Origin of the sequence: Devosia insulae DS-56, from assembly GCF_000970465.2 — a bacterium.
Taxonomy (GTDB): domain Bacteria; phylum Pseudomonadota; class Alphaproteobacteria; order Rhizobiales; family Devosiaceae; genus Devosia_A; species Devosia_A insulae.
This window is the reverse complement of record NZ_LAJE02000268.1, coordinates 1-51,756: the sequence shown is the minus strand read 5'-3', so window position 1 is coordinate 51,756 and position 51,756 is coordinate 1. Positions and strand designations below refer to the sequence as shown.

At 64.8% G+C, this 51,756-nt stretch carries 47 protein-coding genes and 1 tRNA gene; 22 read left to right on the top strand and 26 right to left on the bottom strand.

Going from position 1 to position 51,756, the window contains the following annotated elements; all coding sequences use genetic code 11:
- Positions 1-198: 198 nt before the first annotated feature.
- The 5 genes from VW23_RS18970 to VW23_RS18950 all read right to left on the bottom strand — a co-directional run bounded on the left by VW23_RS18970 (position 199) and on the right by VW23_RS18950 (position 5,572).
- Positions 199-1,512: an ABC transporter substrate-binding protein gene (locus VW23_RS18970; protein ID WP_069911108.1), complete on the bottom strand. Its 1,314-nt coding sequence runs from the start codon at positions 1,510-1,512 to the stop codon at positions 199-201.
- Between the two features lie 104 nt (positions 1,513-1,616).
- Entirely contained in the window at positions 1,617-2,891 is a 1,275-nt protein-coding gene (locus VW23_RS18965; protein ID WP_069911107.1) for a neutral/alkaline non-lysosomal ceramidase N-terminal domain-containing protein, read from the bottom strand.
- On the bottom strand, positions 2,879-4,024 hold the full coding sequence (locus VW23_RS18960) for an N-acetylglucosamine-6-phosphate deacetylase (protein WP_069911106.1): 1,146 nt from the start codon (positions 4,022-4,024) through the stop codon (positions 2,879-2,881). The genes VW23_RS18965 and VW23_RS18960 overlap by 13 nt, the downstream gene beginning before the upstream one ends.
- Complete coding sequence (locus VW23_RS18955) at positions 4,021-4,794, bottom strand: sugar isomerase domain-containing protein (protein ID WP_141728392.1); 774 nt, start codon at positions 4,792-4,794, stop codon at positions 4,021-4,023. Before VW23_RS18955 ends, VW23_RS18960 begins: the two co-directional genes overlap by 4 nt.
- Complete coding sequence (locus tag VW23_RS18950) at positions 4,787-5,572, bottom strand: 6-phosphogluconolactonase (RefSeq protein ID WP_084646311.1); 786 nt, start codon at positions 5,570-5,572, stop codon at positions 4,787-4,789. Before VW23_RS18950 ends, VW23_RS18955 begins: the two co-directional genes overlap by 8 nt.
- A gap of 175 nt (positions 5,573-5,747) precedes the next feature.
- Between VW23_RS18950 and VW23_RS18945 the strand changes: the two genes are divergently transcribed.
- Positions 5,748-6,761 (top strand): LacI family DNA-binding transcriptional regulator, encoded by a 1,014-nt coding sequence (locus tag VW23_RS18945; protein WP_069911104.1) that lies wholly within the window; start codon positions 5,748-5,750, stop codon positions 6,759-6,761.
- Here the strand turns inward: VW23_RS18945 and VW23_RS18940 are convergent.
- Entirely contained in the window at positions 6,758-7,552 is a 795-nt protein-coding gene (locus tag VW23_RS18940) for a hypothetical protein (protein WP_141728391.1), read from the bottom strand. The two genes, VW23_RS18945 and VW23_RS18940, sit on opposite strands and share 4 nt — an antisense overlap.
- Before the next feature lie 98 nt (positions 7,553-7,650).
- Here VW23_RS18940 and VW23_RS18935 point away from each other — a divergent pair, with 98 nt between their 5' ends.
- On the top strand, positions 7,651-8,460 hold the full coding sequence (locus VW23_RS18935; RefSeq protein ID WP_069911102.1) for a helix-turn-helix domain-containing protein: 810 nt from the start codon (positions 7,651-7,653) through the stop codon (positions 8,458-8,460).
- Positions 8,461-8,482: 22 nt separating this feature from the next.
- Here the strand turns inward: VW23_RS18935 and VW23_RS18930 are convergent, their stop codons facing one another.
- The 3 genes from VW23_RS18930 to VW23_RS18920 form a co-directional block, all read right to left on the bottom strand.
- The gene (locus tag VW23_RS18930; protein WP_069911101.1) at positions 8,483-9,250 is read right to left on the bottom strand and encodes a pentapeptide repeat-containing protein; all 768 of its coding nucleotides are present in this window, start codon (positions 9,248-9,250) and stop codon (positions 8,483-8,485) included.
- A complete protein-coding gene (locus VW23_RS18925) occupies positions 9,247-9,981 on the bottom strand; it encodes a hypothetical protein (protein ID WP_069911100.1) in 735 nt (244 codons plus the stop codon). Before VW23_RS18925 ends, VW23_RS18930 begins: the two co-directional genes overlap by 4 nt.
- Before the next feature lie 105 nt (positions 9,982-10,086).
- Entirely contained in the window at positions 10,087-11,862 is a 1,776-nt protein-coding gene (locus VW23_RS18920) for a pyrroloquinoline quinone-dependent dehydrogenase (protein WP_176730438.1), read from the bottom strand.
- Positions 11,863-12,096: 234 nt separating this feature from the next.
- On the opposite strand from VW23_RS18920, the gene VW23_RS18915 reads away from it, so the two are divergent.
- The 4 genes from VW23_RS18915 to VW23_RS18900 all read left to right on the top strand — a co-directional run bounded on the left by VW23_RS18915 (position 12,097) and on the right by VW23_RS18900 (position 15,051).
- Positions 12,097-12,711 (top strand): QcrA and Rieske domain-containing protein, encoded by a 615-nt coding sequence (locus tag VW23_RS18915; protein WP_084646310.1) that lies wholly within the window; start codon positions 12,097-12,099, stop codon positions 12,709-12,711.
- A gap of 14 nt (positions 12,712-12,725) precedes the next feature.
- On the top strand, positions 12,726-13,118 hold the full coding sequence (locus VW23_RS18910) for a hypothetical protein (protein ID WP_069911097.1): 393 nt from the start codon (positions 12,726-12,728) through the stop codon (positions 13,116-13,118).
- 69 nt (positions 13,119-13,187) lie between these two features.
- The gene (locus VW23_RS18905; protein ID WP_069911096.1) at positions 13,188-13,952 is read left to right on the top strand and encodes a GntR family transcriptional regulator; all 765 of its coding nucleotides are present in this window, start codon (positions 13,188-13,190) and stop codon (positions 13,950-13,952) included.
- Between the two features lie 52 nt (positions 13,953-14,004).
- Positions 14,005-15,051 carry an SMP-30/gluconolactonase/LRE family protein gene (locus VW23_RS18900; protein WP_069911095.1) on the top strand — a complete coding sequence of 349 codons (1,047 nt, stop codon included), beginning with the start codon at positions 14,005-14,007 and terminating at the stop codon, positions 15,049-15,051.
- Positions 15,052-15,152: 101 nt separating this feature from the next.
- On the opposite strand, the gene VW23_RS18895 is transcribed toward VW23_RS18900, so the two are convergent.
- The 7 genes from VW23_RS18895 to lra1 all read right to left on the bottom strand — a co-directional run bounded on the left by VW23_RS18895 (position 15,153) and on the right by lra1 (position 22,112).
- A complete protein-coding gene (locus VW23_RS18895; protein WP_084646308.1) occupies positions 15,153-15,899 on the bottom strand; it encodes a hypothetical protein in 747 nt (248 codons plus the stop codon).
- An 84-nt stretch (positions 15,900-15,983) separates the two neighbouring features.
- On the bottom strand, positions 15,984-17,006 hold the full coding sequence (locus VW23_RS18890; protein WP_069911093.1) for an ABC transporter ATP-binding protein: 1,023 nt from the start codon (positions 17,004-17,006) through the stop codon (positions 15,984-15,986).
- Between the two features lie 8 nt (positions 17,007-17,014).
- Positions 17,015-17,866: a carbohydrate ABC transporter permease gene (locus VW23_RS18885; RefSeq protein ID WP_069911092.1), complete on the bottom strand. Its 852-nt coding sequence runs from the start codon at positions 17,864-17,866 to the stop codon at positions 17,015-17,017.
- A gap of 7 nt (positions 17,867-17,873) precedes the next feature.
- Positions 17,874-18,743, bottom strand: a complete 870-nt coding sequence (locus tag VW23_RS18880) for a carbohydrate ABC transporter permease (protein WP_069911091.1) — start codon at positions 18,741-18,743, stop codon at positions 17,874-17,876.
- Positions 18,744-18,811: 68 nt separating this feature from the next.
- Positions 18,812-20,083 (bottom strand): ABC transporter substrate-binding protein, encoded by a 1,272-nt coding sequence (locus tag VW23_RS18875; protein WP_069911090.1) that lies wholly within the window; start codon positions 20,081-20,083, stop codon positions 18,812-18,814.
- Between the two features lie 44 nt (positions 20,084-20,127).
- Positions 20,128-21,303, bottom strand: a complete 1,176-nt coding sequence (gene rhmD / locus VW23_RS18870) for an L-rhamnonate dehydratase (protein WP_069911111.1) — start codon at positions 21,301-21,303, stop codon at positions 20,128-20,130.
- Positions 21,304-21,341: 38 nt separating this feature from the next.
- Positions 21,342-22,112 (bottom strand): L-rhamnose 1-dehydrogenase Lra1, encoded by a 771-nt coding sequence (gene lra1, locus VW23_RS18865; protein ID WP_069911089.1) that lies wholly within the window; start codon positions 22,110-22,112, stop codon positions 21,342-21,344.
- A 133-nt stretch (positions 22,113-22,245) separates the two neighbouring features.
- Here lra1 and VW23_RS18860 point away from each other — a divergent pair, with 133 nt between their 5' ends.
- Positions 22,246-23,667 carry a hypothetical protein gene (locus VW23_RS18860; RefSeq protein WP_069911088.1) on the top strand — a complete coding sequence of 474 codons (1,422 nt, stop codon included), beginning with the start codon at positions 22,246-22,248 and terminating at the stop codon, positions 23,665-23,667.
- The gene (locus VW23_RS18855) at positions 23,664-24,410 is read left to right on the top strand and encodes a FadR/GntR family transcriptional regulator (RefSeq protein WP_069911087.1); all 747 of its coding nucleotides are present in this window, start codon (positions 23,664-23,666) and stop codon (positions 24,408-24,410) included. The genes VW23_RS18860 and VW23_RS18855 overlap by 4 nt, the downstream gene beginning before the upstream one ends.
- Positions 24,411-24,443: 33 nt before the next feature.
- On the opposite strand, the gene VW23_RS18850 is transcribed toward VW23_RS18855, so the two are convergent.
- Positions 24,444-25,394: a glycoside hydrolase family protein gene (locus tag VW23_RS18850; RefSeq protein WP_069911086.1), complete on the bottom strand. Its 951-nt coding sequence runs from the start codon at positions 25,392-25,394 to the stop codon at positions 24,444-24,446.
- 130 nt (positions 25,395-25,524) lie between these two features.
- A complete protein-coding gene (locus VW23_RS18845; RefSeq protein ID WP_176730437.1) occupies positions 25,525-26,454 on the bottom strand; it encodes a DUF1186 domain-containing protein in 930 nt (309 codons plus the stop codon).
- Positions 26,455-27,095: 641 nt separating this feature from the next.
- On the opposite strand from VW23_RS18845, the gene VW23_RS18840 reads away from it, so the two are divergent.
- The 5 genes from VW23_RS18840 (at position 27,096) to VW23_RS18820 (ending at position 34,577) form a co-directional block, all read left to right on the top strand.
- Positions 27,096-28,301, top strand: a complete 1,206-nt coding sequence (locus VW23_RS18840) for a class I SAM-dependent methyltransferase (RefSeq protein ID WP_069911110.1) — start codon at positions 27,096-27,098, stop codon at positions 28,299-28,301.
- The gene (locus VW23_RS18835; protein WP_069911084.1) at positions 28,298-29,212 is read left to right on the top strand and encodes an NAD-dependent epimerase/dehydratase family protein; all 915 of its coding nucleotides are present in this window, start codon (positions 28,298-28,300) and stop codon (positions 29,210-29,212) included. The genes VW23_RS18840 and VW23_RS18835 overlap by 4 nt, the downstream gene beginning before the upstream one ends.
- A complete protein-coding gene (locus VW23_RS18830; RefSeq protein ID WP_069911083.1) occupies positions 29,209-32,187 on the top strand; it encodes a glycosyltransferase in 2,979 nt (992 codons plus the stop codon). Before VW23_RS18835 ends, VW23_RS18830 begins: the two co-directional genes overlap by 4 nt.
- A 75-nt stretch (positions 32,188-32,262) precedes the next feature.
- Entirely contained in the window at positions 32,263-33,240 is a 978-nt protein-coding gene (locus VW23_RS18825) for a class I SAM-dependent methyltransferase (protein WP_069911082.1), read from the top strand.
- 56 nt (positions 33,241-33,296) lie between these two features.
- Positions 33,297-34,577, top strand: coding sequence for a polysaccharide pyruvyl transferase family protein (locus VW23_RS18820; RefSeq protein ID WP_069911081.1), 1,281 nt, complete (start codon positions 33,297-33,299; stop codon positions 34,575-34,577).
- A gap of 101 nt (positions 34,578-34,678) precedes the next feature.
- On the opposite strand, the gene VW23_RS18815 is transcribed toward VW23_RS18820, so the two are convergent.
- Both VW23_RS18815 and VW23_RS18810 read right to left on the bottom strand, forming a co-directional pair.
- Complete coding sequence (locus VW23_RS18815; RefSeq protein ID WP_069911080.1) at positions 34,679-35,896, bottom strand: acyltransferase family protein; 1,218 nt, start codon at positions 35,894-35,896, stop codon at positions 34,679-34,681.
- 152 nt (positions 35,897-36,048) lie between these two features.
- Positions 36,049-37,167 (bottom strand): glycosyltransferase family 4 protein, encoded by a 1,119-nt coding sequence (locus tag VW23_RS18810; protein ID WP_084646304.1) that lies wholly within the window; start codon positions 37,165-37,167, stop codon positions 36,049-36,051.
- Between the two features lie 104 nt (positions 37,168-37,271).
- Here VW23_RS18810 and lhgO point away from each other — a divergent pair, with 104 nt between their 5' ends.
- Both lhgO and VW23_RS18800 read left to right on the top strand, forming a co-directional pair.
- The gene (lhgO, locus tag VW23_RS18805) at positions 37,272-38,468 is read left to right on the top strand and encodes an L-2-hydroxyglutarate oxidase (RefSeq protein ID WP_069911078.1); all 1,197 of its coding nucleotides are present in this window, start codon (positions 37,272-37,274) and stop codon (positions 38,466-38,468) included.
- Positions 38,468-39,115, top strand: coding sequence for a D-glycero-alpha-D-manno-heptose-1,7-bisphosphate 7-phosphatase (locus VW23_RS18800; protein ID WP_084646303.1), 648 nt, complete (start codon positions 38,468-38,470; stop codon positions 39,113-39,115). The genes lhgO and VW23_RS18800 overlap by 1 nt, the downstream gene beginning before the upstream one ends.
- A gap of 323 nt (positions 39,116-39,438) precedes the next feature.
- On the opposite strand, the gene VW23_RS18795 is transcribed toward VW23_RS18800, so the two are convergent.
- Both VW23_RS18795 and VW23_RS18790 read right to left on the bottom strand, forming a co-directional pair.
- Positions 39,439-40,161: a sugar phosphate nucleotidyltransferase gene (locus tag VW23_RS18795; protein WP_069911077.1), complete on the bottom strand. Its 723-nt coding sequence runs from the start codon at positions 40,159-40,161 to the stop codon at positions 39,439-39,441.
- Positions 40,158-40,730 (bottom strand): D-sedoheptulose-7-phosphate isomerase, encoded by a 573-nt coding sequence (locus tag VW23_RS18790; protein ID WP_069911076.1) that lies wholly within the window; start codon positions 40,728-40,730, stop codon positions 40,158-40,160. Before VW23_RS18790 ends, VW23_RS18795 begins: the two co-directional genes overlap by 4 nt.
- Before the next feature lie 173 nt (positions 40,731-40,903).
- Here VW23_RS18790 and VW23_RS18785 point away from each other — a divergent pair, with 173 nt between their 5' ends.
- The 3 genes from VW23_RS18785 (at position 40,904) to VW23_RS18775 (ending at position 43,997) form a co-directional block, all read left to right on the top strand.
- The gene (locus VW23_RS18785; RefSeq protein ID WP_069911075.1) at positions 40,904-41,842 is read left to right on the top strand and encodes an NAD-dependent epimerase/dehydratase family protein; all 939 of its coding nucleotides are present in this window, start codon (positions 40,904-40,906) and stop codon (positions 41,840-41,842) included.
- Between the two features lie 6 nt (positions 41,843-41,848).
- Complete coding sequence (locus VW23_RS18780) at positions 41,849-42,841, top strand: GHMP family kinase ATP-binding protein (protein WP_069911074.1); 993 nt, start codon at positions 41,849-41,851, stop codon at positions 42,839-42,841.
- Between the two features lie 64 nt (positions 42,842-42,905).
- Positions 42,906-43,997: a glycosyltransferase family 4 protein gene (locus VW23_RS18775; RefSeq protein ID WP_069911073.1), complete on the top strand. Its 1,092-nt coding sequence runs from the start codon at positions 42,906-42,908 to the stop codon at positions 43,995-43,997.
- On the opposite strand, the gene VW23_RS18770 is transcribed toward VW23_RS18775, so the two are convergent.
- On the bottom strand, positions 43,994-45,289 hold the full coding sequence (locus VW23_RS18770) for a glycosyltransferase (protein ID WP_069911072.1): 1,296 nt from the start codon (positions 45,287-45,289) through the stop codon (positions 43,994-43,996). The genes VW23_RS18775 and VW23_RS18770 overlap by 4 nt on opposite strands.
- A gap of 176 nt (positions 45,290-45,465) precedes the next feature.
- Here VW23_RS18770 and VW23_RS18765 point away from each other — a divergent pair, with 176 nt between their 5' ends.
- The 3 genes from VW23_RS18765 (at position 45,466) to VW23_RS18755 (ending at position 48,611) form a co-directional block, all read left to right on the top strand.
- A complete protein-coding gene (locus VW23_RS18765) occupies positions 45,466-46,476 on the top strand; it encodes a class I SAM-dependent methyltransferase (RefSeq protein ID WP_069911071.1) in 1,011 nt (336 codons plus the stop codon).
- 115 nt (positions 46,477-46,591) lie between these two features.
- Positions 46,592-48,121: a metallophosphoesterase family protein gene (locus VW23_RS18760; RefSeq protein WP_069911070.1), complete on the top strand. Its 1,530-nt coding sequence runs from the start codon at positions 46,592-46,594 to the stop codon at positions 48,119-48,121.
- 31 nt (positions 48,122-48,152) lie between these two features.
- Positions 48,153-48,611, top strand: coding sequence for a hypothetical protein (locus VW23_RS18755; RefSeq protein ID WP_141728390.1), 459 nt, complete (start codon positions 48,153-48,155; stop codon positions 48,609-48,611).
- Between the two features lie 125 nt (positions 48,612-48,736).
- Here VW23_RS18755 and VW23_RS18750 read toward each other — a convergent pair.
- From VW23_RS18750 to VW23_RS18740, 3 genes are all read right to left on the bottom strand, one after another.
- Positions 48,737-48,813: transfer RNA gene (locus tag VW23_RS18750), tRNA-Arg, on the bottom strand.
- An 80-nt stretch (positions 48,814-48,893) separates the two neighbouring features.
- Entirely contained in the window at positions 48,894-49,541 is a 648-nt protein-coding gene (locus tag VW23_RS18745) for a hypothetical protein (protein WP_069911068.1), read from the bottom strand.
- A 119-nt stretch (positions 49,542-49,660) separates the two neighbouring features.
- Entirely contained in the window at positions 49,661-50,341 is a 681-nt protein-coding gene (locus tag VW23_RS18740; RefSeq protein ID WP_069911067.1) for a pseudouridine synthase, read from the bottom strand.
- A gap of 154 nt (positions 50,342-50,495) precedes the next feature.
- Between VW23_RS18740 and VW23_RS18735 the strand changes: the two genes are divergently transcribed.
- Positions 50,496-51,593 carry a Gfo/Idh/MocA family protein gene (locus VW23_RS18735; RefSeq protein WP_069911066.1) on the top strand — a complete coding sequence of 366 codons (1,098 nt, stop codon included), beginning with the start codon at positions 50,496-50,498 and terminating at the stop codon, positions 51,591-51,593.
- Positions 51,594-51,756: the final 163 nt, after the last annotated feature.

Genomic DNA, 51,756 nt, shown 5'->3' with positions numbered 1-51,756 from the left:
CGGTGGAGGGGGCGGCAGGAAGCGCCAATGTGTGTGGCCGCCCCCTCCACCAGCTTCGCTGGTCCCCCTCCCCCGTTTCACGGTGGAGGACCATTGAGAGGCCAGCGGCCAACCCCCACATGCGATTGCGCTGGCGGTGCCTCCGGGGAATGATCCCCGAAGGCAGCGGTTGAGCAAGGGCAGGTTTGCAAAACCGACTTACTGGCCAAGCAGGCCTTCACGGTCGAGGATGGCGTTGATCTCCTTGTCGGCATTCTCGAGGAAGGCCTTGAGCGCCGCATCGTCGGTGGCCAGTTCCGGCTTGGCGTAGGCTTCAACGAGGAAGGCTGCGGCGCGGGTCTGGATCTCATCGATCGGGCCGATGGCCGGAACGGTGAAGAACTCATAGCTCGCGGGGTAGTTGACGTAGGCTTCGAAGCCGGGCTTGGCAGCAAGGATGGCCGAGAAGTCGAGCCCCGAGCGGTTCGGCAGCCAGCCGACATTGTCGAGCAGCCAGAGCAGGTTTTCGGGCTTCTGGGTTGCCATCACGAAGGCCCAGGCGGCGGCTTCCTTGTCGGCACCGGCTTTGACGTAGAGCTGGCCGGGGCTGACGATCGAACCACGCGGCAGCGTCGCAGTGGCATATTTCAGGTCCGGAGCCTTGGCGGCGATATCGCCGATCACCCAGGACTCGCGGATGAACATGGCAGTCTGGCCACGCTCGAAGGCATCGGCATCAGCCGGCGATTCCACCGTCACGGTCTTGGTGTCGAACAGGTTGTGCAGGTACTGCTTCATGGTGGCAGTGCCGGCTTCGGAGGCGAAGTTCGACTTCCACAGGCCCTCACCGGCAGGCGCGATCAGCTCACCGCCATGCTGCCACATGTTGATGGCGAACTTTTCGGCAATGCCCGAGCCGCCGCCCGAGAGCCGCATGCTCCAGCCGGTGACAGTGGGCGCACCGCTGGCGTCACGCTGCGTCAGCTTTTCGGCATAGGTATCGAAGTCGGCCATGGTCTTGGGCGGCTCGGTGAGGCCGGCCGCGGCGAACATGTCGGTATTGTAGTAGAGCGCGCTCTGGCCGCGGAACAGCGGCATGCCGTAGACGGTGCCGTCATAGCTGGCAGAGTTGACGAAGAACTCGCCGAAATTGGCGGGATCCTTGACGAAGGCCGTCACGTCGGCCGGCGGCGTATTGAGCAGTCCGCCCTCGAGATAGCGGGCGGCAATGGTGGTCGCCAGCTCGATCACTTCGGCGGCTTCGCCGGAGGTGACGCCGAGCGCCACGCGCTTTTCGTGCTCGCGCAAGGCGATGGCTTCAACCGTGACCTTGAGGTCCGGGTATTCCGCCGCCATCCCCTCGGCGACATGCTGATAGAACGGCGCCAGTTCCGGGTAGCCGCTCCACACCCGGATCTCCTGAGCCGAGACCGCCGTGGCGGCCAGCCCGAGGCCCATGGCGGACGCCAGCAGCAGCTGTCGTCCTGATATCGAGAAGGCAGAAAGCTGAGGCCGAGAAAGCAATTTCATCATCGTTGTCATCCCTGTTTAACGAACGATCCAGCACATAGTGAAGTCTTGACTGCAACCGGTTGCGTGTCAAGCGGCGCAAACCGCGCGACCCGCGTCGAAACCCCTCATTTTCTAGGCGTTGCAGCCTGTTTTGATAGTCCGAGCAAGGTCTTGGCCGCGAGGGCCAGGCGCTCGGCAGAACCGGCGGCGAATGCCCCCGGCATACCGATGAAGCGATGCGCTTCATCGACCTCGTAGCCGCCGAAGCCAAACTCGCTGGCAGGCGGAATGTAACCCGGGGTGCCGTCGGCATAGGACAGCACCAGAGCCGGCCGGCCGGCACAGGCAGCGCGGACGGCGAGGCCGGTTTCGGCAAAAATCTCTCCCGGCAGCGCCGCGATCGGCAGGCCGCCCCAATCGAGGACACTGACGCGACCGGCCCAGCTTCCCGCGGGTTGGCCGGCATAACGGCGGGCCCAGTTAGCCCAGTGCTGCAGCACGGTGGCACGCACCGGCTCGGCGGTGCGGGCGTCATGGTCCCAGGCAGCAGCCAGCGCCGGCAGGTCGTGTTCGCGTCGCTCGAGGCTCAGTTCGACCCATTGTTCCCCGGCGGTCGCCGTATCGCCGAGCCCTGCCTCCGGCGCCGCGAGCGCCGCTTCGGCGATCCGGGCGCCGAGCCGCTCGGCATTCTCGAAGGTGCGGGTGGCGCTGGCGTTGAGCGTCACCGAGGCCTGCGCGGTGTGCCCGATATTGACGTCGCCACAACAGCCATTGAGGAAGATCGCCACCGCGCCCGGATGCGCCGCCTCGATCGTCGTGCGCACGAAATGCGGGAAATCCGCCGTCATCAGCCGGTTGTCGGCGCCCAGCACGGTCGGGTGGCAGGCATAGGAGACGATCACCGCCAGCAGGCGGCCCGCTTCGTCGCGGATGCGCAGCACCGGCAGCGTTCGATCGAGCGGACCGTCGGCGTGACGGCGGTTGCGCGCCACATCGGGATCGGCGCCGAGACCGGCGCTCAGCGTGACCGGCACGGCGTTGGCGGCAGCTTCGGCCAGCGCGGCGACGCAGCCATCCTCGATTGCCCCAAGGAATGCCGGATCGGCCTCGGCGCTCAGCCGGTCCGCCATCGAGACCGGCGCGCCGTGCGTATGGGTGGCCGCAACGATGACATTGGCTGACGGCAGCGGGCAGCGCTCGCGGATGCGGGCGCTCATCGCCTCATGGATGCCGATGACGTCGGCGACGACGATGGCAGTATCGCCGACCACCACGGCCCGTACCGTCAGCGGGTCGTGCGCCCCGGTTGCCGGTTCGGTGCGGGCGGCAAAGCCGGCGAGCAGCAGCCCTGATGGAGGTGTGATGTCGACGACGGCGATACCGGCCTTCAACGCGCCCATACCCGCTCCCCACCCAGATAGGTTGCAGCAATGGTCAGGCGCTCGGCGCCCGGTGTCCACTCGAACTGAATGAGGTCCGCCGCCGCGCTGACTTCGAGCAAGCCGCGGCCGCCGGCGAAGCGGCCGGAATTGTGCGTCGCGAGCCCCAGCACCTGAGCGAGGCTCAGCCCGGTCATGGTTACGGTGCGGGCCACACAATCGCCCAGCGGCAGCGCGGCGCCGGCGAGGTAGGGCGTGCCGGGCGGCCCCAGCCGACCATTGGCCTGGAGTTCGACCCGACCGCCGATGGTCTGGTGATAAATGCCCGGCTTCAATCCGCCCGGCGAGACCACGTCGGAGACCAGCAAAGCCTTATCGAGCCCCTTGGCGCGCAACATCGCCTTCAGCGTGTCGGCCGGCAGGTGGTGGCTGTCGCCGATCAGCGTGGCAGTCAGCCGATCGTCCGCCAGCTGCGCCCAGATGACGTTGGGATGGCGCGGCAGCAGGGCGGAGATGCCATTGCCGAGATGGGTCGAAAGCGTGGCGCCGGCCGCTGCCGCGGCATGAATCTGTTCGGGGCTCGCATCGGTATGACCAATCGCGACGTGCACCCCCTGCCCCGCCGCGTGCCGCACCAGCGCAATGGCGGCATCGGAGTGCGGCGACAGCGTCAGCAGCCCCACCAGCCCGCCGCTCGCCGCCTGCCAGCGCTCGTACTCGGCGATATCGGCGTCGCGGACCTGTTCCGCCGGATGGGCGCCGCGCGGGCCATCATGAATTGAGATGAACGGCCCTTCGACATGAACGAACGGCACCGCGCGAGCAACGAGCGGGTAACGCGCCCGCGCCTCGCGGATCGCCACCAGCCCGGCGGTGATGTTCGCCTCGCTGGCGGTGACCAGGGTCGGCAGAAAAGTGGTGGTGCCCAGCGCCAGCATCATTTCGGTCAGCGCCAGGACGCGCTCCGGCGTGACCGTGCCGTCGTTCAGATCGTGCGTTGCATAGCCATTGACCTGCAGGTCGATGAGGCCCGCCGAGAGATAGAGCGGGCCGTTGTAGTCCGCCGCATCGATGGCAGCGATCCGGCCGTCGGCGATGCTGATGGCAAGGCCCTGGCCGGTGTCGGGATCGCGGCCGACGAGTTGAGCCGTCACAGCCAGCGCACCCGCTCGGCAAAGCGCGCGATGAACTTCGCATTGGCCTCGTCGCCGCCCGGGGCGTTGCCGCTGCGCCAGACCGGTGGCTCGATGCCGCGTTCGACCAGCTTGGCGACCGTGCGGATCACCAGGTTGTTGAGCGCGAAGGCGTTGGCGAAAGTGGAGATGGCGCCGATCTTCTCGCCCATGCCGGGCACCTGAACGATCGCGTCGCCGATCGGCACCTTGCAGTCGATGGCGATATCCACCAGCTCGTGCAGGTTGTGCTTGGTCGGGTGGCGCGCCGGGTGGGTCGCCGCGGAGTTGTTGGCGTGCTCGTGCGAGTTGACGCCGATCAGAAACACGCCGCGGCGCTTGGCCTCCAGCGCTGCATCGATCAGCGCGGCATTGATGCCGTAGGCGTTGACGAGGATCAGCAGATCGCCTTCGCCGAGCCGCTGATCGGCGATGACGATCTTGCCATAGCCGGGGGTGCGCTCGATCGCCATCGAGCGCAGCGAGCCGCCCGAGAGCAGCGTGCCCTCGTCGAGAATGGCGCTGACATGCATCAGGCCGCCGGCGCGAAAGAAGATCTCCTGCGAAGCTAGATTGGAGTGGCCGCCCGGCCCGTAAGCATAGACCAGCCGGTCGGCGGCGATCTGCTCGGCTACCCGCTCGGCGGCATACTCGGTGGCGTCGCGCTCCTCGACGAGGATGCGCCGCATCAGGGCGGTGACGTCGTCATAATAGGTGCGGCAGAGTGCGTCGGCGTCGATCATATCAGGCATGGGGATCTGACTCCGCATCGAGGTACAGCGTACAGTCGGGATGGGTGCGGAGGATCGAGGCCGGGCAAGCCGTGCTCAGCGGGCCCTCGAGCGCGGCGCGCACAGCGTTGCGCTTCACCCGCCCCGGCACCATGCAGAACAGCCGATCGGCCCGCAGCAACCGCGGCACGGTGAGCGTGATGGCGCGCAGCGGCACATCGGCGAGGGTAGCAAAGCAATCATCGTCGACCTGCTGCTGCCGGCAGACCTCATCGAGCTCCACCACTTTGACATCGAGCGGATCGTTGAAATCGGCCACCGGCGGGTCGTTGAAGGCGATGTGGCCATTCACCCCGATGCCGAGTTGCACGATGTCAATCGGCGCCTCGGCCAGCAGTGCCGCGTAATCGCGCGCCGTCGCCTCGGGGTCGGCGCCGGGGAGGATCGGGTGCACCGCGGCGAAGGGCAGGCGGCCGAAGATGTAGCGCGACAGCCAGCTGCCGAAGCGCTCCGGCGCGTCGGGGGCGAGCCCGATATATTCATCCATGTGGAAGGCGGTGACGCGGCGCCAGTCAATGCCGGGCTCCGCCGCCAGCGCATCGATGACGTCGCTCTGGCTCGGGGCCGAAGCAAAGACCATGCGCACCGCGGCCTGGCGGGCGAGCCGCGAGCGCAACTCCGTGGCAATCTCGCCGGCGGCGACGCGGCCCAGCTCCTCGCGGGTGACAAAGCTCCGGACCTTGAGCTGGTCAACTCTCCGGTCACGCGTTCCGGCCTCAGGCACGACACTCGAACTCATCGGCGAAAGCACTCCCCGCAACCATCGCGTTCGAACCACGATTTTGTTTGACTATCGAATGCAACCGGTTGCACGTCAATCCCCTGTCGAACACTCGGCATTGGATGGAACGGGATATTGCCAAGCCACGCTGAACTGTGGGAGCGATCGTTCCAGGCTGCGCAAGGGCAACAGCATGACCACAGGCAAGGGCCGCAAGGACCTGCCCACCATGATGGATGTGGCAAGGACGGCGGGGGTGTCGAAGTCGACAGTGTCGCGCGCCTTCACGCAACCGGGCATGCTCGGCGCGGAAACCGTGGCGCGCATCCTCGAGATCGCCAGCAGCATCGGCTATGTCCCCAACCACACCGCCCGAGCGCTGAGCACCGGGCGCTACGGCAATGTGGCGCTGGTGGTGCCGGATGTCGCCAACCCGTTCTTTCCACCGCTGATCCGCGCCGCGCAGATGGAGGCGGATCGCTCGGATTTCTGCGTGTTCCTCGGCAATTCCGATGAGAGCTGGCGACAGGAAGACAAGCTGGTCGACCGCTTCCTCAGCCAGGTTGAGGGGCTGGTGCTTTGCGCCTCGCGCCTCACCGATGAGCGGATCCGCGCCCATGCATTGAAGCGCCCCCTGGTGCTGGTCAATCGCGACGTGCCGGGTATCCCGCGCGTCTTGATCGACAGCGCCATCGGGGTGCACGAGGCGATCGCCCATCTGGCGGAACTGGGCCACAAGCACATCGTCTATGTCAGCGGTCCGGCCAGCTCGTGGTCGAACCAGCAGCGCCGCGCCGCGGTACGGCTGGGGGCCCGGCAGCACCGGCTCGACGTCAGCATCGTCGCCGCCCGGGTGCCGAGCTATGAGAGCGGCCGCGCCGTGGTGCCCGATATTCTCGCCACCGGCGCCACCGCCGCCATCGCCTTCGACGACCTGACGGCGCAGGGCATCATGACCGGCCTCGCCGATCGCGGCGTCAGCGTGCCCGCCGATTTCTCCGTCGTCGGCTGCGACGACGTGCTGGGCGCTGCGACCTACCCGTCGCTGACCACGGTTTCCAACCGCTCGGACGAAACCGGGCGCGCGGCGATGTCGCTGCTGCTCGACATGCTGGGCTCACGCGCCGTGGGCGACGCCCGGGTGACGCTCGATACCTATCTGGTGGTTCGGAACACCACGGCACCGCCGCCGGCGACGCGGAGCTAGCGGTAGGCCCGTTCAAGCCTGGGCGGGGCGATGGCCGGGTTCTCGGCCCGGAACAGCTCCAGTTCGGCTTCGTTGGGCGACAGCTCGCCATGGCGCCGCAAACCGCCATGCGAGATGTTGATGCTCATCGCCGGCTCGTCCCCAGCCTCGACCCAATGCGGCGTCAGCAGCACGTTCCACAGCTTGTCGCCCGGCCGCATGTCGTAGCAGAGGCTATCTTCCTCGCGCACCTCGGGCGGCTTTGCCAGCTCGCCTGGTTTGTAATTGACGCGCGTCGCGTGGTCGGCCCAGCGGTCGGGATCGACCAGGCCGCAGAAGCGTTTGGTGCCGTAGATCTGCCAGGCCAGCACGTGGGAAAAATCCATGTGATAGTTGGTGGCGCTGCCGCGACCACTGATGAAGACGATCGGGTAACAGCGCTCCCAGGTGTAGCCGGCGTCCGTCAGCATCTGCTGCCACGGCCGCAACACCTTGTCGCCGAAGCCATCGAGAAAGCGGCCCGGTGCGTCGAACCGCGCCAGGTCGAAATGCGCCAGCGCGAAGGGCTGCTCCATGACCTGCTCGATCGGCGTGCTGCGAAAGGCATCGACCGATTTCAGCGCCAGGTCCAGCTTCGCCGATTTCAAGCCGGCCTTGTAGGAGACCGCGTCGTCGTTCCGCATTTCGTCGATCACCTGATCGACCGAGGGGAACCGATAATCGAACTCCGCCAACCCCGGCGCCATCCGGAAATTCCGCGGCCCCGCCCAGCGCCGGCCAAACTCGTCCCAGTTCCGTGTCGTCGCATGCATGTCGCCACTCCCTTGTCCTGCGCGAGGTCACATCCTCAGCGGGCGAGGCTCCAAAGCCCATGGACGGCGGGCGCACGGATTTGTAGTTTTCGCGCATCATGCTTGCCGACGACACCGCCTGGACCTTTCGACTGCTGTCCGTGCCGCGCAGCACGCATGCCGCCGCGGAGCGCTTCACCGACGCACCGCAATGGAGCAGCGACCTCCACCTGATCCATACCGTGGAGGGTTTCGGCATCTTGAATGTCGGGCGCGAGCGCTATGAGAGCACGCCAGGCAATGTGCTGGTGGTGCCGCCATACCGGCATTGCCGCTGGGAGAAGCGGGGGGCGGGCGTATGGACGATGCTCAACCTGCATGCCCGCCTCGACGAGGCCGACGGTATGGCGCTGCACGAGCAGTCTCTGCTGCCGATCAGTTTCGCCCCGGATGACATGGCCGCAATTCACGCGCGGCTGGGGTTGATCCAGCAGCAATGGGGTGGCGACGTCGTGCAGCGTGGCATCGCCGCCAGCAGCGCGCTGGCGATCATCATGTCCTACCTGGTTGCGTTCGGTCGCGTGCCGGCTGAGGCCGCGCCCCGCGATCCGCGGATGCGGCAACTGCGTGAGCGCATCAGATCGCAAGCCGGCGGCCACTTCGATGCAACGATGCTGGCACGCGAGGTGGCGCTCAGCGTCAGTCAATGCAACCGCCGCTTTCGCGCCAGCTACAGACTCTCGCCAAAGGCCTATTGGCAGCAGTGCCGCTTTGCGCTGGCCCAGACCATGCTGCTGAGCAGTTCGGACAGCATCAAGCAGGTCGCCGAAGCGCTGGGCTTCTCGGACATCTACTACTTCTCACGCTGGTTCACGCAGCACTGCCAGATGCCCCCGACAGCGTTCCGCCGGCAGCATCGCGAGATGTAGGCATCGCAGGCCAGGCGCGGCGCTAGGGTCGATGATAGCTGCCGTCGGGCATCAACGCGTCCTGCCAGTTGGTGCCGTCGGTGATGGCGTCGCGGAGGTTGGCGGAGACGAGGCGGGTGCCGGAGAGGTTGGCGTCGGTCAGGTCGGCGGCGATCAGGCGGGCGCCGAACAGGTCGGAATGGGCGAGGTTGGCGCCGCGCAGGATGCCGGACTCGAGGTTGCTGGCGGTGAAGTCGGCGCCCTCGATGGTGCTGCCGGAAAAATCCACCCGCTGCATGTTCAGCTGGCGGAAGCTGGCGCCGGAGAAATCGGCGTTGGTCGCCTTCACCCCGCCGAAGCGGGCATCCTCGAACTGGGCGAAGCGGAGGCTGGCGCCATCGAGATGGGCGTTGGTCAGGATGGCCCGGCGGAAGTTGACGCTCTCCCCCTTGGCCCCAGCCAGGGATGCCCCACTGAGGGTCGAGCGAAAGAACACCGTGTTATCGAGCCTGGCGTCGGTGAGATCGGCATTGCTGAGCTTGGCGGCGGTGAAGTCGGCCGCTTCGAGATTGGCGCCCTTGAGGTTTGCTTCGCTCAGGTCCGACTGAAAGAAGAAGGCGCCGCTGAGATCGGCGCCCGAGAGATCGACGCCGCTCAAGTTGCGATCGCTCAGGTCGGCGCCGGTGAGCGCGCAGCCGGGGCAGGCATTGGTTTCGCCGTTGAGGAAGGCCGACGCTTCGGAGGATTGCGCCATTGCCGGCGCGATTGTCGCGAGCAGCAGGGTGAGCGCGATACCGATGACCGGCTTCATGGCGCCGCCTTGCCGCCATCGAGCGTCACGTCGAACGCCTCCCAACGGGTCGAGGATTCATACTGGCCAGGCTCGAACATGCCCTGGATATCGAGGCCGGTCTGGCCGGGCTTGCGGAAATAGTGGGTTTCCACCCGGATGTGCCGCCCTTCGACCTGCTTGGTGCACACCTGTTTGATGAACATCTCGCCGACGCCGGTTTCGCCCGGCGCCCTGGCCAGGTCGGTGCAGGTCCAATCCTTGGAGCCGTAGCGCTGGAACACCGGCAGCCGGAACAGGTAGGCGCGGCCGCGATCCTCGATGCCGGCGCGATCATCGGTGACGGCGCGGAAGCCGCGCACCATGCCGGCATCGTCAAACAGCAGCGACAGCACCACCGGAAAGTTGGCGAGCCGGGTGCCGCCAAAGCGCTGCAGCCAGAGTTCCTCGCCATACTGGTCGTGGAAACGCTCGGCCAGCTTGCCGACACGGCGGCCGAACTCGACATAAACCTCATGCAGGCCCCGCTCGTCGGCGGCGCATTGGGCGAAGTCGGTCCAGCCGGTGATGTGCTTGAGCGGCGGGCCGCCATTGGAGCCGCAGGCGAAAGCCTCATAGCCCTCGGTGGGCAGCGTGGCGGCGGTCTCGCCGATGGCGAGGGTGCGGAATTCAGGCGGCAGCGGCGCCCCCAGGGATGGGGCGGCAAGGCCGAGCAGCAACAGGGCCGGCAGGACTCTCAGGAACTTGATCATGGTACCGTCGCACGAGGCGAAAAGGGGTGGCACGGCAGCTTTCGCCGCCGTGCCAGGGATTTGAAGTGGCGCGGCAAATTTCGCTGCCGTGCCACGGGGGAGAGATCAGTTCACGGCGAAGACGTACATGGCGTCGGTCGGGACGAAGTACTTCAGCGACGGGTCGGCATTGATCTGCGCCGTGCTGGGCGCCGCGCCGGCGAGGACCGCGATGTACTCCTTGCCGTCGACGGCATAGGCCATCGGCGGGGAGCCGAGCGAGGTGCCGACGTTGAACTTCCAGAGTTCCTTCAGCGTCTCGTCGTCATAGGCGTAGATCCAGCCGGCACGGTCGGAGCCGAACACCAGGCCGCCGGCAGTCGCCAGCATGCCGTTGCCACGGGCCAGCAGTGGGATCTTGGCCGCGATCTTGCCGGTGACCGGGTCGATCGCCACGACAGAACCCGACTGTTCGGCCGGCAGCTCGGTGCCCTCAGGAGCGGGCAGACGACCGTTCCATTCCTTCTGAGCCGCCACCACGTCGTATTCGCCGCCGGTGATGGTCGGGTTCGGAGCCTCGGTCGGCACATAGGCCGAGCAGCCTTCGTTAGAGGTGAGGTAGACCAGCTTGGTCTTGGCGCTATAGGAGGCCGGCTGCCAGTTCTTGCCGCCGCCCAGGGTGGGGCAATAGATGCCCGGCAGGTCGTCACGCGAGCCGACGGTGCCAGCGACATATTTCTGCAGGTCCGCCTTCGGATCGTAGCTCAGCGGCAGGCCGGTCTTCTGGTCGATGCCGGTGGTCCAGTTCAGGTCGTCGACATATTGCGTGGCGTGCTGCAGCTCGCCGTTCGAGCGATCGAACGAATAGCCGAAGCCGTTACGGGCGGCGCGGAAGGCGAGGTTGCGGTCGCCATTGTCGATGAGCTGGGTTTCCCCGATTTCGTCGTAGTCGTAGGGGTCATTGGGGGTGAACTGGAAGTGCCACTTGATGGCGCCGGTCTCGGTGTCGAGCGCGACGAGGCTCGAGGCATAGAGGTTGTCGCCCGGCCGATACTCGGCGTCGATCTGCGGCGCCGGGTTGCCGGTGCCCCAATAGGTCAGGCCAAGCTCGGGATCGTAGCTGCCGGTCGCCCAGATCGAACCGCCGCCGGTTTCCCAGGTGCCCTCACGCTTCCAGGTCTCGTTGCCGGGCTCGCCCGGTGCCGGAATGGTGTAGGTGCGCCACTTGGGCTTGCCGGTATTGAGATCGATCGCCTCGATCCAGCCGCGGATGCCGTATTCGCCGCCGGCCGGGCCGTAGAGCGCCACATCGCCGATGACCAGCGGGGCGACGGTGAAGCTTTCGGCGCGCGCCTTGTCGGCCTGCTGGGTTTCCCAGTTGAGCTCGCCGGTATCCTTGTTGATCGACATCACCCGGCCATCGAGGGTCAGGGCGATGACGTCGTTCTTCCACAGCGCGATGCCGCGGTTCTCGGCGCCGCAGCAGGTGGCATCGGAGATCCACTGCTTGTCGACTTCGGGATCGACCTTCCAGACGATCTTGCCGAAGCGGCCGTCGCGCACGTCGACCTTGTAGACCCGGCTCCAGCCGGCCTGGACGTACATGAAACCGTCCTCGACCAAAGGCGTCCCTTCGTTGCGGGCGCTGGCATAGCGGCCACCCGCCGACGCCTGGTCGAACTGGGTGACGAAGGCCAGCGACAGCTTGTCGACATTGTCCTTGTTGATGCTGTCCAGCGGGCTGTAGCGGTGGGCATCATAGGTCCGGTGGACCATCAGCCAGTTGCCGGATTCCTTGTCGGCCGCCAGCAGCCGATCATTGGTTACCTCGTCCGACCAGGCCGATGACGCCATCGTCACCGCCAAGGCCAGGAGGCCGGCGCCAAAGCGCAAGCGTGCCATCTTCCTCATCCCTTTATTTCGAAAACTCGGCTGCCGATCCGATGCGGGTCGGGAGCGCTGCGACGTTATCGCAATGCGGCGTTTGGCCGCCAGAATGTACGCGACCTACAAAAGCCAATTCAGAATATAGGAACAATCACTGACGGCTACTTTCTATATTCGGTGCGAGTGAGGGCGCGGTGATATCGGCCGCGCTGCCGGCTGCGGAGGCCGGCACGTTAGGAGAAACAGCTGATGAAACAGGGCGTTGCGGCCGACCCGGCAATCCAGACTCAATGCGGGTGCCAGTGCACCCGGATCAGCCGGCGGAGCGTGTTGGGTGGCCTCGCGGCGGCTGGCGCCTTTGCCGGGCTGGGTGGCACGGCCCTTGCCGCTGCGCCTGACGCGATGCCGCCGCAGGTCGGGGACTTTCTGGTGTCGCCTGCCGGCAGTACGCCGCTGACGCCGGACAGCATCAAGCTCGACAGCAAGCCGTTCGAAGCGGTGGCGATGTCACCCGATGGGGTGGTGCGCAATGCCGAATACGAGAACACCGTGCTGCTGCTGCGCTACGACCCGGCCACCCTGCCGGCAGAAACGGCGGCGAAATCGGCTGAGGGCGTCTTGGGCTACACCATCATCTGCACCCATGCCGGCTGTCCGCTCAGCGACACGCTGAAGAGCAAGTTGCTCGCCTGCGACTGCCACGGCTCGCGGTTCGACCCGACCAAGAACGGCGAGGTGGCGCATGGGCCGGCGGTGCGGAAGCTGCCGCAGCTCGGGCTCGGCATAAAGGACGGCCAGCTGGTGGTGGCGGAAGCCTTCGACTCGCGCGTGGGCGGCGACATGATGGGCGAAGACGACCGCTAACGAGGAGCGATGCAGTGAAACTGAGATCAACTCTTTGGGCCCTGCTGGTCGTTCTGCCCACCGCCGCACTGGCCGCCAGCCTGCCGCTTGCTGGCAGCTATGGCACGCCGGCCGGATGTGCGGCACACGCCGGGACAGGCGACAGCAGCGGCGAGAAGGTGCTGTTCAGCGCCGACGATGTGCGCTTCGAAGGCAATGTCTGCCCCTATACCAGCGTCACCGCGAGCGGCGACAAAGCCTTCGAGGTGAAGATCGCCTGCGAGAGCGGCCATGACGAAGTCGTTCGCGGCACGCTCGATATCACCGAGAGCGCCGACGGCAGCAAACTGAGCGTAGCGCTCAAAGACGGTGCGGGTCCGAAGGGCGAGTTTCTGCCCTGCGACGCCACGGCAACCCCGTCGCAATAGTTAGCCTGTGATTTTTTCTGGTTTTTGGAGTTATTGGACGGTCCGACGCCTCTCGCAAGGGACCCAACATTGCCAACCCTGCCGAACAACGGCGATCGCGTTCCGGACAGTGCGATCGTTTCCGCTACCCGCATCCGAACCACGCTCCGCGGCGACATCCTGACGGGCAGGCTTCGGCCGGGCACCAAGGTGAATGTTGAGGACCTCGCCGAGCGCTACGAGACATCGCATATCCCGATCCGCGAGGCGCTGATCGGACTGGTGTCGGAAGGGCTGGTCAAACGCGAGGAACGACGAGGGTTCTTCGTGGCGGCGTTCACGGCGGAGGTGCTGGAGGAGCTGATCAAGACCCGGTGCTGGCTCGAGGAACGCGCGCTGACCGAGAGCATCGCCAACCGCACCGTCAAATGGGAGGAGGACCTGGTGCTGGCGCTGCACTGGCTGTCGCGGACGGACCGCTACACCGATGCGGCACGGCAGCAACTGAACCCCGGCTGGGAGGAACGGCACAAGCAGTTCCACCAGGTGCTGATCAGCGCCTGCGGCTCGTCGCTGTTGCTGCGCTACTGCCAGGAGGTCCGGGACCGGGTGGATTCATACCGGTTCATTACCGAGAGCGCCAACCCGGCGCCCTTTGAAGCCCGCCCCGACGAGCATCGGCTGATCGCCGATGCAGCCCTGGCGGGGGACACGAGTACCGCGGTCGAGCTGCTGATGCAGCACTATCGGCAGACGCTCGAGATCATCACGGCGACCTTTGCTGCGGCCAGGCCGGAGCGAGACGCCGCAGGGTCGGGCGAGGAGCGGATGGAAGCCATGAAGGGAGGCGCCTGAGCAATACGGCGAGCCTCCACCCTGTTGCCTGCAACATAGATGGAGGAAATCGATGAAGCCCGTTTCGATCGTAAGCCTGGTCCTGTTCGCCACATTTGCCGCGAACCCGGCGATGGCGCAGCAGAGTGCGGCGCCCGGCCCCTACTTCGTCGGCAACCCGCTGGGCCTGCCGGTCAACCCGGCCGCCGATGGCGCTTTTGCGCCGATGTCGAGCAACGTGAAGGTGTTCGGCGCCATCTACGCCACCGAGAGCTGTTCCTACGATGCCGAGCGCGACCTGATCGTCGCCCCGGCGCGCGGCGTGAACCAGGCGATCCAGGAAAACAACGCCTTCGTCGCGCTGATCAACCATGACGGGTCAGTCAACACGGCACGCTGGATCGGCGTGCAGAACCCGCAGCAACGCGCCGACCTCATGCCGCCGCTGATCCTCAACGAGCCGGTCGGCAGCGACATCGAAGGCGGCGTGCTCTACCTCGCCGATCGCGACGGTGGCACGGCCGACCCTGCCGATCCGACCAAGACGACGCCGAGCAAGGCGGTGATCCGCAAATTCAGCATGCAGACCGGCGAGCCCATGGGCGAAGCAGTGATCGATGGATCGCCGTGGATCAACGATATCGAAGTGGCGCCAGACGGTACCATCTATGCCAGCAACACCGGCGTTGGCGGCAAGTCGCCGGAGCCCGACACCTGGCAGATCTGGAAGGTGACGCCGGATGGTGCCGCCTCGGTGTGGATCGAGGGCGCGCCGCTCAACCAGCCCAACGGCATCGCCTTCGACAATGACGGGAACGTCGTGGTGGTCAACATCGGCAGCGACGAGGTGCAGACCTTCGCGGCCGCCGACGCCAAGCTGTTGAAGACCGAAAAGGCGGCCCAGGCTGGAAATGACGGCATCGTCGTCCTGCCCGATGGCACCAAATACATCAGCAGCGTGATGAACGGCGGCATCACCAAACTGGCGCCCGACGGCACCGCATCACTGATCGCCGAGAACATCCCGAGCGCCGCCTCGATGTGCTACGACGCCGGCGCCGATCAGCTGGTCGTGCCGATGAACGCCAATAACGGGCTGGCGTTTATCAGCCTGAAGTAGCGTGATGAGCGGCGGACGCCGGTCGGCGTCCTGGCTGCGTTGTTCATTCGTCGACAGGACAGGTGGCGGAACCCTGGCCCGCCCCTGTCGAGCGCGTTCTGCTAGCCGAGGCAGCTTTGCAGTTTGCGCTTGGCCTTGAGGCCGTCCTGCCACTCGACCTCGGCGACGGTCTTGTTGCCGACCGATAGCTTGAAGCTCTGCGTGTCTTCCATGCCGTCGAGTGCGGCTTCGATGCTCGGCACGGCGAGTGCGATAGCGCCCCAGGCATCCCCGGCCAGGTGGTAGTTGAAGGCCTTGACCTTCTGCGGCGCGCCATCAGCCTGATCGAGCGTTACGCTGATGGTCTTGACGTCCTTGGGCGTCGGAATGTTCGGGCCCCAGAAGGTGATCAGGGCGCCCTGATAATCCCCGCCCGGCCCCGACAGCCGGACCATGCCATCGCCCTTCCAGTAGAAGGCAGCGCAGTATTCGCCCGGCGCTGCCCCGGCATTGTCCTGGAAGTAGTCCCAGCCGCCATTGCTGTAGCGCTCGTAGGCATTGCGGAACCCCGGGTCCTTCAGCTTTTCGTCGAGCGCTGCCTGTTGTGCACTCACTGCGCTGGCAAAGCTCGCTGCCTCGTTGCTCAGCGAGCGGCCGGGGTCCTCGGCATAGGCGGAATAGTCGATATCGCCGCTGTAGTAGCCGCTGTCGTAATAGTCGTCGCCGTAATAGTCTTCCTCACCATAGTAGTCGCCGTAGGCGTAGCTGGCCGAGATATCCACCATGCTCTGATGGTGCTGCGCGTTCATCGCGCAGATATTGGGCAGGTCCGAACAGGCCGCTGCCGGGCCGGCGAAGGTCAGGCCCATCGCGACCGCTCCGCCGAGCACAAAGACCCTAGTCAATTCACGTCGCGGCATGGATGCCTCCTCGTTTGGTTGGGCAATGAATGGCTAGTCCAGCCGTGCGCCATCAGCGCTGAACTGGTGCAAGTAGCCGGGATTTGGCGTCAGACCTACACGTTCGCCGCGGCTGAGCATGACGTCGTCGGAGCGGCGGACATTCAGCCTGCTGCCATCATCCAGCTCGACGAAGTAGTAGCTGTCGGCGCCAAGATGCTCGGTCAGCCCGACCGTGCCGTTGAACTGGCCGCTGCCGGCGTGACCGATGGCGATGTGCTCGGGCCGGATGCCGATCCGTTCGGCGGCGTCGCCGACCGCGAGCCCGGCCTGGCGCGCTGCCGCCGCGCTCATGACGTTCATGCGCGGCGAGCCGATAAAGGTCGCGACGAACAGGTTGCGCGGCTTCGAATAGAGCTCGAGCGGCGTGCCCACCTGCTCGATCCGGCCGGCGTTGAGCACGACGATCTTGTCGGCCATGGTCATCGCCTCGACTTGGTCGTGCGTCACGTAGATCATGGTGGCCGAGAGCTCTTCGTGCAGCTGCATCAGCTCGTGGCGCATCTGGACGCGCAGGTCCGCATCGAGATTGCTCAGCGGCTCATCGAACAGGAACGCCTCGGGTTCGCGCACGATGGCGCGGCCGATGGCGACGCGCTGGCGCTGCCCACCGGAGAGCTGAACCGGACGCCGATCGAGCAGATCCTCGATCCTCAAAATCTCGGCGACGCGGGCGACGCGCTGGGCGATCTGCGGCTTGGGCTGGCGCGCCAGGCCGAGGCTGAAACCGAGATTGTCGCGGACCGTCAGATGCGGATAGAGCGCGTAGGACTGGAACACCATGGCGATGCCGCGCTTCGAGGGCGGCAAGCGGGTCACCTCCGCGCCGCCGATCGAGATGGAACCGTCGGAGATGGTCTCGAGGCCGGCGATGCAGCGGAGCAGCGTGGACTTGCCGCAGCCCGAGCGCCCGACAAACACCACGAACTCGCCGTCGGCGACATCGAGATCGATGCCTTTGAGCACTTCGACGTTGCCGTAGGTCTTGTGCAAGGACCGGATGGAGATTGCCGACATGGAGCGACTTAGCCTTTGACTGCGCCCAGGGAGACCCCGGCGACCAGATGACGTTGCATGAGCGCAGCGAAGATGATGCCGGGCAGCATGATGAGGATGGCCGCCACCGCGGCTTCGCCGAACAGGGTGCCGCGCACCCCGGTGGGGAGGAACAGCGCAACCGCTGCTGAAACCGGCCGGGCATTGGTGCCCGAGAGGATCGAGGCGAAGAGGAACTCGTTGACGGTGTAGATGTAGACGAACAGCGCCGTGCTTAAGAGGCCCGGCCAGATCTGCGGCACGGTCACGCGCCAGAACGCGCCGAGCCAACTGGCGCCGTCCATGACGGCGGCTTCCTCGATCTCGCGCGAGGTGCCCTCGATGAAGCCGCGGATCATCCAGATCGAGAGCGGGATGTTGAAGGCGACGTTGATGGCGATCAGCGTCTCGAGCCGGTCGAGCATGCCGATATTGGAGGCGATGAGGAAAATCGGCAGCACCACCGCGACCGGCGGCATCATGCGCTGGCTGATGATGAAGAAGGAAATGTCCTTGCTGGCTCGCATCGGATAGCGCGCCAGGGCGTAGGCGGCGAGGGTCGCTACCACCATGACGATGGTGACCGTGGCGGCGGCGATGATCAGGCTGTTCAGGTAGAACTTCAGGAAGTCGGAGGTGAACAGCACGCGCTCCCAGTGCTCCAGCGTCGGCTGGAACAGGAAGATCGGGTCCTTGGAGAGGATCGCGTTGTTCGGCTTCAGGCTGGTCAGCAGCACCCAGAGCAGCGGGAAGCCGGCGAACAGCGTCATCAGCACGAGGATGCCGCCGACGGCGACGCGCTGGCCGGGATGCAGCGGGCGGGTGGAAGGGGGAGCACTCATCGCTGCCTCACGCCTTCCGGCTGAGCTGACGGATCAACAGGGCAGCGATCACCGTCAGGACGATGACGAACAGGTAGCTCAGCGCCGAGGCGTAGCCCATTTCCATATAGGGAAGTCCCTTGCGGTAGATGTAGAGCGAGACCACCTCGGTCGAGGCCGAGGGGCCGCCATTGGTCATCACGAAGATCGAGTCGAAGGTTTTGAACGAGTCGATCAGCCGGATCAGCGTGGTGATCAGGATGAGCGGCATCAGCATCGGGATGGCCAGTTTGGCGAGGCTTTGCAGCGGCGTTGCGCCGTCGATCTCGCCGGCTTCCATGACCTCCTTGGGCAGGTTCAGGATGCCGGCCAACAGGATGATGGTGAAGAACGGCGTCCATTGCCAGACATCGGCGACGATGACCGCGATCCGCGCCGTCAGCGGGTGCTGCAGCCAGATCGGCCCGGCGATCCCGAGCTTCGCAAGCAGGCCGTTGACCACCGAGTAGTCCGGCTGGAACATCAGCAGCCACAGGATGCCGACGACCACCGGCGTCACCATCATCGGGAACATCAGAAGGATGGTCAGCGGGCCGCGCGCATAGACCACCCGGGCGAGGCAGAGCGCCGTGACGAAACCGAGCACCAGCTGGGTGCCGGTGGAGGTGAAGGCGAAGATGAAAGTGAAGATGGCGCTGTCGCGAAAGGCCGGGTCACCAAACGCCGCCAGGTAGTTCTTGAACCCCACCCACACGCCATTGAGCATGATCAGGTTGTAGTCGGTGAAGCTGGTCGTGAGCGAAAACAGCAGCGGATAGACCACCATGGCGAGGAGGATCGCCATGGCCGGCATGAGCAGCAGATAGGGAAACAGCCGGGACCAAAGACTAGCGCGCATGCGGCCTCATTTCTGCGATGAACCAGGGGCTGCCGCCCCTGGTTCGATGGTGACAGGAGCAGTGAAGCTCAAGGCTGCCAGATGCCGAAGCGAACGGCGATGGCTTCGACGTCGGACTGCACCTGCGCCAGCGCCGCCTCCGGCGTGGCCTGGCCGGTCATCACGGCGTTCTGCGCATCGGCCAGTTCCTGGAGGATCTGCAGGTTCGGCGTGACTTTGGGGAAGTTGAACGGCTGGCCTTCGACCAGGGCGAGGAAGCCCTTATAGGCCGGGTACTTGTCGTTGGCCGGATCGGAGAGGATCGAGGTGCGGATCGAGGGCGTCAGCGGCACCAGCGCTCGCTCCATGTCGGGCGAGACGATCCACTTGAGAAACTCGAACGCCGCTTCGGGGTTCTTCGAGTCGCGCGACACCTGCACCGACCAGCCGCCATTGGTGGCGCGGCCGCCCGGCATCGGCGCGATCGCCCATTTGCCGACGATCTGCGAGTTGGCCGCGTCGCCGAAGAAGTTGTCGCCCGAGTCCCAGAATACGGTCATGGCCGCCTGGCCCTGCTTGAACGCGGTCTGCGCCTCGTCGAAGCTATAGGATGGCGAGCCCTCCACGGCGTGCGCGGACAGCGCCTTGAGCATATTCATGGCGGCGAGGCCGGCTTCGGTGTTGAGCGTCGGCTTGCCGGCTTCGTCGAAGTAGTTGCCGCCATAGGCGCCCCAGATGTTCTGGAACGTCGAGGCGCCCTGGATGTCGGCCTTGCCCATCAGCACCAGGCCGCGCAGCTCCGGCCCGTGCTTCTCGTCGACCGCCTTGGCGATCGCCAGCACGTCGTCCCAGGTCTTGGGAACGGCATAGCCCTCGGCCTCGAAGATATCCTTGCGGTAGTAGAAATTCATGCCGCCCACATGGGTCGGCACGCCGTAGTAGCGCCCCTTGTACATCATGTGGGAGTCCTGGATGGAGGGGTGGATGTCGTCCAGCTCCAACTCGGCGGCATCGCGCTTCACCCAGTCGGTGAGATCGACCATGAAGCCCTTTTCGTCGAACAGCGCCATATCCGGCACGTGCATCTGCACCACGTCGTATTCGCCGGTCTTGCCGGCCGAGGCGGTGAGGATCTTGTTGAACAGGCCATCGAAGCCATAGGTATCGATGGTCACCTTGATGCCGGTCAGCGCCTCGAACTCGGCCAACCGGTCGCGGAACGCCCATTCGCGCGGCTCGTCGATCATGGCGACCTTCAGCTCGACTCCGGCGAAGGGCTTGTCCTGTCCCATCGCCGGAGCGAGCGCCAGCAAGATGACGCCGGCGGCGACGGCAGTCAGCAGATTGCGTCTCTGAATCACGTTTCTCTCTCCCTTTGTGGGCCCGCTAGGCGGGCCGTTCTGCCTCAGGCGGCCTCGACCAGTTTCGCCGAGGGGTTCAGCTCGAGCCCGAAACCCGGCGCGTCGGTGACGTCGACACGACCGTTCTCAGGCACGGGTTCGTTGGTGAACAGCGCGCCGAAGCTGGGCAGCACGGCGGTGCCGTCGGGGCTGTTGGCGACATACTCGCTGAACGGCGCGTTGGTCTGCGACAGCACGTAGTGGTAGCTGTAGGGCCCGCTGCCATGCGGCACCACCGGCAGATCGTAGGCTGCCGCATGCGCCGAAATCCGCAGCAGTTCGGTGAGCCCGCCGACCCACATCACGTCCGGCTGCAGGGTATCGACATTGCGCTGCTCGATCAGCTTGCGGAAGCCATAGCGCGAGTACTCGTGCTCGCCAGTGGTCCAGCGGAGCTTGGGGTGGGCGCGCTTCAGCAGCGCAAAACCATCGAAATCGTCGGGATGCAGGACCTCTTCCCACCAATGGATGTTGAGGTGGGCACAGGCTTCAGCGATCTCGATGGCGTAGGGCACGTCGAACGCCATGTAGCAATCGACCATCAGCGGGAAATCGGGGCCGATGGCCTCGCGATGGCGGGTCAGGAACTCGATATTGGCGCGGAGGCCCTCCCGGCCGCTGGCCGGACCGTAGGGGATCGGCACCTTGCCGCCGAAAAAGCCGAGCTTTTGCGCGACGTCGGGGCGCGGGCCGGTGCAGTAGAGTTCGACCGCCTCCCTGGTGCGTCCGCCGATCAGTTTGTAAACCGGCTCGCCGCGGAGCTTCCCCAACAGGTCCCACAGCGCCAGGTCGACGACGCTGATCGTCGCCAGAGCGATGCCCTTGCGGCCATAGGGCATCGAGGCGCGAAACATCTGGTCCCAGATGCGGTTGATGTCGCGCGGGTCGGCGCCCCTGAGGAAGCGGCTGAAGTGGTGGTTGATCAGCCAGCAGGCCGGCGGGCCGCCGAAGCCGGTGCCGCGCCCGACCTGGCCGTCCTCGGTTTCGACCTCGACGACGATCGAGCCCATGACGCCGATGCCCCAGCTGGTGCGGGTCTTGCGGTATTCCGGGTAGCCGGACATCGGGTTGGCGATGACGCTGTCGATCAGCCAGTGCCCGCCCTCCTGACGGAAATAGTCGCCGCCGCCGGCGCCATCGAGCAGGTAGGTGCGGATCGCCACGATTTTGGGCGCGGTCATTGTCTGGTCCCCATAGGATTGCGCTGCCGACGAGAAGGTCATTGCAGGTTCACGAACATGCCGCCGTCGACCAGCAGCGCGGCCCCGGTGACGTAGCGCGCCATGTCGGAGGCGAGAAACACCACGCATTCCGCGACGTCGTCGGGACGGCCGAGACGGCCCAGCGGAATGCGCTGTTCGAACGCCGCCCGCTTGTCGTCGGCTTCGAGATCGGCGCGGTTGAGATCGGTCAGGATGGCGCCCGGCAGCACTGAATTGCAGCGCACGCCATATGCCCCGAGGGCGATCGCGGCGGACTGCATCAGCGAGTGCACCCCGGCCTTGGTCGGCGTGTAGTGGGTCTGGGTGGCGCCGCCGACCAGCGCACTGATCGAACTGGTGGCGACGATCGCGCCGCCCCTGCCCTGCGCCTGCATCTGCCGCGCCGCAGCCTGCACGACGTAGAAGGCGCCATGGAGGTTGACCGCCATGGTGCGCTCGAGCAGCGCCGGCGGCAGGTCGAGAAAGCTGTGAAACGGGCAGATGCCGGCATTGCTGGCCAAGACGTCGACGCCGCCGAAGGCCGCCACGGTACGTTCGATCAGCATCGTCGAGGTTTCGGGCAGCGCGATATCGCCTTCGATGACGATGGCCCGGCGGCCGGCGGCCTCGATCTGCGCTACCACCTGATCGGCAGCCCGCGCCTCGTCAGCACCAGGCGCGCAGTTGATGGCGACGTCAGCGCCAGGGCGGCCGGCCAGGGCGGCAATCGCGGCGCCAATGCCCCGCGAACCGCCTGTCACCAGCACGACTTTTCCCTCAAGCAGCATGCCCGTCCTCTGGCCCATACTCATCAACATGGAAACTTGTAAGTCAAGTTGCTTTGTTGCTAGCTTGCGAAGCATTCAAGTGATTGCCCGGGGCTGGGGCGCGCTGTAAGGCTGAAACGACGGGGAGAGACGGATGACCGACGACAGAGCGCCGCGGCCGAGGATCGGCACCATGGCGGTAGGCCTTGCGAGCTACTGGGATCAGTTCGCCGGCATGAAGGATGCGGTGCTGGGCGCGCACCGGCGCCTCTGTGCGCTGGTCTCGCCGCATGGCCAACTGGTCGAGGCGGGCCTTGTCGACAGCGCCGCGGCGGCGCGCATCGCCGGCGACACGTTCCAGCGCGAGAACGTCGACCTGGTCTTCGTCCAGCTCGCCACCTACGCGAACTCCGAGACCTTGCTGCCGGCGATCCGCGCGCTGGATGTGCCGGTGGTGCTGCTGAACGTCCAGCCGCAAAAGAAGCTCGACATGGCCCGGGTCAGCGGCATCGGCGACTGGCTGGCGAGCGGAGTGACCCCCTCGTCATTGCCCGAAATGACCAACGTGCTGATCCGCCTCGGCAAGCGCTTCGACGTGCTCACCGGGCATCTCGACAATGATCTGGAACTGGCAGAGAGCCTCGCCACCTGGTGCAGGCTGGCAGCGCTCTGCCGCCGCTTGCGCACCCAGTCGATCGGCCTGCTCGGACGGCCGTTTGCCGGCATGATGGACCTCAACATCGACGAAACCCACCTGTTCAAGCAGCTGGGCAGCTTCGTCGACCACCGACACTGGGACGATCTGGTGGCCGAAATGGACGCGGTGACGCCTGCCGAGCAGTCCGCCGGGGTTGCCGAACTGCGCCAGGTCTTTCCGGCATCGGGTTCGTTGACCGAGGCCGAGTTCGCGGCAGCCGGCACTGTCACAGCTGCGGTGCAGCGCTTCGTCGTGCGGCACAATCTCTGCGCCATCTCGAGCCACTATGATGGCCCGGTGCAGGGCCGGCACGCCGAACTGCTGGCCGCGCTCAACCCTGCCCTGTCGGTGTTGAACGCGGCGGGCATCGCCTGCCCGGTCGAGGCCGACATCAAGGTGGCCGTGGCCATGCTGCTGCTGAAGACCCTCAGCGGCAGCGCCACCCTCGCCGAACTCTACTCGATGGATTTCGACGACGATGTGGTGATCATCGGCCATAGCGGCGCCGGCGATCCGGCAATCTCACGCGAGCCGGCGCGCCTCGCCATGTCCGAGGTGTTTCACGGCAAATCCGGCAAGGGCTACCTCACGCAGTTCTTTCCCGGCCCGGGCCCCGTTACCCTGTTGTCGATGACGCAGGGAGCCGATGGGGATTTCCAGCTGGTGGCGGCGGAGGGGGAGATCGTCCCCGGCCCGACGCTGCAGCTGGGCGACACCAATGCCCGGGTCCGCTTCCCGCAGGGGCTGCGCCGCTTCGTCAACGAATGGAGCCGCCCCGGCCCGACCCATCACGGCGTGCTGGGTTATGGCCACCACGCCGAAGGCCTGCGCGCCGCCTCGATCGCCCTCAACCTGCCGCTACAAATGGTGACACCATGACCGACAGCGCCGTTGCATCGCTGAGCAAGGGAGCGCCGCTCGCCCGTAAACCCGCCGCGGAACTGGTGGTCGAGCGCCTGCTCGAGCTGATCTATGCCGGCAGCCTCAAGGCGGGTGACACCCTGCCCACCGAGCAGGAAATCGGCGCGGCGCTGCAGGTCAGCCGGCCGGTGGTGCGCGAAGCGCTGCGCGGCCTGCAGATTCTCGGCGTCGTCGAGACGCGGCAGGGCGGGCGTTGCTCGGTGACCGACCTGAAGCCGGAGCGGCTGGCGGCGCCGGTGCAGATGCTCATCGCGCTCGACGAGCGCAATATCGATTCGCTCTACGAAGCCCGCATGGCGGTCGAGGGAGAACTCCTCGCACTGGGTGCGCTGCGCGCCAGCGACGAGGCGATCCTCCACCTCGACCACATGGTCCGCGAAGGCTACCGGCTGATCGCCGACCCGGTGGCCTTCCGGGTGCTCGACCTCGAGTTCCACCAGACCCTGCTGGCGCTGGCCGGCAATCCGTTCCTCGAACGAACCGCCCGATCCTTCTACCACGCCGGAACAGAGTTCAGACGCATCGCCTCCGAGACGCCTGGAGTGCTGGAAAACAGCGCGAGAGAGCACGAGCGGATCGTCACCGCGGTGACCGCGCACGACCCGCAGCAGGCGAGGCTCGCCATGCGGGATCACCTGTCCAGCATCGCCGCGACGACCGCCAACGCGATGCAGAGCGTCGCCGCGACGCGTTGTGATTGAGCTCGGCACGGCCGACACCCTGCCCCCCGCACGTCAGTCCTGCAGCACCTGCAGCTGCAGCGTCCCGACATTGCGGTCGCAATGGAGGATGCCGTCCTCGACCGTCAGCCGGGCCCAGTGGATGGTGCTGCGGCGGGCGCTCGGCGTGTCCATCTCGTGGGTGTGGTCGGTGCCGGTATTGGGATGGGTAAAGTAAACTAACGCCGCCCAGCAGTCCTGCACGACGACATCGGCGTGGCGCGCCACCTGCCGGTCCTCCGGGGCATCGCCTGGCAGATCAAGGATCAGCCCCTGCCGCTCCCAGGCCCTGGTGTCGTCGGAGCGGAACACGGCTTGCCCGCGCCACTCGTCGACGATCATCCAGTGGTGACCGCCGAGTTCGAACACATTGGGGCCCTCGTGCCCCCTGCCACCCTGTCGTGAACCCGGGATGGCGATCCCTTGGTGCGTCCAGCTGTAGAGGTCGGGGCTGGTGGCCGCCTGCGTGCATGAGCCGTTGCCCTCGTCCTTGTACCAGAGCCGGTACAGCCCATCGGGAGAGCGCGCCACTGCGGCATCGATGACGAACTCCGACGCCAGCGGCAACACCGAGCGGCGCGTCCAGGCGACGAGGTCGGGGCTGGTGAAATGGACGATGCGGCGCGGGAAGCCGGGCCAGCGATCGGGCGTGCCGGTGATGTAACTCAAATACATGTGGTACTCGCCCAGCGCCCAGATCACCTCGGGCGCCCAGTGCGTGTTGAGGCCGGGATCGGCGGGATCGTCGAGGCCGACGACGGTGCCGCGATAGTCCCAGCTCGCGCCGCCATCGCTCGACACGGCGACGCCGATCGGGCTGCCATGCACCCATTCGACGCCCGGCCCGACATGCGCCGCCCGGCGCACGGTATAGAACATCCACCACTCCTCAGTGCCGCGCCGGTTGATCACCGTCGGATCGGCAGCCCCATCGAGGATCGGATCGGCAAAGATCGGACTAGACATCGGCAACCCTTCAACCAGCTATCGGCACGGCGACGGGTAGTGCCGGAAACACCGCCGGCCGTCGAGGGGCAACGGAGGCCGACGGTGCCGATCCTGCTCGACAAAACGGATGGCAGCAGCGCTCAGGCCTTCAGGCAAGGTGGCAGTGCTTCGCCTTCTTGCCGCTGCCACATGGGCACGGATCGTTGCGCCCGACCCCGCGGTAGGGATTGGTGACCGGGAGCGCCGGCCGATCCGACCAGCCAGCTAGCGTGCCATCCGAGGCTGGTTCATGTTCCGGACGATCCGTCCACTCCAGCGCCTCCACGATGTCATCGATATAGCCCAGGTGAGCGCGCTTGAGACGCGCCACATCGCGGGGCGCGGCTTCGGCTTTGACCAGATCGCCCTCGAAATCAGGACGTTCGAGCGCCGTGGGGTCCACGCGACCATCGCCCCAGGCGCGAAAGACGAGCGGCGCCAGATCGCGCAGTCCGAGCCAGCCTATCGCCTCCACCCAGCCGATCCATGTGTAATCGCCATCGCCGGCCAGCCGCTCGTCGTAGAAGCGCTGCAGGAAGCCATGCATCCGCTCCGCAGAGATGCCGCCCTCCCAGGCGTGGAACGCTGCGGCGCAGAACAGCGAATGCCGCACGAACTCGTCGATCCCGCGATCCGCGATCAGCGCGAAGAGGGCGTCGGCATCGCCATCGAAAACGCCACAGACGATTCCCGGCAGGCCCGCAGTGACCGCGTCGCCGAGCAGCGGGTCGAGCTCGGACCGCGGCCGTCGCAACAGCCGCAGCAAGGCCGGCCATACCTGTTTGTCGCGTGCCCCGCCGATGATGTAGAGGCCGCGGAACAGCAACTGCGCCTCATCCTCGGACAAGGCAGCACCGTCCGCTGCCCGGTCGAGCACGTCCCGCAGGGCCGGCGCCGCCTCCTCGTAGCGGGCCGCGCACATGGCGATCGCCAGTCGAGGCAATCGGCGCTCCGTCGCCAGAGCGTGGAGATGCTGGTCAATGGATCCCAGATCACCGGGCGTCTGATCGAACAGCGTTGCCAGATCCTCAGCCTTCAATTTTGCCTCCGCGATTCGCTCGGCTCGCAGGATACCGTGGCGTGATGGCGGCATGAACCCGCACTCGCACCTCAGCAGCGGAGCTTCGGACTCCATGTTCGAAGTGCTGGCTGAATGGAAGACCTGCCGTGAGCATTTGGCCGGCCTTGGCCACGCTGGCGCCTCCACCCCCCTGAAGGAAGAGTTAGACGCCACGACACCTCGGTGGGCCAAGACTATCTCGCTCATGGTCGCTAGCAATTACAATATATATCGGCCGCCACCTGTCACTGGACGTGCATACTTCTGACCCAATTTATACATTCATCCCCTCACACCAAATTAGTTGCGCAGCAATGACGCATAAACGCCAATCTGCATTCCAGTCAGCCTCGACAAAACTTTACACCACCAAGCTGGCGGGCCGGTTGCCATTGCGGCTTAGGCTAGGTAAAGGGTGTTCGGGATCGGCTCCATGATTTCGGGCCGGCTGTCTATCACGAGCAAGGAAGGCATATGGCACGGCACGCCTTGGTGACCGGCGCAACCGGGTATTTGGATACGATCCTGGTTCCAGCGCCGCTGGTACGCGATATGCGCGTCGCCACGCTCGATAGGTTTGAGCAAGGCGGCACGGCCCAATGGCGTCGAAGGATTTTGGCATGAAGTGTCGTGTGTGTGATGGACTTCGGCTCGAGCCGGTGGTCGATCTGGGTGAGCAGCCCTGGTGCAATCACTTCCTGCGCCAGGAAGAGGTCGGCACGGAGCCGTTCTATCCGCTGCGCGTGGTCTTTTGCCATGACTGCTCGACGGCGCAGCTCGACTTCACCGTCAAAAAGGAAATCATGTTCGGGGATCACACCTATCTCTCAGGTGTGACGAAGGCCCTGTCCGACCATTTCGCCTCGGTAGCGAGCGAAGTGGACGAGCGCTTCTTCCAGGGCCGGACGGAGAAATCGATCCTCGATATCGGCTCCAACGACGGCACACAGCTCAAGCACTTCCAGAAGCTCGGCTACGAGGTGCTCGGCGTCGAGTCGTCCAAGGGAACCGCGAAGGCCGCCAACGACGCAGGCGTTCCGACCCTCAATGCCTTTTTCAACAGCGAGACGATGGCCGGCATCGGCCACAAGTTCGATGCGTTCAATGCCTCGGGCGTGTTCTTCCATCTTGAAGAACTGCATTCGGTCTGTGAGGCGATCAAACAAGGGTTGAAGGACGACGGAGTGTTCGTCGTCCAGTTCCTCTACATGAAGAGCATCATGGAGAATCTGGCGTTCGACCAGATTTACCACGAGCACCTGCTCTACTACACGCTCAAGACGATCGAGACGCTGCTGAACCGGCATGGCCTGGCGATGTTCGATGCGCGCCTCGCCCCCATCCATGGCGGTTCGATCATCGGCTTTATCGGCCATGCGGGCGGACGCCCGGTTTCGGAGCGGCTTGCCCATATGCGGGCGGAGGAAGAGACCTCCGAGTGCAATACCATCGAGGCCTACCGGCTGCTCGACGAGCGCATCAAGCGCATGAAGCTGGAGAACGTCGCCTATCTCGACACCGCGCGCGCCGCCGGCAAGCGCGTCTTCGGCATGGGCGCGCCGGTGAAGGGCAACACCATGCTCAACTATTTCGGCGTCGGGCCCGAGCGCATCCAGTGCCTGGTGGAGAAGAACACCCTGCGGCGTGGTCTCTATTCGCCGGGCATGCATATCCCGATCGAGATCGAAGGCGAACTCGAGCAGCAGCCCGATATATATTATGTGCTGGCATGGAACTTCAAAAAAGAGATCCTGGCCAATAACCGCCACCTGATTGAAAGCGGCGTCGAGTTCTATTTCCCGGTCGACCCGAAGGTAAGCGCATGAACATTCTGGTCACGGGGGCCTCGGGGTTCCTGGGCACGGCGCTCTGCGCCTTCCTCGAGCGGCAGGGAGCGGTGCTGACGCGGCTCAATTCGCGCAACTGCGACCTGACGCGCGCCGACAGCCTGCCGGCCGCGGCGCCGGATCGCTACGACCTGATCTTTCATCTCGCCGCCTGGACGCAGGCCGGCGATTTCTGCCTCCGGCATCCCGGTGAGCAGTGGATCATCAACCAGAAGATCAACACGCATGTGCTGGATTTCTGGGCCCGCCAGCAGCCGCAGGCCAAACTCGTCTTCATGGGCACCAGCTGCGCCTATGCACCGGGCTCGGACCTCCGGGAAACCGAGTACATGGCAGGCGAGCCGATCGACAGCCTCTACACCTATGCCATGACCAAGCGCATGCTGTTCCAGGGGGCCCGCGCGCTGCACCGGCAATTTGGCCTCAACTACCTCTGCGCCGTGCCCTCCACCCTCTATGGGCCGGGGTACCACACCGACGGCCGGCAGATGCACTTCATCTTCGATCTGATCCGCAAGATCATCCGCGGCAAGGAGTTCGGCGAACCGGTCGTCCTGTGGGGTGATGGCCACCAGAAGCGCGAGATCGTGCTGGTGGACGATTTCGTGCGCATCCTGTGGTCGCTGACGAACACGTTCGACAACGACATCTTCAACATCGGCGCCGGCGAAGAATTCTCGATCCGCACCTTCGCGGACCAGATCAGCGCAATTGTCGGCTACGACGCCAGCCAGATCCAGTACGATACCAGCCGCTATGTCGGCGCGACCTCGAAATGCCTCAATGTCGACAAGGCCAAAGCGGCGGTTCCCTATGAGCTGACGGCGCTGAGCGAAGGGCTCGAGAGCACGATCCGCTGGTTCTACAGTGCCGGAGCACATCACTCATGAGAGTTCTCCTGGCGCTGCCTGACCTGTACAAAAATACGGGTGGCGGGCAGACCGTATACCGCACGATCATCGAAACGACGCCGAGCATTGAGTTCTGCTACCTTCGCGAAACCGAGGCAGAGCACCAGCAACGCCCGTCTAATACGCGTACGTTCCCGCTGCTGTCTCGCAATGCCCTGCGGCTGAACACGCCACCGCCCCATCTGGACTACGAAAGAAACGCTCTCGAAGAAGCGGACGCTATCGCCCGCTCGGTTGCCGGGCAGTCTTTTGATATCGTCGAGACGCCGGATTTTCTGACGTTTGGCGCTGCCCTGCGGGAGGCGTGCGCCTATCGTGGCGTGAAGGTCGGCCGCTTCGTGCTGTCGATGCACGGCAATATTTCGACCTCGATCGAGCTCAACTGGGGTTCGGCCGGCGACCGCGTGTTGGAATATGCGGTCCTCGAGGAACGGCAGTTCGCCACTGCCGACGGCGTTTACGGCATCTCGCGCAGCTACATCCGTGAGTGGCAGGACCGGGTGGACCGAGAGGTCCAGTACATCGACCCTGCCCATTTCGTGCACGCCGAGATGCCGCGGACCCAGTGGGAAGGAGCGGGGAAACCGTCCCTCTATTGCGTTGGTCGGTCCGAGCGAAGGAAGGGCAACGATCTCTTCATCGAGCTTGTCCGCTGGCTAAATCCGACCAGTTACGACAAGGCGGAACAGATCGGCCCCAGCGACTACTCGAACGGCACCAGTTCAACCTATCTGCTCGAGAGCGTTGCCAGACTGCGCGATCTCAATGTGCCGCATAGCCCGGCCCTATCTCCCGGCGATCTCGCAAAGCGCTATTCCCAGCCTGCAATCGTCGTGCTGCCGACGCGCTATGATACGCTCAATCTCGTCGCGTTGGAGGCACTGTTCTCGGGGTGCCCGGTCGCGATCTCGTCCAAGGCTGGCGTTTGCCACTACCTGGACGATGCGCACCCGCACCTCCCATACCTGCGGCTCGATCTTGATGATTTCTATGGCAACGTTGGTGCCATGCAGGATCTTGTCGAGAACTATGACAGCCATCGTCGGGCCCTGCATGAGGCTCTACTGCGAGATCCTCCCCGGCCGGCCACACCGCTCGACATGGAACGCGTTTATCAGGGCATCCTGGACGCGCCGGCTCGTTCTTCGTCAACGCGACTGGAGACGCGGCCCGTGGACCGGTCAAGTGCGAGACCGAAGCAGAATGTCTCCGAGGCCAGCTCGGCCGGCGCCACCTACGAAGCGGAGGACGTGCCGTCCTTGGGACGCCGCGTCGCACGGTTGATCCGCAGCGCGACGCCGACCGAATGGAAGAACCACCTCCGTCCGCTCATTCGCGCCCCGCGCCGCTTCCTGGTCGACCGATTGCGCCAGACCGGATATTTCGGCGACGCACAATACTTCGCCATGCTTGCCGACGCACACCGGGTACCGAACCGACTGAATAATCTGGGCAAGCGGTCGGAGCGCAGCCAGAATGAACTGAAGGACAAGCTGAGGGGTATCTATCATGACTCCTCGAACCTGCTGTTTCGCTGCAATTTCTGGCTCGATCTCGCGCGCGTGGAGCGCCTGCGCGGTCAAGACCTGATGGCTGCGACCTACGAGCTTCGCCTGCTGCGGCTCCTCGGTGAGGACCGGCTCGGGCTGGTGCCGCGCCTGGTGGAAACCCTGGAAGAACACGGCTTCAGCCGCGAGGCAGAAGGGGTGTTGGCCCAGTACGCCGATCCAGCCGCGGCGCCGGAGCGGGTGCACGCGCTGTTGAAGGAACGCTTCGAGCAACTGCGCCACTACAACGAGAAGCCTTGGGCGGTCGTTGATGACCGACGGATGGGGGCGGCCCGAGTCGCAGTGATCGTCTCTCTCTACAAGGCCGCGGACAAGCTGCACTTCTTCCTGACGGCGCTGTCTCGGCAGTCTCTGGTCCAACGAGGCGAGGTCGAGATCATCCTGGTGGACAGTGGTTCGCCGACGGACGAGAAGGCGGCATTCGAGGCCTTCCAGGCAGAACACCCCTTGAGCATGGTCTATGCGCGCTCCGCCGGACGGGAGACGATCCAGGCCGCGTGGAATCGCGGGATCAAGCTGGCGACGGCACCGCACCTGGTGTTCCTGGGCGTCGATGAAACGCTGTATCCCGAGGCGCTGGAAGTTCTGGCGGACGAGCTCGACAAGCATCCCGAAACCGATTGGGTGATGGCGAATTCACTGGTCACCGCAGTCGACGAGCATGGACTGCACAAGAACGACATCATGGCCTACGACCGGCGCGGGGCCACCAAGGACCACGTCTACCTCGAAACGTGCTACCTGTCCTGGGTTGGCGGCATGTACCGCAAGTCGATCCACGATCGCTTCGGCTATTACGACGAAACTTTCCGGGGTGCGGGCGACACGGAGTTCAAGAACCGGCTGCTGCCCCATATCAACGTGCGTTTCGTGGATAGCATGCTCGGCTTGTTCCTCAACTATCCCGACGGCCAAACAACAGCCAGTCCGATGGCTGAGATCGAGGACAGCCGCGCGTGGTATCTCCATCGCACGGCCGGCGGCGTGCGCTATGCCTTCGATGCTCGGCCCGTCGAAGACGCGGAGGCATTGCTTCGCTTGTGCACGGGATATCGCAAGTCCTACTGCGGCCACCTCAGTACGGATGTCGAGTATGGTTCGCTGCTGGCCGACCACGTGCTGTCACGCGAACCCGGCTCGGCGTTGGCAACAGCTCTTGCGCCTGGCCTGCACGCCTTGGTCGAGCAATTGCGCCGCCTGGAGTTTTCTCCTCACACGACGTCGCGACGCGACGCCATCGGTCGCATGACGCGCGCATGGCGCACCGCGCGCTCGTGGCAGAAGGAACATGAACGCGCGCCGCCGGAGCTTGGCGTCCGCGCGCAGTACAAGCTGTCGAACGATAATCGATACGAACAGCATTCGTGGCTGTGGAAGTCGGTATGACCGCCGGCTGGTGCGCGTAGGCGCCCAGACTAACGTGGCCGAACGCCATTGCTAGATAGCAACAGGGGATGAGAGTTGCTCACGCAGGCCATTGGAAAGTTTCTCGATCGATTGGCGTTCGGTTCTCCCGCAGCTCAGCAGGTTGCGAAAGAAAATGCCGAGCTTCGTGCAAAACTCGCTGCGCTGGGCGATGGACGCTCAACCTTACAGATCCTGGAAGGCACCCCCTACAGCCGGTACGCCATTCCCGTTGAGTACCCGCCATCGCGAGATTTTCGCCCGCGGTGGGACGTCGAGAATCCGATCCGCAGCCTGAACACGTGGTTCGAATCCAATAGCGACAGCTACCATGCTTTCCTGCATGAGATGCGACGTGCCGGCGAGCAACTGACCAACGTTCCAATAGTATTTGATCCGGCACATCTGCCAATGCCTGCGTGGACCGGAGTGCCCTACTGCGCCTTTGACGCTGTGGCGCTGTACGCCATGATCCAGCGCCACAAGCCTGCGGTATACCTCGAAATTGGCTCCGGAATCACCACGTGCTGGGCCCATTTAGCGGTAGAGAACGCCAAACTGTCGACCAAGATCGTGTCCATCGATCCGGAACCCCGAGCGCGCATTGACGCGATCTGCGATGAGATTATCCGGGGCGGCCTTGAGACTTGCGACCTAGCGATCTTTGACCAGCTTCAACCCGGCGACGTCCTGTTCATGGATGGGTCGCACCGAACGTTCATGAATTCTGATGTTACCGTTTTCTTCCTTGAGGTTCTGCCTCGTATCAAGCCTGGGGTCATCGTCCACATCCACGACATCATGCTGCCGTATGATTATCCGGACAGCTTCAAGCACTGGTACTGGAACGAGCAGTACATGCTCGCCGTGTACCTCATGGGAAATCGGCATCGGATCAGCCCGCTTCTTCCCACCGCATACGTTTGCAATGATCCGCAATTCGGCGACGAGATAGCGCGCCCATTTGTGGATGTCCCCGTGGACCCGGCAGATTGGCGGGGTGGCGGCGCCATGTGGTTTACCCACACGGCGTAGGGCATATCGACTTAAGCAGCTCGCCGAGGCGGCACCGAGGAGTTTGAAAGGGTTCGATGTTTTGGGGAAACGGCGCCCTCAGGGTCCTGTTGTTTGGTGGATTTGGGGTGCCAAATATCGGTGATGAAGCGATCCTCCACGGCCTGTCCGCATTCTACTCGAGAAATTTCCCCGCGACTCGACTGCACTGCATTACCGCGAACCCGAACTACTCCGGCCTTTTCTGGGGCCGTGGGAGTACATCCCATCACTTCAGCGATATACTTCTACACTTGCGAGCCGATCCCACGATTCGCGCCGCACTATACGCTCTAGATTTTGATGCGTTGTGGGATCAGCTATTTTTGCGGCCCGTCGACACTAATACGCAATCTCATGTTCACATATTGCGCCGAGTGGTGGCTCAGACTGACCTGCTTCACATCGCCGGCGGCGGGTTCCTACGCATGCCGCACTGCATCGAAGTAGCGGCCTTGTTGGCCATGATAGCGGAGAAAACCCACAAACCGCTCTTGTTGAGCGGAAGCCAGATTGGGCCATTCGACCCGGAGACACGGGCGCTGTCTGAATACTACCTGCAGAGGGCGGCGTACTGCGACCTTCGAATGGAACGCGGCATGGAGGAATTGCAGAGGCTGAATGTTAGACACAGCGTGTCTACGGACGACGCGCTACTGTTGGCGCTGGCCCCTGCGCCGCTTCGGACCCGGTACACCAATAGCTCGCAAGCGAGCATACGGATAAATGTTCAATTGGGCTATTGCGATGGTGAGCACGAACAGAACAAGAGCACAATCGGCCAGGTAATAGCGCTTCTTGCGGCCCATCGTGGCAAGTCGGCCAGCTTCCGCATTCTCCAGTGCTTTCCAAGTCCGCCAGTGTCCGACTTTGATGCCCTGTCCCCTGTGATCCGCGAGTTCGATCTTGATCCGGCGTCCGTTGAATATGTCGACCTTTCGTACATGCACCCGGTCGACGCGATATCAGAGGTAGCAAAGGGAGATGTGACGATCGCCTCCAGGATGCATGCCGCAGTGCTCAGCTTTTTGGCGGGACGGCCTTGCTACTCTCTGACCCACGGAGACGGTTCGGGCGATCGGATCGAGTTCATTCACAAGCAGTTTGAGTCCGTGAGCGTATCGCCATTCGCGCTCGCAAGTCCGAGTGACATCGCCCAGCACGCCCTGGAAGTTGTTGCCGGCGATAGGGCCGCAATCGAGCGCAAGCTGCGAAGGCAGGCGAATCGACTCGCAAACGCAAAGGCGCGGGAACTGGGCGCTATCATCTCAAAGCTATCCGGGTCACCAATAGCTCGCCGGTGGCAATTGCCAAACTAGAGCAGGCTCCTCGCTTCGTCGTTCCCGTCAGCGACTTTGCCGTAGCGGCGGTCGTCAGGCCGCTCTTCTTGGGGGTGAAGATGCAGCGGCAGCCACAACCGTCACACTGACGAAGCCCCTGGCGCGACTGACGGCTGCGCTACGACGCCGGCGTCGACATTGACGCCGGTCGGCAGACCACGTCCGCGGGCGGTAAGCCTCTTTCCAAGACGCTGGCCGGGAAGTTCAACGTAACGGAAGCAAAGCTCCGCACACGGCAAGGCCAGAGCAAGTGTGACGACGGCCTGGCTCACGCCATATGTCCAGTCGGAGCTGAACGCCAGTGGCGTCAGCCGATCGAAGGCAATCCAAACGGCCGCCATCACCGGAAAATGTAGTAGATACAGCGAAAAACTTCGGTTGCCGATCCAGGTGAGCGATCGATAGAGCCAGCCGGTCGAATTTGGGAACGCGTATCCGCTTCGCGCAAGAAACAGTAGGGCGGCAAAGCAGATCGCTGTAAGCGGCGCTGCGAAGCCGTGGAGAAAGGGCGCCTCGGCCGAGAAGATGTCCTCTGAAAGGGACGTGATGATCAAGGGGATCAGGATCAGGTAGGGAGAGAAAGAGCCGCCCTTCGACACCTGCCTCGTTGGCAGGCATGCGACGATCACCCCGAGCGCCATGAAATCGAAGCGCCACTGACGAAGGTAGGTCAAAGGACTGTCGGACAGTATCGGATAGTCGAATAGCAAGCCCACGCGCTGTGCAAGGCAGAGGGCGTAGATCGCCGTTGCACTGATCAGCAGTACTCGCCGCGTGGCTGAAACCGAGAGGCGCGTACACAGTGCAAGCAGCGCAGCGAACGCAAGATAGAACTGAAACTCGACGCTCAGCGACCACATTGCTCCATTGAGGTAATGTGCGCTGCCGGAGAGATTGATAAAGAACCCACCAACCACGCCGGCAGCCTGCTGAAGCCAATCGGTCCAGTTGCCAGAGAAATTCTGCCGTCCCCAGTTGTCGACGGGTAGAGAGCTAGCAACCCAGAACACTGCTGCGCTCGCCGCCAAGAAGACCAGGATCGCCGGAATAAGTCGGAAGAGGCGGCGCACTAGGAACTCGATTGGCGAGCGGGAAGTGGACAGCACACTTTGCGTTACGACAACACCACTAATTAAGAAGAACAGCTCGACGCCCAACCAGAACGGCATTTGGACATGAGTTGGCAGCGCATCGCGCAACGTCCGGGTGAGACTGAGGTGCTGCGCCAAAACGAGCAGAATCGCCAGGCCGCGCAAAACCTGTATGTCGGCAACCTTGTTGCTTGCCGGTTCAATCACTCGCTCTGTCACAGTAGTGCCCCCACTTGAGCGTCCTGCTAGCAGCAAATTGGCGTTCCTGCCAGTTGCTAAAAGGCGTGTTTGACCGGTGCACAGGAGCTGCGGCACCGGAATCGGGGCCCAAGCTCCAACCCGACCAGCACCTCGCCCTGCTACGGAACCAAACTGCGATAGACCGCGATGGTTTTTGCGGCGACCACGGTGATGGGAAACTCCGTCTCGGCCTTCCGCCTGCCGGCTTGGGCGATGGTTCGGCGCAGTGTCTGATCTTCAGCCAGGCGGGCGATGGCGGCGGCGAGTGCTTTGGCGTCGCGGGCCGGAACCAGCAGGCCGGTTACCTCGTCGGTCACCACCTCGCGGCAGCCCGGCACGTCAGTGGTGACGATGGCGCGTTCCGCTGCCATGGCCTCGAGCAAGGTCTTGGGCAGCCCTTCCCGATAGGAGGGCAGCGCCACGATATGGCTTTGGGCGAGGATTTCGGGGACGTCGCGGCGAAAGCCAAGCCATTCGACGATGCCCGCCTGGTCGAGCGCCTGGAGCTCGGCTTCTGTCATCGAGGACGGGTTCTGCGGATCGGGGGCGCCGACCAGGGTAAAGCGGATGTCGTGTCCGCTGGCGGCGAGCAGGCGCGCCGCCTCGATGAACTCACCAATGCCCTTGTCCTTCAGCATGCGGGCGACGAGGACCACCCGGACCGGGCCCGGCGGCTCGGGCGATGGCCTGATCGCTTCGACATCGACCCCTGCCCCACGGATCAGCACGGCTTCGGCCGGGTCGACCGAACCATCGGTCGTAGAGGTGGCCAGATCGTCGGGGTTCTCGAACACCACCCGGCTGTGCGGAGGGTTCAGGACTCGCCGCAGCACGGCGCGGATCAGCGGGCGCAGCAGCCGCGCGAGCGGCGCCTGCGATGAAAACACGAAGCCCATGCCGACCGGCGCATTCACCACTGCGGTGTTGCCGGCGGCTAGCGACCCGTAAATGATCGGCTTCAGGGCGACGTGATGGACGATAGCCGGGCGCTCGGCACGATAGAGGCGCCGGATCGCCAGCAGCGTCTGCAGTTCGCGCAGCGGATTGAGCCCACCACGGCGGAAGGGAATGTCGACGAACCGATAGCCATGCCCGCGAATGGTTGCGCCATCGCCATTGTCTCGCGTCGCGACCACGACCTCATAGCCGACGTCTCTCGCGGCGTGGGCCCGATCGAGAAAATGCGACAGGAAGAACCAGTCCTCGGTGAGCAGGAACACCAGCTTCTTCCGTGCCATCACGATCGGTTCTGACTCCCTCATACCCGACCACGACGATGATAGACCGGTGGGTCCGGATAGCGTAGACGGGCCGGCGAGTCTACCAAACTGGATGCACGCATATGCGGTTCGACTACTGCGTCATCGGCGCAGGGATCGTTGGCCTCGCCTCTGCCAACAAGATCCTCGAGGCCAACCCAGGCGCCAGCCTGCTGCTGCTCGATAAGGAGGAGCGGGTTGCGGTGCACCAGACCGGGCACAATAGCGGGGTCATCCATGCCGGCATCTACTATGAGCCGGGAAGCCTGAAGGCCAAGCTCTGCCGTGCCGGGGCTGAGATGACCCGGGCCTTCTGCACCGAGCATCAGATCCCCTTCGAGCAGTGCGGCAAGCTGATTGTCGCCACCAATGCCAAAGAGGTGGCGCGCATCGACGCACTCTACGCGCGCGCCGCCGCCAATGGCCTCGCGATCACCCGCCTCGAGCGGGCCGAGCTGCGCGAACGCGAGCCGCAGATCACCGGCATCGCCGCGCTGCTCAGCCCCGAAACCGGCATCGTCGACTATACCCGGGTGTGCGAGAAGCTGGCGGAGACGGCGCGCTCGGCCGGTGCGGAAATTCGCTTCGGCGTTGCCGTCGAGCATATCAAGGAGGGGCCCGACAGCGTCGAAATCGGCGCCGCCGGGAATCTCTGGACAGCGAGCCGGCTGGTCGTCTGTGCGGGGCTGCAATCGGATCGGCTGGCGCGCCTCGCAGGGCTCGATATCGATTTCCGCATCGTGCCGTTCCGCGGCGAGTATTTCCGGCTCAGACCGGAAAAGAGCGAGATCATCCGGCACCTGATCTATCCGGCCCCCGATCCGGAGCTGCCATTCCTCGGCATCCACCTGACGCGGATGATCGATGGCAGTGTGACGGTCGGTCCCAACGCCGTGCTCGGGCTGGCGCGTGAGGGCTATGCCAAGTTTTCGATCGATGCGTCCGACGCCTGGAACATTGCCAGCTTTCCCGGCTTCTGGAAGCTGATCTTTGCCAACCGCAAGCATGCCCTGCATGAGCTCAAGGGCTCGCTCTCGAAGCGCGCCTACCTCGAGGAATGCCGCAAATACTGCCCGTCGCTCGAACTCGAGGACCTGCTGCCCTATCAGGCCGGGATCAGGGCGCAGATCGTCACCAGCGACGGCAAGGCCTTCCATGATTTCCTGATCAAGGAGACCGATCGGATGCTGCACGTCTGCAACGCGCCGTCGCCGGCCGCGACCTCGGCCCTGCCGATCGGCCAGATGATCGCCGAGAAGGTGACGGCGCAGGTGGCCTGATGGAACAGCGCGCGTACCCACTGATCGATCCGGGCTGCTGGGCCGAGCGGCTGTCGGCCACCGATTATGCTGGCGGCCCGGCACTGTTCCTCGACCGCGACGGGGTGGTGGTCGAGGAATCGCACTACCTGGGCCGGGCCGAGGATGTGGTGATGATCCCTGGCGTTGCCGAAGCCATTGCCGAGGTCAACCGCCTGCACATCGCCGTGGTGCTGGTGACCAACCAGGCCGGCATCGCGCGCGGCTACTATGACTGGAGCGGCTTTGCCGCGGTGCAGACGGAGATCTCCCGCCATCTCGCCGCCAGCGGCGCGCGCCTCGATGCGGTGTTCGCCTGTGCCTATCACGGCGAAGGCCACGAGCCCTACCGCATCAGCGGTCACGCCTGGCGGAAGCCTGGGGCCGGCATGCTGGTGGCGGCCGCCGACATGCTGGGCATCGACCTCCGTGCCTCTTGCCTGATCGGTGACACCGTCACCGATCTCCAAGCTGGCAGACGGGCCGGCCTTGGCCGCGTGACGCTGGTGACGACTGGCCATGGGGCGCTGCACCTCAAGGAGCACGGAGCCGCGCTCGCGACGTGGCCCGAGGCCACGGTTCGGGCCGATGCCGCAGTGGCGATTGGCGAGTGGCTGGCCGGCCGTTGAGCCATGTTATGCACGGTGTCACCCCGGCGGGGCATCCACATGGTGGCAACGCGCGCGGACTTGCCTTCTCCCCTTGAGGTCGCGGGACGAGGGCGTAGCCCTCGCCCGGAGGTGCCCGAAGGGCGGATGAGGGGTATCTCTCCGCGTACTGGGTCGCTCCTCGCTTCGCTCGGAGCGCGCTGCACTTCGTTGCGCGGTACCCCTCATCCGGCGCTACGCGCCACCTTCTCCCGCAAGGGGAGAAGGCACCTCGCTCCACCACCAGTGCCTCTCCACATGCGATCCTTCTCCCCTGAGCTCTGGGGAGAAGAAAGCCCTCCAGCCTAAAGATTCCGCCTGACGAAGGCTTCGGCCTGGGCCAGGGTTTCGGGCGTGCCGATATCGATGAAGGCGGCCTCGCCGAGCGGCACGACACGCAGGTCGGCGCCGGCGGCGATCAGTTCGGGCACCAGATCCTGCTCCATGCTGCAGGCGCCGTCACGCCGCAACGCTTCGAGCGCCGTGCGCCTGAACAAGTAGAGCCCGCTATTGATGTAGCCGTGCCCGGGCACCTTCTCGCGGAACGCCGTCAGCCGGTTGCTGGCATCGAAGGCGAGGCTGCCATAGCGGCCGGCATCGGGCACTTCGACACCGATGATGCCGCCGGCAAGGGCCGGCTGCGCGCGCAGTGCCAGGAGCTCCGGAATGCCGCCGATGCACAGACCATCGCCATTGGCGACCAGCACCCAATCGCGGCAGAGGTGCAGGCAGTTGAGCACGCCGCCGCCGGTGCCGAGCGGGGCCGGCTCGCGGCAGGCGACCCGGTCGATCCCGGGGAGCGAGCCATCGGCGCACCAGGCCTCAATGGCTTCCGAGCGATAGCCGGTGGAGTAGACGAAATGGCTGAGCCCGAAGCCGCCGATAAACCGCGTCAGCCAGTGGAGAAACGGCTTGCCGGCCACTGCGATCATCGGCTTGGGGGTTTCGGGATGCAGCGCCTGGATGCGCGTTCCCCTGCCCCCAGCGAGGACCAGCACCGAGACGTCGAGGTTTGCGCCGGCGCTCATGCGTCTGGAAACAACGCGGCTTCGACCTGCTCGCACAGGTAGTGATAGAGGCAGATATGCACTTGCTGGATCATCGGGGTCGAACGCGATGGCACGTCGATCAGCACATCGGCAACCGCCGCCAGCTTGCCGCCGCCCTGGCCGGTGAAGGCAACCGTGGTCATCCCGGCGGCGGAGGCCGTTTCGAACGCGGCGATGATGTTGGCTGAGTTGCCCGAGGTGCTCAGCCCGATCAGCACGCCGCCGGCGGCGCCATAGGCCTCGACCTGGCGCGCGAAGACGGTTTCGAAGGCATAGTCGTTCGACCAGGCGGTGAGCACAGCCGGATTTGACGACAGACAGATGCAGTTGATGGCGCGGCGTTCCCTGAGGAAGCGGCCGACCAGCTCGCCGCTGATATGCATGGCATCGCTGGCCGAGCCGCCATTGCCACAAACCAGGATCGGCGCGCCGGCTCGAACGGCGGCGACCATCGCCCCCACGGCTTCATCGACGCGCTGCGAGCCAGCATAGTTGGCAGCTTCGTCGAGTATCTTCGCCGAACCCTGGAGATAGTCGGTAATGCTCATTTGATCTCCTGCGAGCGTCCGGTTGGGACGCCAAGGTCACATCGCTATAGAGGCGTAACCGCATTGCCACGCAGCAGCGGAAGCTGGCAAGCGGACATATCGGGCACGTTGCCTCCCATAGGCTTTTTCTGTAGGCATGCGCCAGCTACTAACCTCGGGACGGCAAGCACATAATGAGCGATAGGGTATTGGTCACCGGCGCGGCGGGCTATCTCGGCTCCATCCTCGTGCCGGAGCTGTTGGCGCAAGGCTTTTCCGTTACCGCGCTTGATACCTTTGCTCGCAATGACGGCGCTCTGAACGCGGTGGCGGCCCACCCGGGGTTCGAACCGATTCGCGGTGACACGCGCGACAAGCCGCTGGTCGAGCGCCTCGTCGCCAAGGCCGATATCGTGATCCCGCTGGCGGCGCTCGTCGGCGCGCCGATCTGCAAGCAGGATCCGCTCAACGCCCAGACCATCAACCAGGACGCCATCGTCGATATCATCGGCATGATGAGCCCGGCGCAGCGGATTCTCTACCCGACCACCAACTCGGGCTATGGCATCGGCACGCAGGGCGAGTACTGCACCGAAGAGACGCCGCTCAACCCGATCTCGCTCTATGGCGTCACCAAGGTGGAGGCCGAAAAGGCCGTGCTGGGGCGCGAGAACGGCGCCAGCTTGCGCCTTGCCACCGTGTTCGGCATGGCACCCCGCATGCGGCTCGACCTGCTGGTCAACGATTTCACCTATCGCGCCGTTACCGACCGCGCCGTGGTGATCTTCGAAGGGCACTTCAAGCGCAACTACATCCATGTCCGCGACGTGACCAAGGCCTTCCTCCACACCATCGCCAATTTCGAGACGATGCGTGGCAATGCCTTCAACGTCGGGCTGTCGGACGCCAACCTCTCCAAGAACGAGCTCTGCGCGCGCATCCAGAAATACGTGCCGGAATTCGTGCCGATCGAGGCGCCGATCGGCGAGGATCCGGACAAGCGCGACTACATCGTCTCCAACGCCAAGATCGAGGCCACCGGCTTCAGGCCGGACCACTCGCTGGATGCCGGCATCCAGGAACTGATCCGCGGCTACCGGATGATCCGCAACGCCAAGTTCGGCAACGTCTGACCGCCCATGCTCCTCACTTCGCGTACGCCGCTCCGGGTCAGTCTCTTCGGCGGCGGCACCGACTATCCCGAATATTTCGAGCGGCACCCCGGCGCGGTCGTCGGCATGGCGATCGACAAGTACATCTATGTCAGCGCGCTGAAGCTGGGCAACCTGATCGACTACCACTACCGGGTGAGCTACAGCCGGCTCGAGACGGTGCGCTCGATTGCCGAGATCCAGCACCCGGTGGTGCGCAGCACGCTTGAGTATTTCGGCGTCACCGAGCCGCTCGATATCAATGTCATGGCCGATCTGCCGGCGCGCAGCGGCCTTGGCAGTTCGTCGAGCTTCACCGTCGGGCTCATCAACGTGATCGCGGCGCTGAAGAAGCTGTCGCTGACCCGTCTCGACCTCGGCAAGATGGCGATCAAGGTGGAGCGCGAGATCCTCAAGGAGAATGTCGGCGTGCAGGATCAGCTGCACGCGGCGTTTGGCGGCATCAACCGCTTCGATTTCGCTGACAACCGCATCCGCATCTCGCCGATCCAGATGACATCGGACTGCCAGGCGAGCCTGATGGCGTCGCTGGTGCTGGTCTATACCGGCGTGCAGCGCTCGGCCTCGGACACCGTGAACGAACAGCTGAAGGCCACCCGCGAGAACAAGGTAGAGCGGGAGCTCAGCCACCTGCTGACGCTCACCAGCCAGGCGGTGGATGTGCTCGAGTGCGACAGCTCCGACCGCATGCTGATCGATCTTGGCGCCATGCTGCACGATGGCTGGGAGACCAAGAAGAAGCTCTCGAGCAAGGTCTCGAACCCGCAGATCGACGAGCTCTACGCCGCGGCCCGGGCGGCCGGCGCGCTTGGCGGCAAGCTCTGCGGCGCAGGAGGCGGCGGTTTTCTGCTGATGCTGGTTCCGGCAGAGCGCCTCGACAGCTTTACCGAGACGCTGCACGGCCACTCGGTGATCCGGCTCGGTCTCGACACCCAGGGCTCGGTGGTGCTCAACGCCTGAGTTCGGCGGGAATGCCGGGCGGCCAGGTGACGGAAGCTTGGCCCCAGGTGAGACGGAGGGCGTCGTGAAACTCGTGCTCCTTAATCTCGGCAAACGCGGAGCGTCGCTGCACCTCAGCCTTGGCCTGTTGCGGGCTGCCGCCGACCTGCCTGACCTCGATGTCCGGTTGGTGCTGTCATCGCACAACGAACTGCCCGAGGCTTTCGAACCCTTCGCCGCCAAGGTTACAACGATCGATACGTTCAGCCGGCAAGCGCCGTTTGGTGCAATCCTCAATTTCGGGGCGGCTCGGCGGAAGCTGTTGACCTACCTGCGCCGCGAGCGACCCGACGTCGTGCTGACGGTCATGCCGCATGTCTGGACGCCGCTGCTGCTCGCTCCGATCAGAGCGCTTGGCATCCGCTATGCCACCATCATCCATGACGCGGCCCCGCATCTCGGCGACCCGAAGGCCCGGCTGACGCGCTGGCTGCGCTCCGAGGCCTTCGCAGCGGACCTGACCATCACGCTGTCCCACAGCGTCGCCGGAACGCTGGTTGCTGCGGGGCTCCCCCGCGACCGAGTCCTGCCGCTGTTCCATCCGGATATGGAGGCGCTGCCAAGGTCGGGCACACGCCAGCGGCAGCCCCACAGCGGCCCACTGGCCCTGCTGTTTCTGGGCCGGATCCACGCCTACAAGGGCGTCGATACCTTGCTCGAGGCCATGCTGGCGCTCACGACGAGCGCCCCGGTGGCGCGCCTCACCATTGCAGGACAGGGCGACACGAAATCGCTCGCCCCGCTCATCGCGGCGACCGGCACGCGGCTGATCAACAAGTGGCTCAGCGAAACCGAGATCGGCGACCTGCTCGATACGCATGACGCGGTCGTCCTGCCCTATCGCGAAGCCAGCCAGTCGGGCGTCGCCGCGCTGGCTTTTGCGGCGGGCCTGCCGGTTGTGGCGTTTCCCGTGGGGGGCATCATCGAGCAAGTCACGGATGGCGAAACCGGGGTTCTCGCGCCCGGGCAGGATGCACACGCCCTCGCCACGGCGATCGACCGCCTGGCCCGCGACCCCCAGCTGCTCGAAGCAATCAGCGAGCGGCTCAGCGCCACGGCCGACTCGCGCTCGATGCGCACGCTGCTCCGGCGGATCGTCGACCGCCTCTCGGCCTAGCGCGCAGCCTCAATCAGCTGCGCCACCAAAGCGTCGGCACTGTGTTTCGCCCGCGCCTCGGCGGCCCCGTGCCGCGCCATGGCACTGCGCTCGGCAAACGTCTCCACGGCTTCGGCAATGGCGGCCGAGAGGGGTACGGCGGGCGAGAATTGCGAGCTCACCGCCGGGCCTGCCTCGGCGGCCAGCCAGCTGTCGGCCGGCACGACCACCGGCTTTCCCGCCACCATCGCCTGCACCAGGATGCCCGAACTGCGCCGCCGGTAGAGCCGGGCGTCATAGGGCAGCAGCACGATATCGGCGCTGAACAGCAGCGCCTGGAACTCGGCGATGGAAAGCTGCGCGTCGATCAGCTGGACCTCTTCGCTGCTGTAGGACGACAATCGCCGCCGCGCGTTGACGATCAGCTCCTGGTCGAGGCTCTGCGGCGCATTCGCCTGGGCGATCAGCTGAATCCGTCCGGTGCTGAGGTGCGTCTCCCGCAGCTCGTCCATCGCTGCGGCCAGCAGGTGGAAGCCTTTTTCGGTCCGGGCGTTGCCCAGATAGACGAGGCGTAGTGGCGGCCGGGCCGGCCGTTCGGCAGCCGGCGTCGCCGGCAAGGCATGCGGCACCGGCAACACGGCGACTTCGCTGCTGCCGATGATGGCATTGTACTGGTCGGCAAGCTGTGGCGTGTCGGCATAAAAGCAGAGCTTTCGCCGCAACTGTGGCGTAGCCCTGGCGCGCTCGATGGCGGCGCCGACACCGCCCCATGGATCGTCGCGGACGAATGGCTCATCGGCATCGCGGCGCAGCACGACGTGGATATAGGGGAGTTCCGGCTGCGCCTCGAGCGCCGCGATCACGGCGTGCAACTCACTGATGGCGACGGTGTGGATGAACACGTGATCGTCAGCGCGGACGGCCTGCGCCGTGAGACCGGCGTGCAGCTCTCGGCCAAATGACGGCAGCGCCGGAACCCTTCGAGCGCTGCGGCGCGCCAGCCAGCGCCTGGCGCCGCCGCCGATGCCGATCACCAAATGACGAAGCCCGCTCGGCAGCCGGGCCAGCACATGGAGCAGAAAGCGCGCGGCTGGGCCACGGCGCGCCGCCAGCCAATCCTGCCGGAACCACGGCACCACCGGCGCCCCAAGGGCGTCGCCCGCGCGGTAGTCGAGGTTGGCCAGAATGACGGGTGCGAGCCCAAGCGATCGGGCCGCGGCTGCGACAGCGAAATCGTACTCGAAGTGATGGCCGTCGAGGTCGCGCAGCGACTGGTCCGCGATCAGCAGCCGCTGCCTGGAATCTTCGTTCATGCGCTGCTTATGCCTGACAGATCGGTGCCGGTGGAAGAGGGCACGATATCGATGCGGTGCCGCCACGCCGCCGCCGCGACCCAACCTTCGACTGCCACCGGGAGGTGGAGTTTGCGTAGCGGGTGGCGGGCAGCTAGAGGTTGGCCCTTCAGCGTTGGCCAGTGGCTGGGAGCGGTATGAGCCAGGGTGTTCTCGACGTCATAACCCTGCCGTTTCGTCAGGGCCTCCTCGCGGTGGACGAGGGCTTCCTGATCCGGGGAGATTTCAGTCCATCTCTCGAAGCGACATTCGGCCGAAGCCTTGTGGCTGAACAGACTTATCAGCCGGCCTTCGAGCGGTTGCGGCAGGCGGGCATCCGCACCACCGCCCAGCTTGAAGGTCGCCATAGCCTCGGACTTTGCGTGCTCACCCAGCACAAGCTCGAGACTTTCGCGAACATTGCACGGGCCTACAGCCACCTTTCGAACGGCGGGGTCTTGGTCTGCGCCGGCCAGAATTCGCTGGGGGCCGCGACCTACGAGAAGGCCGTGGCCAAGCTTGCCCCGTTGCTGGGGAGCCTGTCGAAAGCCAAGTGCCGGATCTTCTGGCTGGCGCGTGCCGAGGAAGACCTCGATGCCTGGAGCCCGTGGCTCTCCTACGCCACACCCCGGCCGATCGCCAACACCCCGTTCGTCGCGGTCCCCGGGACCTTCAGCTGGGATCGGGTCGATGCCGGATCAGAATTTCTGGTGGCGCATCTTCCTCCGGGCATTGCCGGCGTGGTCGGGGACCTTGGCGCCGGATGGGGGTTTTTGAGCTGGTCGCTGCTTACTCGGTACCCGGCCATTCGGCAGCTCGATCTGTTTGAGGCCGAGAAGCTCGCGTTGGATATGGCCAGAGCGAATCTGGCTCCCTTGGGCGACACTCGACAGATCCGGTACCATTGGTCCGACGTGCGCGATGGCGTTGGTCGCGGCAGTTACGACTGGATCGTCACCAACCCGCCGTTCCATCGCGAGGGCATTCAGGATGTCGAGCTCGGAGCCACATTCCTGAACGTGGCCGCGGCAGCACTCCGCAGCGGCGGCAAGCTGGTCTTCGTCGCCAACCGGCACCTGCCGTACGAACGCACGCTGAAGGCGAGCTTCAAAACGGTCTCCGTGCTGGCAGAAAATGGCACGTTCAAAGTTCTGCTGGCGACGAAGTAGCCGGACGATCATCACGCGGGGATTAATCCCTTGACGATCCACGCATCTACTTGGTGCAGGCGCAAAACCAAGGCATAACAATAGAAAGGGGCGCAAACCAACCAACCGGCGCATCATGAACAACGACGCTACTTACGTTGAAATCATTCATCTGTCGGACCTGCACTATGGCGCGCGCCATGTTTTTACCATGGAGCCAACCGCTGACGGGAGACAGGCGGCGGCGCATGGCATGCCGACACTTGCTGACAAGCTGATTGTGGATTTGACCGATCCGGCGCAGCAACCGGAACTGCCGACGATCATTGCATCGGAAGAGATCGGGAATCCGGCGTTCAAGTTTCCGCCGTTCCCGAAGCTCGTCTGTATTTCGGGCGACCTCACGCAAAAGGGGACGCTCGACGAGTTCCGCCAAGCCGAGAGACTGGTCGAGCGTCTTCGCAATGACCCGGAACTCGGCCTCAAGAAGCCCGACCGGATACATTTTTGTCCCGGCAATCACGACCTCAACTGGACGTCGAGAGATGATGTAGAGCGTTGGGATCAGTATGCCGGCTTTCTGACTCGCGTCACGAACAAGGTTCACAAGGCGGAGGACGCCGCGAAGTTCGGCGGCGTGCAAATCTCTCACGACACCAGGACAGTCGTTCTAAGTCTCAACACCGAAACGAAGGTAATGGCAGAGACCGGAGAGCAGTCGCGCGGCGACCTGCATCCGACGCAACTCGCCTGGGCACGCCAGGAGTTGGAGCGGCTGCCACCTGATGTCGTGCGCGACTACATAAAGATCGCGATGGTCCACCATCACCCGGTCCTCCTGCCGTCAAGCGCCGAGGCTGGCCGCGGCTACGATGCGATCACCGGGGCGGACAAGCTGCTGCCGATGCTGCATGAACACGGCTTTCACGTTGTGCTGCATGGTCACAAGCATTACCCGCACACATTTCGCGAAGATGTTCGTAATGCCTTCGTCCGCACCAACGATCATTCACTGTTCATTGTCGCCGGCGGCACGTGCGGTTCGACGGAGTTGCCGTCGCCGCAGATCGCCACGCAATGCTACAACCGCATCCGCGTTCATTGGTGCGCGCAGGAGGGGACGACACGGGTCCAGGTCGTCACGCGCGGCCTCGTGCGTTTCAAGGAAAACGGCAGCGAACTGATGCCGGATCAGTGGCACTGGAAAACCCTCGGCATCGACGATCGCCATCACTATGCGCGGCGGCGCCAGGCATCGCCGCAGTCGACCAGCATGCGCTACGGACCACGCGTCGCGACGAACTCGGACGTAAACCTTGCGCGTCAGGCAGAATACGCGCGGACGCATGGCTATTTCCCTGTCGCGGAAATTCTCCCGGCGATGTTGCCGGGGCAAACGGCCGAAGTGCACCTGCGCATCGTCCATCATCCCCACCGCGCCCACCACCCGGCTGCAGCAGGGCCGGAAGTCAGTGCCGTAACCTGGTCCGGCGGTGACAAGTGGTTCCCCAGTGTCAGCGTGACCAAACAGGACGATCCGGATTTCCGCGCGATATTCGCCTATTGGGGTGGGGCACTGCTGCAGGCCGAGATGAACTTTTCCGATGGCACATCGTGCATCTCACATGTCTACGTGCCGATGCTCAACAGTCAGTCGGCCCAATGAGGCCGTTCGAGATTTATCGGGGTAGATGAACATGGCATCGTTTACCGTATACGTCGCAGGTCCGGTGCTGCGGCCCGGAGCTGAGCTGGCGCCTCGGGTCGGCTGGTTGTTTGCCGAACTTGAGGCCACGGCCAAGGCACATGGCATGCAGCTCGTTTTGCCCACATATTCCGAACGGCTCGACCGCCTGGCTGCGCATCCCTTTGCCCAGGAAATCCGGGACAGGATCGGCAAGACCGATGCAACGATTGCAGTGATCGCCCGGCCCGCGAGTGCACAAGATATCTCAGGGCATTCGATCGCCATGGAAGCGCACGAAACCGCGCTTGCCGGCAAACCGATCGCCCTCCTCCTGGAGGACGCTGACCTTCCTCCGCCGCGGCTTTTGGCTGCGCTGGATCGAGTCAGCATCTACGCTTTTGGCGGCCCAGGCACGTTGGACGCACTATTCGAAAATCTCGCGAAAGATCTCAACGACATGGCGCGATAGCGTGGAGCGTCCCGATCTGGCGAACTTCGACGTGCCGTCGCGAGACGCGCTGAACGTTCCGGTGTCCGCGTCGGGTCGATGGCGGACCCTGCCTGCGCAGTCTTGTCTTCGAGCGGTAGGAAGATTGGCGCACCCGACGAGATTCGAACTCATGACCTCTGCCTTCGGAGGGCAGCGCTCTATCCAGCTGAGCTACGGGTGCAGCGGGACTAGGCAATAGGCGATTGGTGCGACGAGTGCAAGACACGGGCCGGCTCAGAGTGAGCCGACCGGTGGGAAAGCTCAGGCGGCGCGGTGCCAGAGGCGATCGAGTTCGCCGAGCAGCCGGAAAGTGACGCCGTCGGCGGCCTCGAGATCGCCGAGCGGCTCAACCGGTGCATGGTCCTGTTGCGCAGCGTGGAGCGCGGCGAACACCGAGGCGATGCCATCCTCGAGGTCGACATCGAGCAGCGGCGCCTCGTCGTCGCCGCTGTCGGCCGCGACATCGAGTTCGACGATGGTGTCGGCATAGGCGGCCGGCATGTGCTCGAAGGCGTTGGTAGCGAGCAGTTGGGGCGCCTCGTCCAGCGGAGCGGCTTCGATGGCGTCGGCGATGTCGGCGGAAGCGATGGCTTCGGCTGGGGCTTCGTCACCGAAATCGGCAACAGCATCGGCCACCGGTTCAGCTGCTGCCGGCTCGCTCTCGACGAGTTCGTCAGTGGCAGCGAGCTCGGTGGCAGGCGGCTCGGCCGCGTCGCTGTGCGGCAGCTCGGCTTCGACGGCAACTGGTTCAGCCTCGGCGTCGAGCGGTTCGGCCGCTTGGTCAAAGCCCTCCACCGCCGCGGCTGCCCAAATGTCGTTCGCCGTGTCGTTCGCCATGCCATCTGCCAGGGCGGCGACGATCGGGTCGATATCGGAAGCGGCGTCCTGCCGGTCCTTGATCTCGCTCATCGTTCTCTCCGAGCTCGGGTTGAGACGATGGCGACGCTAAAAGGCGGAAATGGCCCGTTTCAGGCCTCAATCCGGCACTCCAATGACGATTTCGTGACAGCCGACCCGGCCGCGATGGCTCAGAATGGCGCCCGAACGCGGAAATTCACCCAGTGTCCTTGAGGGTGATTGAAGCCCAGTTCCTCGGCGTGGAGCTGCAGCCGGTCGGCGGCGGCGAAGGCTTCGCCGGTCGAGTAGAAGGGGTCGCCGAGGATCGGGTGGCCGAGCTCCAGCATGTGGACGCGCAGCTGATGGGTGCGGCCGGTGAGCGGATAGAGCCGCACCCGGGTGATGCCGCCTTCGCGCGCCTCGACCGTCCAGTCGGTGACGCTGGCGCGTCCCCGCTCATAGTCGACGCGCTGGCGCGGCTTATTCTCCCAATCGGTGGCGAGCGGCAGGTCGACGCGGCCCTCGTCGGCTTCGACATCGCCCCAGACCCTTGCCACGTATGACTTTTTGGCGCGGCGCTGCTCGAATTCCTGGCCGACATGGCCGAGCGCTCTTTTGTTCAGACACATCACCAGGACGCCCGACGTGTCCTTGTCGAGCCGGTGCGCCATGGCGGCGCTGGGCCAGCGCGCTTTGACCCGCGCTTCCAGGCAATCTGCCAAAGCCGGGTCCTTGCCGGCGACCGAGAGCAGGCCCGAGGGCTTGTCGAGCACAACGATATCGTCGTCGGCATGCACCACGGTGAGCCATGGCTCGGTCGGCGGGCGATAGTCGAAACTGGTGGGGACGGGATTGAGCATCGCGCCGCTCATAGCAGGATCGGGCGACGGTGAGAAACCTTGCGTTACGTACCTCATTGCCTCTGGCAATCGTCGCCAATTGCGGCGATGCTGCCTTGAAGATTGGAGCGGCGCGCCCGCGCGGGCGGAGCGGCCGGTTTACCGACAGGGACGGAGACACAAGACTATGGACGGCAAGCGTCGCGTTGGCGTGGGGATTATCGGGTGCGGCAATATCTCGAGCCAGTACCTCAAGGCGATGCGGGATTTCCCGGTGCTGGAGGTGATCGCCATCGCCGACATGAAGCCGGAGGTGGCAGACAAGAAGGCCGCCGAGTTCGGGCTCACCGCGGTCTCGGTCGAGGCGCTCTTGGCCGACCCCAAAATCGAGATTATCGTCAACCTCACCATCCCCCGGGCGCATGTGGAGGTGGGCCTTCGCGCCATCGCGGCGGGCAAGCACGTCTATGGCGAAAAACCGTTCGGCATCACCTATGCCGAGGGCAAGACCCTGGCCGCGGCGGCGGCGAAGGCGGGCCTCAGGGCCGGCTCGGCGCCCGACACCTTCCTCGGTGGTGCGCACCAGGAGGCGCGGGCGCTGCTCGACAGCGGCGCGGTGGGCGACATCGTCGGCGGCACGGCGTTCTTTGCCTGCCCCGGGCACGAGCGCTGGCACCCCGATCCGGCGTTCTACTACGACGTCGGCGGCGGGCCGGTGCTCGATATGGGGCCGTATTACATCACCGACCTCATCAACCTGCTCGGCCCGGTGAAAAGCGTGCAGGCGATGAGCGCCACGCCGCAGCAGGAACGGCCGATCTATTCGGAGCCCAAGAAGGGCCAGCTGATGCCGGTGAAGGTGTCGACGCATGTGGCGGGCCTCTTGCAGTTCCACTCCGGCGCCATCATCCAGGTGACGCTGAGCTTTGACGTGCCGGGCCACGCGCACCTGCCGTTCGAACTTTACGGCACCAAGCAGAGCGTCCTGGTGCCGGACCCGAACATGTTCGGCGGCGAGGTGAAGACGCGCGCGGCGGGCGAGAAGGACTGGACGGTGGTGCCCTACACCCTGCCCTATGCCGATGCGAACTACCGCTCGCTCGGCGTCGCCGACATGGCGCACGCCATCCTCGAAGGCCGCCCGCACCGCGCCTCGGGCGACCTGGCGCTGCACGTGCTCGAGGTGATGGAAGCGTTCGAGACGGCGAGCCGCGAACGGCGGGCAGTGGAGATCACCACGCCGGTGGAACGGCCGGCACCGCTGAAGGAGTCGGTGATCGCCTGACGGAACAACCGACAGGCTGGTGCGGGAAGAGTACCCCCCACCCTGTCCCTCCCCCGCAAGGGGGGAGGAGACGCCAACACTGACGCCGGTGTTTTGGTCTCCCTCCCCCTTGCGGGGAGGGGACAGGGGTGGGGGTGCTCTTTGCGCCCCCACCCCTGTCCCC

Excerpts from the sequence above, each read along its gene's own strand:
- VW23_RS18950 (WP_084646311.1), bottom strand. The coding sequence starts at position 5,572 with ATGAGTTCGAGTGTCGTGCCTGAGGCCGGAACGCGTGACCGGAGAGTT.
- VW23_RS18820 (WP_069911081.1), top strand. The coding sequence starts at position 33,297 with ATGTTTTGGGGAAACGGCGCCCTCAGGGTCCTGTTGTTTGGTGGATTT.
- lhgO (WP_069911078.1), top strand. The coding sequence starts at position 37,272 with ATGCGGTTCGACTACTGCGTCATCGGCGCAGGGATCGTTGGCCTCGCC.
- VW23_RS18735 (WP_069911066.1), top strand. The coding sequence starts at position 50,496 with ATGGACGGCAAGCGTCGCGTTGGCGTGGGGATTATCGGGTGCGGCAAT.
- VW23_RS18760 (WP_069911070.1), top strand. The coding sequence starts at position 46,592 with ATGAACAACGACGCTACTTACGTTGAAATCATTCATCTGTCGGACCTG.
- VW23_RS18800 (WP_084646303.1), top strand. The coding sequence starts at position 38,468 with ATGGAACAGCGCGCGTACCCACTGATCGATCCGGGCTGCTGGGCCGAG.
- VW23_RS18885 (WP_069911092.1), bottom strand. The coding sequence starts at position 17,866 with ATGAGTGCTCCCCCTTCCACCCGCCCGCTGCATCCCGGCCAGCGCGTC.
- VW23_RS18785 (WP_069911075.1), top strand. The coding sequence starts at position 40,904 with ATGAGCGATAGGGTATTGGTCACCGGCGCGGCGGGCTATCTCGGCTCC.
- VW23_RS18965 (WP_069911107.1), bottom strand. The coding sequence starts at position 2,891 with ATGGGCGCGTTGAAGGCCGGTATCGCCGTCGTCGACATCACACCTCCA.
- VW23_RS18840 (WP_069911110.1), top strand. The coding sequence starts at position 27,096 with ATGAAGTGTCGTGTGTGTGATGGACTTCGGCTCGAGCCGGTGGTCGAT.
- rhmD (WP_069911111.1), bottom strand. The coding sequence starts at position 21,303 with ATGACCGCGCCCAAAATCGTGGCGATCCGCACCTACCTGCTCGATGGC.
- VW23_RS18755 (WP_141728390.1), top strand. The coding sequence starts at position 48,153 with ATGGCATCGTTTACCGTATACGTCGCAGGTCCGGTGCTGCGGCCCGGA.
- VW23_RS18740 (WP_069911067.1), bottom strand. The coding sequence starts at position 50,341 with ATGAGCGGCGCGATGCTCAATCCCGTCCCCACCAGTTTCGACTATCGC.
- VW23_RS18860 (WP_069911088.1), top strand. The coding sequence starts at position 22,246 with ATGACCGACGACAGAGCGCCGCGGCCGAGGATCGGCACCATGGCGGTA.
- VW23_RS18790 (WP_069911076.1), bottom strand. The coding sequence starts at position 40,730 with ATGAGCATTACCGACTATCTCCAGGGTTCGGCGAAGATACTCGACGAA.
- VW23_RS18830 (WP_069911083.1), top strand. The coding sequence starts at position 29,209 with ATGAGAGTTCTCCTGGCGCTGCCTGACCTGTACAAAAATACGGGTGGC.
- VW23_RS18835 (WP_069911084.1), top strand. The coding sequence starts at position 28,298 with ATGAACATTCTGGTCACGGGGGCCTCGGGGTTCCTGGGCACGGCGCTC.
- VW23_RS18900 (WP_069911095.1), top strand. The coding sequence starts at position 14,005 with ATGAAGCCCGTTTCGATCGTAAGCCTGGTCCTGTTCGCCACATTTGCC.
- VW23_RS18765 (WP_069911071.1), top strand. The coding sequence starts at position 45,466 with ATGAGCCAGGGTGTTCTCGACGTCATAACCCTGCCGTTTCGTCAGGGC.
- VW23_RS18915 (WP_084646310.1), top strand. The coding sequence starts at position 12,097 with ATGAAACAGGGCGTTGCGGCCGACCCGGCAATCCAGACTCAATGCGGG.
- VW23_RS18970 (WP_069911108.1), bottom strand. The coding sequence starts at position 1,512 with ATGATGAAATTGCTTTCTCGGCCTCAGCTTTCTGCCTTCTCGATATCA.
- VW23_RS18925 (WP_069911100.1), bottom strand. The coding sequence starts at position 9,981 with ATGATCAAGTTCCTGAGAGTCCTGCCGGCCCTGTTGCTGCTCGGCCTT.
- lra1 (WP_069911089.1), bottom strand. The coding sequence starts at position 22,112 with ATGCTGCTTGAGGGAAAAGTCGTGCTGGTGACAGGCGGTTCGCGGGGC.
- VW23_RS18850 (WP_069911086.1), bottom strand. The coding sequence starts at position 25,394 with ATGTCTAGTCCGATCTTTGCCGATCCGATCCTCGATGGGGCTGCCGAT.
- VW23_RS18855 (WP_069911087.1), top strand. The coding sequence starts at position 23,664 with ATGACCGACAGCGCCGTTGCATCGCTGAGCAAGGGAGCGCCGCTCGCC.
- VW23_RS18890 (WP_069911093.1), bottom strand. The coding sequence starts at position 17,006 with ATGTCGGCAATCTCCATCCGGTCCTTGCACAAGACCTACGGCAACGTC.
- VW23_RS18880 (WP_069911091.1), bottom strand. The coding sequence starts at position 18,743 with ATGCGCGCTAGTCTTTGGTCCCGGCTGTTTCCCTATCTGCTGCTCATG.
- VW23_RS18920 (WP_176730438.1), bottom strand. The coding sequence starts at position 11,862 with ATGGCACGCTTGCGCTTTGGCGCCGGCCTCCTGGCCTTGGCGGTGACG.
- VW23_RS18935 (WP_069911102.1), top strand. The coding sequence starts at position 7,651 with ATGCTTGCCGACGACACCGCCTGGACCTTTCGACTGCTGTCCGTGCCG.
- VW23_RS18945 (WP_069911104.1), top strand. The coding sequence starts at position 5,748 with ATGACCACAGGCAAGGGCCGCAAGGACCTGCCCACCATGATGGATGTG.
- VW23_RS18930 (WP_069911101.1), bottom strand. The coding sequence starts at position 9,250 with ATGAAGCCGGTCATCGGTATCGCGCTCACCCTGCTGCTCGCGACAATC.
- VW23_RS18810 (WP_084646304.1), bottom strand. The coding sequence starts at position 37,167 with ATGGCACGGAAGAAGCTGGTGTTCCTGCTCACCGAGGACTGGTTCTTC.
- VW23_RS18770 (WP_069911072.1), bottom strand. The coding sequence starts at position 45,289 with ATGAACGAAGATTCCAGGCAGCGGCTGCTGATCGCGGACCAGTCGCTG.
- VW23_RS18780 (WP_069911074.1), top strand. The coding sequence starts at position 41,849 with ATGCTCCTCACTTCGCGTACGCCGCTCCGGGTCAGTCTCTTCGGCGGC.
- VW23_RS18955 (WP_141728392.1), bottom strand. The coding sequence starts at position 4,794 with ATGCCTGATATGATCGACGCCGACGCACTCTGCCGCACCTATTATGAC.
- VW23_RS18745 (WP_069911068.1), bottom strand. The coding sequence starts at position 49,541 with ATGAGCGAGATCAAGGACCGGCAGGACGCCGCTTCCGATATCGACCCG.
- VW23_RS18795 (WP_069911077.1), bottom strand. The coding sequence starts at position 40,161 with ATGAGCGCCGGCGCAAACCTCGACGTCTCGGTGCTGGTCCTCGCTGGG.
- VW23_RS18895 (WP_084646308.1), bottom strand. The coding sequence starts at position 15,899 with ATGGGCCTGACCTTCGCCGGCCCGGCAGCGGCCTGTTCGGACCTGCCC.
- VW23_RS18940 (WP_141728391.1), bottom strand. The coding sequence starts at position 7,552 with ATGCATGCGACGACACGGAACTGGGACGAGTTTGGCCGGCGCTGGGCG.